The sequence below is a fragment of the Streptomyces racemochromogenes genome, assembly GCF_044129415.1.
Taxonomy (GTDB): Bacteria; Actinomycetota; Actinomycetes; order Streptomycetales; family Streptomycetaceae; genus Streptomyces; species Streptomyces racemochromogenes_A.
Genome location: NZ_JBBDHD010000064.1, coordinates 1 through 40,881, shown reverse-complemented (window position 1 = coordinate 40,881; position 40,881 = coordinate 1). Strand labels below are relative to the sequence as shown.

Sequence of the window (40,881 nt, the reverse complement as noted above, 5' to 3'; positions counted from 1 at the left end):
GGGGGCGCGCGGGGGGGGGGGGGGGGGGGGGGGGGGGGGGGGGGGGGGGGGGGGGGGGGGGCGGGGGCGGGGGGGGGGGGGGCGCGCCCCCCCCCCCCCCCCCCCCCCCCCCCCCCCCCGCCTCGGCGGCGGCCGGGTGGGCCCGGTCCGCGCCCCTGCGCGCGGTGGCGATCGTCCTGGCGCTGTTGATCGGTGCGGGCACCGTCGTGCAGGTCTACCGGATCGGCGACTCCGGCGCACGTGCCGCCTGGCACGACGGCTACTCCGCCACCGCCCGCCCGGGCCCGCGCCGATAGGGGCGGGCGGCGACCGGAAGCCGGTCGCCCCGGCTCGCGTTCCCCCCTCCGGCCGGTGGCGGCGGTGAGGGGGGTACGTCCGTTGTCCACGGTGGTCCCGGCCGGGGGCGGCGGTGCTCGCGTTCAGTGCCGCGCGCTGTCGTGCAGGTGGCGGACGTGGGCGTCGGGGCCGGGGAAGAAGACGGTGGTGCGGCCGGTGTCGGACCAGCGCACGTCGTAGGGGGGCGTGCCGTCCTCGTGGTGGAGGGCGACGACTTCCCCGTCCCTTCCGGGCCTGCCGACGACGGGGCCGCCCACGAGGATCTGGTCGCCGATCTCCGCGTGCATGCCGGAGTGGTCCGCGGCGGGCTGCAGGGTCATGATCGTGCCTTTCTGTGGAACGCGCCCCGCAGGAGCCGGGCGCAGACGAACGCCGCCAGGCCGGCGGCCGAGGCGAGCCACGCGCCGGACCGGCCCACGGGCTCGGTGTCCAGCAGCGACCGCAGGGCGGGGGCGTACAGGGCGGCGGCGCCGAGGAGCGCGGATCCGGCCACGGAGGCGGGCAGGAAGAGGTTCGCCCTCGTCAGCAGGCGGTCCCGCAGGCCGAGGGCCACCCCCAGCTGGGCTGCGAGCAGGGCGAGGAAGAGCACGCTCTGCCAGGGCAGGCCGACGGCGCGCGCCGCGGTGCCGGCGAGGAAGGACACGGCCGTGACGGCCGCGGCCAGGGCCAGGAGGCGCTGCCAGACACCGGCGGCCAGGATGTGCTGGTCAGGGGGGCGGGGCGGACGGCGCATGGCGGCGGGGGCGGCCGGTTCGGCGCCCATGGCCACGCCCGTCAGCCCGTGCGTGAGGAGGTTGATCCACAGGATCTGGCCTGCGCGCAGCGGCAGGGGCAGGGCGAGCAGGGGGCCGGTCAGCATCACCAGGATCTCGGCGGTGCCTCCGGCCAGGGCGTAGACGAGGAAGCGGCGGATGTTGCCGTAGACGCGCCGGCCTTCCTCGACCGCTGTGACGACGGTCGAGAGTTCGTCGTCGGTGAGGACGAGGTCGGCCGCCTGCCGGGCCACTTCGGTGCCGCGGGCACCCATGGCGACGCCGATGTCCGCCTGCCGCAGGGCGGGGCCGTCGTTGACCCCGTCGCCGGTCATGGCGGTGACGGCGCCGCGGGCCCGCCAGGCGCGGACGATGTCCAGCTTCTGCTGCGGGTCCGTGCGGGCGAAGACGCGGGCGGCGGTCAGGCCGACGGCCGGGGTCGTGGCCAGGTCGGGGCCGGTGAGGACCTTGCCGTCGGGGCCGTCGTCGATGACTCCGGTGCGTACGGCGATGGCGCGGGCGGTCGCCGGGTGGTCGCCGGTGATCATCACCGGGGTGATCCCCGCCGCGCGGCAGGCCGCGAGGGTGGCGGTGGCCGAAGGCTTCGGGGGGTCGCTGATCGCGACCAGGCCGAGCAGGCGCAGGCCCCGTTCCGCCTCGGTGGCGGGCAGGGGCTGCCACAGCCTCTCGGCGCCGGCCACGGCCAGGACGCGGAAGCCCTGGAGTGCCAGGGTCCGCGCGCGGGAGCGGGCGTGGTCCAGCAGGTCGGGTCCGGCGTCGAGGACCAGGGGGTCCAGCACGGTCTCCGGGGCCCCTTTGAGGCAGACCAGCACGTTGCCGTCGGGGAGGTGGTGCAGGGTGGTCATCCTCTTGCGCAGGGGGTCGAAGGGAGCCTCGGCGAACCGCGGGCAGAGCCGGTCCAGCTCGGGCCGGGAAGGGCACCGGGCCTTGGCCGCGGCCGCCAGCAGGGCCGCTTCCATGGGGTCGCCGACGGGCGTCCAGTCACCGGTCCGGTCCGCGGGGGGTCGCAGGCTCGCGTCGTTGCACAGGGCGGCGGCCATGAGCAGTTCGCGTACCGGGCGGGCTTCCTGGGGGGTCGGCTGCCGTCCGTCGCGGAGCAGGCGGCCGTGGGGCTCGTACCCGGTGCCGGAGAGGTCGGCGCCGCCCTCGGGCGTCCACACGTGCTGGACGACCATGCGGCCCTCGGTGAGGGTGCCGGTCTTGTCGGTGGCCAGGACACCGACCGAGCCGAGCGTCTCGACGGCGGGCAGGCGGCGGACGAGGGCGCCCCGGGCCGCCATCCGGCGGGCCCCCAGGGCCAGGGCCAGGGTGACCACGGCGGGCAGGGACTCGGGGACGGCGGCGACGGCGAGGCTGATGGCGGTGACGGCCAACGTCCCCGCGGCCAGGCCGCGCAGCAGGCCCAGGGCGAAGAAGAGGACGCACAGGGCGAGCGTGGCGGCGGCCAGGACGCGGCCGAGGGCGGCGAGCCTGCGCTGGAGCGGTGTCGGTTCGCGGTCGCCGTCGAGCAGCGCGGCGATCCGGCCGAAGCTGCTGTCCGGGCCGGTGGCCGTGGCCGTGGCCACCCCCCGGCCGCGTACGACGACGGTGCCGGCGCGCACCGGCTCCCCCACCGCCCTGGCGACGGGTTCGGACTCGCCGGTGAGCATCGCTTCGTCGACGAGCAGGGCCGACGCCTCGGAGAGTGCGGCGTCCGCGGCGACGATGTCCCCCTCGCCCAGCAGCAGGGTGTCGCCGGGCACCACGAGGGCCGTGGGGACTTCGCGGGGGGCGCCGTCGCGCAGGACCCGGGCGTGCGGGGCCGACAGGGCGGAGAGTGCGGCGACGGCGCGGTCGGCCCGTACCTCCTGGGCGACGCCGACGGTGGTGTTGACGACGACCACCAGGGCGATGACCACGGCGTCGGGGTGGTCCCCGATGGCGATGGTCAGCAGGGCGGCGCCGAGCAGCACCAGGATGAGCGGGTCGCGCAGCTGTGCCAGGATCCGGCGGTGGAGGGGTGTGGGCGGGGGCGGGGGCACCTCGTTGCGCCCGTACCGGGCGAGCCGGCGCTCGGCATCGGCCTGTGTCAGCCCGGCCGCTCGCCCGGCGGGAGGGGCCGGTGCGTCGGTCGCCCGGCTGCTCATCGCCGGCTCAGCCGGTGGGGACGGTCAGCACCGGGCAGTGGGCGCGGTGCAGCAGGCCGTGGGTGACGGAGCCCAGCCGCATGCCGGTGTAGCCGCCCCGGCCGCGGCGTCCGACGACCAGGGCGAGGGCGTGTTCGGCGACCCGGGCGAGTTCCTCGACGGGGTGGCCGGTGAGGACCTCGTGGGTGACGTGGACGTCCGGGTACTTGTCCGCCAGGCCGGCCGTGGCTTCGCTGAGCAGGAACCGCTGGGCCTTCAGCGCGACCTCCTCGTCGTTGAGCAGGAACAGCGGCGGCTGCCACACGCACACGACCCGCAGGGCGGCACCGCGCCGGTCGGCCTCGTCGAAGGCGAAGGCCAGGGCGTCGGTGGTGGCCGCGCTGCCGTCGATGCCGACGACGAGGTAGGCCGGCTGCTGGGTGACGTGCTCGGCGTCGCCCACCACGGCGACCGGGCAGGCGGCCTGCGCGGTCACGGGGATGACGGTCGAGCCCGCGCTGAGGAACTCCGCCGCTCGGCCCAGGTGCCGGGAGCCCAGGACCAGGAGACGGGCGTGCCGTGCCTGTGCCACCAGGACGTGGGCGGGGACGCCGCCGAGGAGGTCGGTGTGGACGGTGACCTCCGGGTGGCGTTCGCCGACCCAGGCGGCGGCCTGGTCCAGCCGGTCGGCGCCGCTGCGGCGCTGGGCGGACTCCTGCGGCGTGCCGTCGACGCGCCGGGTGTCGTGCTCCGCGGGGACGGCCAGCACCAGGCGGAGCGGCAGGCGGCGCCGGTGGGCCTCGTCGGCCGCCCAGGCGGTGGCGAGGTGCCAGTCCCGGACCGGGTCGACGCCGAGGACGATGTCGTGGGACTGCTCCCATGAGGCGGTCATGACGTGCTCCCGAAGTGGCTGCCGAGCCGGGGGACGAGCAGGACCGGGCAGTGGGCGTGGTGCACCAGGCTGTGCGCGGCGCGCCCGAGGCTGCGCCGGAGCCCGAGGGGGGTGGGGGCGCGGCGGCCGCCCATGACGAGCAGGTCGGCGTGGCGGGAGGCCTCGACGAGGACGCCGGCCACGGAGACGCTCTTCTCCGCCTCGCTCTCGACGGCCAGGTCGGGGAACTCTTCGCGGATGACGTCCGTGACGGCGAGCAGGGTCTCCTCGTGCCGGCCGGCGATCTCGTCCATGCCGTCGGACATGGGGACCACGATCCCGACGGACTGGAAGACGTTCCACACGTGCAGCAGCCTGAGCGACGCCTTGCGCAGCTCGGCCTCCCGGGCGGCGTACTGCGCGCACATCAGGTCGTGTTCGTCGCGGACGGCGACCACGACGCTGCCGCGTTCCTCCGCCCTCTCGACGCCGCGGACCACGATGACCGGGGTCCGGGCCGTCGCCGCCGTGTCCAGGCCGACGGAGCCGAGCAGGAGGGAGTCGAAGCCGCCCAGGCCGCGGTTGCCCACGACGACCGTGCCGTGCAGGCCGCCGGCCCGGTGCAGGCTGGTGACGGCGTCGCTGCGGCTGAACTCGGTGGTCACGGTCAGCCCGGGATACTCGGCGGCCACGGCCTTGGCCGTGTCGTCCAGGAGGGCCCGTCCGGCGGCACGGACCTTCTCGATGGTCTCCCCCGACACGTAGAGGGCCCGGCCGTCGGTGTCGCCGCCGTGGACGATGTGCAGGGGGCGGCCGCGGCGCACGGCCTCGCCGGCGGCCCACAGGGCGGCGTCGCGCGCCTGCGCCGAGCCGTCCACGCCGACGACGACGGAGCTGGTGTCCGGCGTGCGGATGGTCCTTTCCACGGTTCCTCCCTACCGAGAAGGCGACGGGTGTCACCCCTCACGCTGGCACCGGCACCCGGTGAGGAAGAGGGCCGCCCGGGACCCTTCCGGGACCAAAGGTCCCCATCGGCCGGACCCGGCCCGGCGCCGCCTTCCGAACGGGGCCCTTCCGGTCCCCGGACGGGGCCGTTCGGCCCTCGATCCCCCGGCCGCTCCGGCGGATGGTGAGTGGCACGCACACCACATCGGCCACCCGCACGGCGCTGCGGACCAGGAGGGCCCCATGAAAAGCCTCAAGGTGGCGGACCTGATGACCGACGAGGTCGTCTCAGCGGCCCCCGGAACCGCTTTCAAGGACGTCGCGAAGCTGCTCGCCCAGTACGACATCAGCGGTGTCCCCGTCCTGGACGACGAGGACCGCGTGGCGGGTGTCGTCTCGCAGACCGACGTCCTGGCCCATGCCGGGCCCGGTTCCGATGCGCCGCCGGGTGACGGCACACCGGCCCGGCCGACCACCGCGGGGGAGGTCATGTCCGCTCCGGCGGTCACCGTCTCCGCCGACACGACGGCCGCGGACGCGGCCCGGCTGATGACCCGCCGCGGCGTCGAACGGCTGCCCGTGGTGGACGAGGAGGACCGGCTCGTCGGCATCATCACCCGCCGGGACCTGCTCCGCATGTTCCTGCGTCCGGACTCCGAGATCCGCCGGCGCGTCCAGGAGGTCCTCCGGGACGTGGCGGGCGTGCCGGCCGGCGACGTCGAGGTCCACGTGGTCGACGGAATCGTCACCCTGGAGGGCCTCGTGCCGCGCCGGAGCCAGTTGCCCGCGCTCCTCGGCCTGGTCGAACGGCTCGACGGGGTCGTGGCGGTGGCCTCACGCGTCACGGCGCGCACCGAGGACGCGGCTTCCGACCCCGCCGGGCACGTCCGCGACGCGATGCCGTGGTGACGGCCGGCCCCACCTCTGCTCCCCCGCACGGACAGGACAACTCCCATGACCTCGACCCAGGTCGTCGCCGACACCGTCGCCCGGCTCGTCGGCGACGCCGTCACGGCCCCCTCCATGCACAACGCCCAGCCCTGGCGTTTCGTCTTCCGTCCGGACAGCGGCGTCCTCGAACTGCGCGGCGACCCGGAACGGGCCATGGAGCGCACCGACCCCGATCACCGGGCCCTCCATCTCGGCTGCGCCGCGGCCCTGTTCAACCTGCGGGTGTCCGCGGCGTGGCACGGGCTCGGCGCCCGGGTGGGCCTGTTGCCCGACGGCTCCGACCCGTGGCTGCTGGCCGGCGTGGTCTTCGGCACGCCCGCGGGTGAGGACCGTGAACTCGCCGCGCTGCACGGCGCGCTCCGACGCCGGCACACCAGCCGCCACCCCTTCACGGACGAGCCCGTACCGGCCCCCCTGCTGGACGGCCTGTGTGCCGCCGCCCGTCTGGAAGGCTGCCGCCTGACCCTGCCCGACCGCTGGCACACCGAGGCCGTGCTCTCCCTCGTACGGGACGCGGAGCACCACGAGGAGATGGATCCTTCGGCCCGGGCGGAGACGGCGGCCTGGACCACCGGGGGCCGGGGTGCGGCGCCCGCGCCGCGGGACGACGGCATTCCCGCCGCGGCGTTCGGCCCGAGGAGCGCCGGACCGGCATCCGTACGCGACTTCGGCCGGGCCCACCCGGACCCGGACCGCGGATGGGCCGTGTTCGAGGAGCACCCGCAGCTCGCCCTCCTGGGCACCGCGGACGACACCGCGGCCGACTGGCTGCGCGCGGGCCAGGCACTTGAGCGCGTGCTCCTCCAGGCCACCGCCGACGGCCTCGCGACCTCGATGACCTCCCAGCCCCTGGAGTGGCCGGAGCTGCGCTGGGCGGTCCGCGACCCGCTGGTCTCCCTCGGCCACGTCCAGATGGTCCTGCGCCTCGGATACGGGCCGGCCGGGGCCGCCACCCCTCGCCGGCCCGTGACGGAGGTCCTGGAGCTCGGGTGAGAGCCCGGCACCGCACGGCGACCGGGTCAGAAGGGCCAGGACCAGTCGGCGACCTCCGGCAGGTCGGTGCCGTGTGCGCGGATCCAGTCGTGGTGGCGGACGCGCCGGCCGGCCATGTTCCGGCGCAGGTCCCCGGCACGGTCCGCCAGACCGGGAACGCGGTCGATGACGTCCATCACCAGCCGGTAGCGGTCCATGTCGTTGCGGACCACCATGTCGAACGGGGTGGTGGTCGTGCCCGACTCCTTGTATCCGCGTACGTGCAGCTGGGAGTGGCCGCCGCGGCGGTAGGCGAGGCGGTGCACCAGCCACGGATAGCCGTGGTAGGCGAAGATCACCGGCCTGTCGGGGGTGAAGAGGCCGTCGTACTCGGCGTCCGTCATGCCGTGCGGGTGTTCCTCGTGGGGCATGAGGCGGGCGATGTCGACGACGTTGACGACGCGGACCGCCAGCGAGGGGAGGTGTTCGCGGAGCAGGGCGGCGGCGGCCAGCACCTCCATGGTGGGCACGTCGCCGGCGCAGGCGAGGACGACGTCCGGGGCGCGGGAGCCGTCGTCGGTGCCGGCCCATTCCCAGACGCCGGCTCCGCGCGCCACGTGCGCGCGGGCCTCGTCGATCGCCAGCCAGTCGAAGCAGGGCTGCTTGCCCGCGACGATCACGTTGACCCGGTCGCGGCTGCGCAGGGCGTGGTCGGCCACGGCGAGGAGCGTGTTGGCGTCCGGCGGCAGGTAGGCGCGTACGACCTGGGGGCTCTTGTTGAGGACGTGGTCGACGAAACCCGGGTCCTGGTGTGAGAAGCCGTTGTTGTCCTGGCGCCAGACGTGCGAGGTGAGGAGGTAGTTGAGCGAGGCGATCGGTGCCCGCCAGGGCAGTTCGCGCGCGGTCTTCAGCCATTTGACGTGCTGGCCGACCATGGAGTCGACGATGTGCGCGAAGGCCTCGTAGGTGGAGAACAGGCCGTGGCGGCCGGTGAGGAGGTAGCCCTCCAGCCAGCCCTGGCAGACGTGTTCGGAGAGGATCTCCATCACCCTGCCGTCCCGGGACAGGTTACGGTCCGTCGCCTCCGTCAGGCCCTGCCAGGCCTTTCCGGTGGCTCCGTACAGGTCGTCGAGGCGGTTCGAGGCGGTCTCGTCCGGCCCGACGACCCGGAAGTCCCGGCGTCCGGCCGTGTCCCGCATGACCTGGGTGAGGAAGTGTCCGAGGATGCGGGTCGGTTCGTGCAGGGTGCGTCCCGGCTTGTCCACCGGGACGGCGTGCGCGTCGAGCGCGGGCAGCGGCAGCGGCCGCAGCAGCAGCCCGCCGTTCGCGCAGGGCACGGCGCCCAGGCGGCGTGCGCCCTCCGGGACGCAGGCCAGGACCCGCGCCGTCGGACGGCCGTCGGCGTCGAAGAGCTCCTGGGGCCGGTACGAGCGCAGCCACTCCTCCAGCTGCCTCAGGTGGGCGGGGTTCTCGCGCACCCCCGCGAGCGGAACCTGGTGGGAGCGCCACGTACCCTCGACCGGGTCCCCGTCGACGCTCGCGGGTCCCGTCCAGCCCTTCGGCGTGCGCAGCACGATCATCGGCCAGCGCGGGTACTCCCGGCCGGGGTCGCCGCCCGCCGCGCGCGCCTCGGCCTGGATGGCGGCGATGCGCTCCAGGGCCCGGTCCATCGCGCGGGCCAGGGACCGGTGGACGAGGGCCGGGTCGCTTCCGGTCACGTACAGCGGCTCGTGGCCGTAACCGCGCAGCAGGGCGTCGAGCTCGGCCTCGGGGATCCGGGACAGCACCGTCGGGTTGGCGATCTTGTACCCGTTGAGGTGCAGGACGGGCAGGACGGCGCCGTCGTGGACCGGGTCGAGGAACTTGTTCGCGTGCCAGGAGGCCGCCAGTGGGCCGGTCTCGGCCTCTCCGTCTCCGATGACGCAGGCCACCAGCAGGCCGGGGTGGTCGAAGGCGGCGCCGTAGGCGTGGGCGAGGGAGTATCCGAGCTCGCCGCCCTCGTGGATGGAGCCGGGCGTCTCCGGCGCGACGTGGCTGGGCACGCCGCCGGGGAAGGAGAACTGCCGGAACAGCCTGGCCATGCCGTGCGCGTCGCGCGTCACGTCCGGGTAGGTCTCGCTGTACGTCCCCTCCAGCCAGGAGTTGGCCAGGACGGCGGGGCCGCCGTGCCCGGGGCCCCAGACGCACAGGGCCTCCAGCGACCGCTCCCTGATCACCCGGTTGAGGTGGGTGTGGACCAGGTTCAGGCCGGGGGAGGTGCCCCAGTGGCCGAGCAGCCGGGGTTTGATGTGCTCGGGCCGGAGCGGTTCGGTCAGCAGGGGGTTGTCCATGAGGTAGATCTGGCCGACGGCCAGGTAGTTGGCGGCGCGCCAGTGGGCGTCCAGCTCCGAGATCGAATGCGCGGTCAACGCGGTCATGTCCGCTCCTGCGGGTGGGGGTCGGGACGTTCGTCGACTGGGCCGATGCCGACACCCTGGCGCCACCGGCCCGCGGCCGACAGGGGAGGACCGGCCCTCGGGGAGGGACCGTCGGCCCTTACGCGCCCCTGCCCGGCACGGGGAAGGTGAATCCCGGTGGCGCCCGGTCCTCCCCCGGCCGGCGCCACCCGTCCCGTCATCGACCCGGTGCTCGCGCACCAGTACGGAGGACAGACCTGTGGAGCGCACCCTCGTCGTCGGCGTGGACGGTTCCCCCGAGAGCCGGGCGGCGGCCGACTGGGCGGCTCGGGAGGCCGTACGCCGGGACCTGCACGTGCGCGTGGTCCACGCCTGGTCGTGGCAGCCGCTCGCCCTCCCCGTCGACCACGACCGCGAGGCCTGGGCCCGCCGGGCCCGGGAGGTGCTGGACGGGACGCAGGCCGAGCTCGGGCGCCGCCACCCCCGGCTCTCCCTCACCGTGGAGGCGGTGGCGGACGTCCCCGTGCCCGCCCTGCTGCGCGCCGCCAAGGAGGCGGAGATGCTGGTGATCGGAAGCCGCGGACACGGCGTTCTGGCCGGCTTCCTGCTCGGCTCGTACGGGCAACAGCTGATCGCCGCCGCCGAATGCCCCGTCGTCTCCGTCCGCGCCCGGCACGGCACGGCGGTGCCGGGGTCCGACGACGGCGAGGTGGTCGTCGGCCAGCAGGGCGGCGTGGCGGACTCCGCCGGCGTGCTGGGCTTCGCCTTCGAGGCGGCCGCGTCGCGCAGGGCCCCCCTGCGCGCGGTCCGGGCCTGGAGCCCGCCCCCGGTCTACGGCTACAGCCCCGGCTCGATGTGGATCGCGGACCGGTTCGCCGGGCTGGAGCCGTTCGAGAAGGCCGCGCTGGAGCAGGCGCTGGAGCCGTGGCGCACGCGGTACCCCGAGGTGGACGTGGTCGCGCACGTGGAGCTGGGCGGCGCGGGCCACGTGCTGCTCTCCGCCGCGTCGGACGCCGGGCTGCTCGTCGTCGGCCGGCAGATCCGGGAGTCGGCCCCGGGCGCACGTATCGGATCGACGGCCCATGCCGTCCTGCACCACTCGGCCTGCCCCGTCGCGGTCGTGCCGCACCGCTAGGGCCTATTCCGCGGAGGGGACCGGGTGCCGGCCGGGCGGGGTCAGGGCGTGGCTGGCGATCACGGCGGCCTGGACGCGCCCCTCCACCCCGAGCTTGACGAACAGCCGCGAGACGGTGTTCTTGACGGTCTTCTCCGCGAGGTGGAGCCGCTTGCCGATCTCCCTGTTGGTCAGCCCCTCGCTGACCATGAGGAGGATCTCCTTCTCCCGGTCCGTGAAGCCGGGGAGCCCCGGGACCCGCTCCTCCGGCGGCACGTCCCCGCGTACGCGTGCCATGAGCCGGGTGGTGGCCCCGGGGTCGAGCATCGACTGGCCGGAGGCCACCGTCCGGACGGCGGTCACCAGGTCGGTTCCGGTGATCTGCTTCAGGACGTAGCCGGAGGCCCCCGCCATCACGGCGTCCAGGAGAGCGTCCTCGTCATCGAACGACGTGAGCATCAGGCAGGCCAGGCCGGGCATCCGCGAGCGCAGCTCACGGCACACGCTCACCCCGTCGCCGTCCGGGAGCCGCACGTCCAGGATCGCGACCTGCGGGCGCAGCGCCGGAACGCGGGCCAGCGCCTGTGCGGCCGTGCCCGCTTCACCGACCACGGTCAGGCCCGGTTCGGCGTCCAGCAGGTCGTGGACCCCCCTGCGCACGACCTCGTGGTCGTCGAGCAGGAAGACGCGGATCGGCCCCGTCGCCGGGGAGGTGGCACCGCTGCCTGTCATGACGCGACTCCTTCGCCTGGGCTCGTCCCTGGACGCGCGGACACCGGCATCCTGCCCGCCGAACGGGCCGGTCGACAGGGCCGATCGGCCCTCATCCGACGGCGGCTTCCCGCCGGGTGCCGCCGGCCGGCCCTCCCGAGGAGGGACCTTCGGCCCTGTCCGAGGGCCTGACGGACCCTCCCGGGTACGCGCGCCACCGGATGGACTGGTGCCGCACGGGAAGGGCGCGGCTCCACGGAGCCGCACGCAGCGCGGAGGACGCCATGACGACCGCTTTGATCGACCTGAGGACCGTCGCCCGGAACGACTGGGGTCTGCGGCTCGCCCTGGCCGGGGAACTCGACTTCTACACGGCCGGACAGCTGGGGCCGAGGCTGCGCGAACTCGCCTCCTGCGGCTACCGGAACATCGTCCTGGACCTGCGCGGACTCACCTTCTGCGACAGCGCCGGCATAGACCTCCTGACCCGTTTCGACCGCCACTGCCGTACGGCGGGCACCCGGCTCCTCCTGTGCGACGTGCCGCCCCTGGTGGTCAAGTCCCTCCAGGTGCTCTCCGCCGACCGCGACCTGACGTTCACCGCCTCGTGAGCACGGAGCCGTCCCCGTGAGCCGGGATCGCGTGCCGTGCGCCCCGGGGCGGACCGGCCGGACGCCGCCCGCCCGGCACATGCGTGAGCTCGACAGGGCCGAGGCGCTGCGGCTCCTCGCCACCGTGTCGCTGGGGCGCATCGTCTTCACGCAGCACGCCCTGCCCGCCGTCCGGCCGGTCAACCACCTCGTCGACGGCGAGGACGTCGTCATCCGGATCCACGAAGGCGGGGCGCTCGCCTCCCTGGCGGCGCCGGCCGACGGCCCGGGCGTGGTGGTGGCCTACGAGGCCGATGCGATGGACCCCGACACCCACCTCGGATGGAGCGTCGTCGTCACCGGCTACGCCCGGCCGGTGGCCGACGCCGAGGACGTCGACCGGTACGCGGACCTGCTGCGGCCCTGGGTGGAACGGGCGACGACCCGGACCCTGCGCATCCGCCCCGATCTCGTCACGGGATTCCGGCTGGAGGCGGCGGCGCCCCCGCCCGCCCCGGTGATCCGCGGCTGACCCCCTGCCCCCCCGTCCTGTTTCCCTCAGCCGCCGGGGGTGAGCGGCGCCCGCCACACCAGCCGGCTGCCGCCCTCGTCGGGAGTCCCGACGGTGAAGGTCCCGCCCACGGCCCGCGCCCGCTCGTCGAGGTTGCGCAGACCGCTCCGGCGCCCCTGGGCGGGGATGCCCACGCCGTTGTCCGAGACGGTCAGCACGATCTCGCCCTGCCCGGCCTTGAGGGCCACCGCGACGCGGGTGGCCCGCGCGTGGCGGGCCGCGTTGCTGAGGAGCTCGCCCAGGACCGCCACCACGTGGTCGGCGATCTGCGGGGGTACGTCGGTGTCGAGGAGTCCCTCCATGCTCAGGATCGGCGGGTGGCCGAGGGAGGGGGCCGCGTCACCCACGGCACGGGCGGCACGGGCCCGCAGCCCGGGTTCGCCCTCGCGGTCCCGGGTGCGCAGTCCGAAGATCGTCGACCGGATGATCTTGATGGTCTCGTCCAGGTCGTCGACCGCCCGGCCGACGCGCTCGGCAGCCCCCTCGTGCTCCACGAGCCGGGCCGCGCTCTGCAGGGTCATGCCGGTCGCGAAGAGCCGCTGGATGGCCAGATCGTGCAGGTCGCGGGCGATCCGGTCGCGCTCCTCCAGCAGGGCGATCTGCTCGGCGTCCCGACGCCGTTCCGCGAGCTCCAGGGCGATCGCCGCCTGACCCGCGAAGGCGACGAGCGGCTCCAGCTCGCCCTCGCCGAACGCCGGGTCCCCCGCCGCGCGCGCGAGCAGCAGAACCCCCCGGCCCTCCCTCCCCGCGGTGCCGAGCGGGACCGCGACGGCCGGTCCCGCGCCGTCCTCGCGTCCCCGCGTCCCGGGTTCGTCCGCGCAGCGCCCGTCGCCCGAGGCCCGCAACGCGGTCACCGGCTTCCCCGCCCGGTGCGCGGCTCCGGAGAGCGTGCCGTCGAACGCGACCACGAGGCCCTGTTGCGCGTCCGCGCCCTCGCCGACGGCGAACTCCACGAGCAGGCCGTCGACCCCGTCCACCGGCACGGCGATGTGCGCGAGTCGCGCCCCGGTGATCTCCCGGGCACGGCGGGCGATGAGCTCCAGCACCGCCGGGCGCGAACTCCCGGACAGCAGGCTCTCGGTGATCTCCGCGTTGGCCCTGAGCCATCGCTGCTGGCGCTGCGCCCCCTCGTAGAGGCGTGCGTTGTCGATCGCCACGCCGGCCGCCACCGACAGGGTGGAGATCACCGTCTCGTCCTCGGTGTCGAAGTCGACCCCGCCCCGCTTGTCGGTCAGATAGAGGTTCCCGAACACCTCGTCGCGCACCCGGATCGGCACGCCGAGGAACGTACGCATGGGCGGATGGTCGGCGGGGAACCCGTGGGAGCAGGGGTGCGCTCCGAGGTCGGTCAGGCGCAGGGGCTCCGGGTGGTGGATGACCTCGCCGAGCAGTCCGTGACCGGCGGGCAGCGGACCGATCGCGGCGATCTGCGCGTCGGTGAGGCCCACGGTCAGGAACTGTGCGAGCGTGCGCCCGTCGGGGCCGATCACCCCCAGGGCCCCGTACTCGGCGTCCACGAGCAGCGCGGCCGCCTCCACGATCCGGCGGAGCACCTGGGCGAGGTCGAGTTCCCGCCCGACCGACACGACGGCCTCCAGCAGGCTGTGCACCCGGTCGCGGGTACCGCGCACCTCGTCGATGCGCACCTGGAGCTCGTCCAGCAGTTCGTCGAGCCTCATCCTCGGTACCCGGGTCAACGGATCCCCCACACCCACGCGCCACTCCTCCGCCTGCCACCCACTGGCACCACTGGGGCCAGCGTATCGACACGCGGGGGTGTGGATGACCTCCTTGCGATACTGCCGGCGCCCGGGTACGAGTCGCGGCGGGCGGCACTGCCGCGGTCGCCCGGACGGGCGCCGGTCTCAGTCGTCGCCGGCCCCGTGGCCGGGGCGCGGACGCCCGGACCACACGGGTTCGATGGCCGCCCACTCCGTCTCCCACGCCCGTGCGCTGCGTGCGTCGACGATCCGCAGGCGTACGGCGACCAGGGCGCCGGCCGCGAGGACGATCCCGCTCAGCACGCCCGTGCCGTAGCCGATGGCCCGCACGGCGACGTCACCGGTGGCGGGAGGGGCGGGTGCCGCGTCGCCCCGGTCGTCGACCCACACCTGGACGGCGTCGCCCGTGCGCGTGCCGGCCGGGACGGACACGGTCTGCGCGTGGGCCCGGTTCCCGGGGTAGTGCCAGGTGGCGGGCGCCACGGGCAGCGGCGGGCCGGCCGACCGGGGAGCGGCCACGTACGCGGTGCCGGCGGTCGTGGTGGCGGTCACGGTGTGCCGGTGGCCGGCGGTCGCCCCGACGGCCCTGCTGCCGTCGTCCCATACCGACCGGCCCACCAGGACTCCGCAGACCGCGGCCAGCAGGCAGGCCGACGCGAAGGCGGCGTGCAGGCGGGTGCGGGTGCGGTCGGCGTCCCGTCGGACCGGGTTGTCGGCCGCGTGTCTCGTCCAGTGGTACATGGGGTGCCTCCGCCGGTCCGGGGCGCGCGGGCCGCCCGGTCAGGCGGCGGCGAGCTCGGCGCTGATGTGGTGCGCCCAGGTCCGGATCCGTTCGGGGTTGCGGTGGTCGCCGCCCTTGCCCTGGCGGAGGAGGGCCTTGGCGAGGAATCCGGGGGTGCGGGCGGTGACGCTGCCGCCGAAGGTCATGTGCTCGCGGGCTCCCACGAGCTGCATCTGCCGGGCGACGGCGGCCACGGGCGGGATGTCCTTCTCCTCGGCGGAGCGGTCCAGGGGGCCGCTGCTGAACATCCACACGGGGCGGTGCCGCAGCAGGTCGGCGTTGCGTTCGGCGCAGCGCTCGGCCTTGCCGCTCCAGCGGCCCGCGTACAGGGCGCCGCCGATGACGACCGCGTCGTAGCCGCGGACGTCGTCGACGTCGTCGGCGGGCAGCACGACGGCGTCGAGACCGTCCTCGCGGAGGGTCGTGCCGATCTGCTCGGCGATGCCGGCCGTGGCTCCGTGCCGGCTGCCGTAGGCGACCAGGACTCGTTTGGTGGTCATGGCGGTTGTTCCTCGCTCTCCGCTCCGAGGGATGTCGGGGCTGGTGCCACTGTCGCGCGGTGGGCCGCTCGTCCGCTTGGGCCGGGCGGGTGCCGGGCCGGGGCCGAACGGCCCTCGCCGGGGCGACGTCCGGCAGGGTCCGGGAGGAGTCACGAAGCGTGCACCACACGGCGGCCGGTGAGCCTGAGGGGAGCCAGTTTCATCCAGTGGGTACGGGGGCCGCCCGCCCACGGGTGGGAGCGGGCCGTCGTGGTCAGGTGCCGGATCTCCTGGGGATCGGTGACGGCCTGGAGTTCGCCCACCGCCAGGACGCTCCAGCCGCCGGCGGTGACGTCGTCGATGTTGTCGATCTCGAAGGCGATCTCCGTGCCCGCCGCCCTGGCCGCGAGGGTCTCCGCGGCGGTGCGGAACGCGATGGCGGTACCCGCCACCACCATGTAGTTGACCGGGAGGACGGCCGGGCCCTCGGGGGTGAAGACCGCGATGCGACCCACGCCGTGCGTGCCCAGCAGCATGCGGCACTCCTCCTCGTCCAGTGCCGCCAGCGCGGTGTCGTGGCGGGCCGGCGCACGGCCCTGCACCCGGCCGGCGCTCGCGCCGGTGAGGTCGTCGACGGTGACGCCGAGGACGTCGGCGACCCGCACGAGGGTGCCGGCGGCGGGGCTGGCGGCGTGCTCCTCCAGGTAGGCGATGTAGTTGCCGTCGGCGCCGCACCTGCGGCCCAGCTCCTCACGGCTCAGGCCGAGGGCCTCACGGCGGCTGGCCAGGCGGCGGCCGAGGTCCGTGCGTCCGGGCGTGCCGCCGGCCGGCGGGTAGGGGGCACTGGGGCTTCTCTTCATGGTGATCACTGCTCCTGTGGTGGTACGGCGACCGCGTCGTGCGGCGGCGGGCCTGCGAGGACGACCTTGAGCGCGCCGGTCTCGCCCGCCCGCGAGAAGACGTGGTACGCCTCTTCCATCGCGTCCAGCGCGAAGCGGTGGGTGACCATCGCGGCGCCGGGCAGCCGGCCTGCGGCCATCATGCGCAGCAGCATGGGGGTGGACCGGGTGTCGACGAGGCCGGTGGTGAGGGTGACGTCCTTGATCCACAGGTCTTCGAGGTGCAGGGTCGCGGGCTTGCCGTGGACGCCGATGTTGGCGACCCGGCCGCCGGGACGCACCATGCGGGTGCACATCTCGAACGCCTCGGGAACCCCGACCGCCTCGATGACGACATCGGCGCCGAGCCCGTCGGTCAGGTCCTCGACCAGCTTCTCGGGCTCCTCCCGCGCGCCGGCCGTGGCGTCCGCGCCGAGGTCGCGGGCGGCGGCGAGCCGGGAAGCCGCCAGGTCGACGGCGATCGTCCGGTACGGGCTGTAGAGCGAGGCGGTGGCGATGGCCGCCAGCCCGATGGGACCGGCGCCGACCACGACGACGGTGTCACCGGGACGGACCCGGCCGTTGAGGACGCCGACCTCGTAGGAGGTCGGGAAGATGTCCGCGAGCAGGACCGCTTCGTGGCTCGGCAGGGCGCTGGGCAGCGGGTGCACGGAGAGGTCCGCGAAGGGCACGCGGACGTACTCGGCCTGGGTGCCGTCGATGGTGTGGCCCAGCACCCAGCCGCCGCCCCCGCGGCACTGCCCGTAGCGGGCTTCGCGGCAGAAGCGGCAGCGGCCGCAGGCCGAGATGCAGGAGATCAGGACCCGGTCGCCGGGGCGGACGGTGCGGACGTCGCCGCCGGTCTCGACGACGGTGCCGACGGCCTCGTGCCCCAGGACGCGGCCCGGGGTGACCTCGGGGACGTCGCCCTTGACGATGTGCAGGTCGGTGCCGCAGATGGTGACGGCGTCGACCCGGACGATCGCGTCGGCGGCGTCCTTGATCGCCGGGTCGGGGACGTCCTGCCAGGAGGTCCGTCCGGGCCCGTGGAAGACGAGTGCCCTCATCGCGCGGCCCTCTCTGTGTGCGGTGCGGACGTGCGGTCACCGCCAGACTGTGCCCGGGTCCTGCCGCCACGCTTGGGCCGGTCGGGCCCCACCGGGGACCGGAAGGACCCCTCCCGTCCGGGGGCCGTCCTGTTCCGCTGAGGCGGCCCCCGCCCGGATCCGGGGTCAGCCGGCGTGGACGTGGGGGCGGCGGGCCCGGTCGGGTTCGGCCTCGCGGATGACCTCGCGGGTGACGGGTGCGACCTCGCCCTGGCCGAAGAGGAAGAACCGGAAGAAGTTGGCCATCGGGTTGCCCTCGGTCCACTCGAAGTAGATGTGGGGCCGCTGGCCGGTCTCGTCGCGGACGTGGAGCAGGAGGGCGGCCAGCGCGTTGGGGATGCTGGAGCTCTCCAGGGTCAGGACGCGGTAGCGGCCGTGCAGCACCTCGCCGCGTACCCGCATGCCGGACTCGAATTCGGAGGCGTCCAGGACCGTGACCTCGACGAACATGACGTCGTCCTCGGCCGGGATGTCGTTGTCCGCGCGGATCTGCGCCTTCTTCTGCCGGTACTCCTCGACGTCGCGGTTGCCGGGCTCGTTGGCGATGAACCGGATCGTGCGGTTCGCGGTGTCGCGGATGAACCGCTCGGCCATGTCGTCGAACTCGATGTGCGTCACGCGCAGCTCGAAGACGCGGGCCAGGCGCGAGAGGAGGGAGAGCGCCATGATGCCGCCGATGAAGCAGGCGCCGATCTTCACGCCGTCCGGCCGCTCCACCACGTTGACGGCCGTGGTGTAGATGAAGACGGCCGAGATGACGCCGAAGCCGATGGTCCAGCCGCGCTCCCCGGCCCGGCGGGCGGCGATGGTCACCGCGACGGCGGCCGAGGTGATCAGGACGAGGACGCCGGTGGCGTAGGCGCCGCCCTGCGCGTCGACGTCCGCGTTGAAGAGCCAGGTCACCAGGAAGGCGATCAGCGTGAAGACGATGACCATCGGGCGCAGGGCGCGGGCCCAGTGCGGGGCCATGCCGTAGCGGGGCAGGTAGCGCGGCATGAGGTTGAGCAGGCCGGCCATCGCGGAGGCGCCCGCGAACCACAGGATCAGGATGGTGGAGGTGTCGTAGACGGTGCCGAAGGCGGAGCCCAGGTATTCGTGGGCCAGGTAGGCGAGGGCACGGCCGTTGGCTTCGCCGCCGGGCTCGAACTGGGCGGCCGGGATCAGCAGCGTCGTGATGAGGCTGGAGCAGATCAGGAAGACGCTCATGATCACGGCGGCCGTGGTGAGCAGCTTCTTGGCGCCGCGGATCCGTCCGGCGGGCTTCTCCTCGGTGTCGGCGTGGTCGCCCTCGACGTGGGGCATGACCGCCACGCCGGTCTCGAAGCCGGACAGGCCGAGCGCGAGTTTGGGGAACACGACGAGGGCGATGGCGACCATCATGAGGGGGTTGCCGTGCTCGGCGACCAGCGCGCTGGTCCAGTCGGTGATGACCTGCGGCTCCGTGAACACCTTCCACAGCCCGACCGCCACGACGATGACGTTCAGGGCGAGGTAGGTGGCCACCAGGACCACCGCGACGCCGATGGCCTCGCTGAACCCCTTGAGGAAGACGCCCCCGAGCAGCGCGATCAGGATCAGGGTGATCAGGACCTCGTGGCCGTGCAGCGTGCTGTTGAGGTGCGGGTTCTCCACCATGTGCGCGGTCGCGTCGGCGGCCGACAGGGTGATGGTGATCAGGAAGTCCGTCGCCGCGAACCCCAGAAGGGTCAGGACGAACAGCTTCCCCTTCCAGAAGGAGAGCAGCTTCTCCAGCATGGCGATGGAACCCTCGCCGTGCGGGCTCTCCTCGGCCACCCGCCGGTAGACGGGCAGCGCGCCGAACAGGGTCAGCAGCACCAGCACGATGGTCGCCAGCGGCGAGAGCAGGCCGGCCGCGAGGAAGGCGATGCCGGGCTGGTAGCCGAGGGTGGAGAAGTAGTCCAGACCCGTCAGGCACATGACCCGCCACCACGGCCGGCCGTGCGGCTGCGCTGCGGCTTCCTTGACGGCGGGCGAACCGCTCTGGGCGGTCAGGCCTTCCAGCATCCACGCACGCAGTCGCGTGGAGCGGGCAGGGATGGCCATCGTGGGGGGCTCCTGTCATACGGTGAGATTCAGCCATCGGAGTCGACGGCTGGGCCAGCGTACGCAGCGAGAACGCAGCCAATACGTCTATAGCCTTGTCTGACGGAATCCTGACGCGCTCTTAACGCCCGTCCTTCCGGTGGCCTAGGCAACGTCCTCCCGCCGGGTGCCCGGCGAGGAGGTCCCGTGACCGCCCTCAAGGATGCGCAGGCATCGCGTCAGAGGTGCGTCAGGGTCCGACCACAACGCCGCCACCAGGCCTAACGTCGTTCTCATGGGACGAGGTTTCACTCATGCCGGGCCCGGTTCCCGGGACGCCGACGCGGCGTCGTCCGGCCCTCGCGCACACGACCTCCTCTGGGCCGCGGAGATGCGCTCGGCCGTCGGTGTCGCGTCCCTCCTGTGCACGGCCCTGTTCTGCGTGGACGCCGCTTCCGGGAGGCTCGACGTGACGCGCGGCGCCCTGTGGACCGGCCTGGCCTTCCTCGTCTTCGCCATCATGCTGCCGCACCGGGTCTCCGTCCGCCCGGGGCTGCTGAGCGCGCGACGGATGCTGGGGACGGACACGGTCCGTACCGATTCGCTCGTCTCGGTCCGCTGGTCCGACGGGGTGTCCCAGCGGCTGATCCTCCGGGACGCGCAGGGGGGCCGGGTCGAGATCGACCCGGCGGTCCTGGTCCGCAATCCGGCGGTGTGGCACCTTCTGGACACGGACAGCCGTACGTCGATCCGGCGCGGCACCCTGCGGGAGGGCGCGGCCGCCCTGCGGGAGCTGGCGCGGCGCATCGACCGCGAGACGGCCCGGACGGTGTTCAAGGTGTCCGGTATGCGGTGACCCGCTCCCGGTGGCGCGACCGTGTCGGCCCGGTCAGCGGGCGTCGGTGCCGGACGCCCTGGGGGCACGGGCCCTGATCAGCGATCCGGCGGCCAGGGCCGCCAGCAGCAGGGCGCCTCCCGCCCACCAGAGTGTGTCGCTGTACCCGTGCAGCAGCTGCTCGGACTGGGTCTCCTCCGACGAATCGGCCAGACGGGCCCCGATGAGGGTCACGAGCAGGGCCGCACCGATCGACTCGCCCACCGTCTGGGCCATCACCACGGCCGCCGAGACCGCGCCGGAGCGCCGCTCGGCGACGCCTGCGGTGGCGGTGGCGAAGAGCGGCCCGTAGGCCAGACCGCCGCCGAACCCGGCGAGGAGCATGCCGGGCAGGATACGGGGCCCGTACGCGCTGCCGGAGTCGACACCGGCGAGGAGCAGCGTCCCGGCGGCGGCGGTGACCAGCCCCGACGCGATCAGTACGCCGGGCGCGAGGCGGTCCTGGAGACGCGCCGAGACCTGCGTGGCGGCGATGGCGGCCGCGACGGCCAGCGGGAGGATCATCACGCCGGTCATCCCCGGCGTGGAGCCGGAGACGTACTGCATGTGCACGCTCAGCGTCGGCAGCAGCGCCAGGAACCCGGCGCCGGTGAGGACCACCACCAGGGCGCAGCCGACGCGGTCGCGGCGCCCGCCGGGGTACCCGGCCGACGGGGCGCCGGCCGTCGCGGCCAGCCGCCACAGGAAGGCCGCGAGCAGGAGGACGCCCGCCGCGACGAGGCCCAGGGCCAGGGGGGTGGTCCAGCCGAGCCGCCCGCCCTCGTCCATGCCGTAGGCCAGGGCGGCGGCTCCGGCGGAACCGGCCGGCACGCCGAGGGGGTCGAAGCGGGCCCCGGCGCCGCGCGGGAGGCCCGGCAGCAGGGTGGCCGCGCCGGTCACCGCGAGCGCCGCGAGCGGGACGGTGGCGAACTGCGACATGCGCCAGGACACCAGCTCCGCGAGCCAGCCGCCGGCGAGCAGACCGAGCGCGCCGCCGCCGGCCGCGACCGCGCCGTAGACCCCGAAGGCCCGTGCGCGTTCCTTCGGGTCGCTGAAACCGGTGGACACCGAGGACAGCGCGGCCGGTGTCAGCATGGCGGCGAACCCGCCCTGCAGGGCCCGCGCCGCGATCAGCAGGCCGGGGTCGCCGGCCGCGCCGCAGAGCGCGGAGGCCAGCGCGAAGCCGGCCAGGCCGGTGATCAGGGCCCGCTTGGCGCCCACGCGGTCGCAGACGTAGCCGCCGGGCAGCAGCAGCGCGGCGAAGGCGACCGCGTAGGCGGTGACCGCGTCGAACCCGTCGTCGGCGAAGCCGAGATCGGCCTGGATGGTCGGCAGGGCGGTGCTGAAGCCCATCACGTCGAGCAGTACCAGCAGCTGCGTCAGGGCGATCACGCCCAGGCCCCACCAACGCCTGGGGTGCGGCGCCGCCGGGTCGGGAAGGGCGGCAGGGGGCGGCCCGAAGCCCTGCGCGGTGGACCGCTCCGCGGCCCGGGGCGTGGCCGGGGGTGGGGGCGTGGGTGCGTACGGGGGCGGGGGCGCGGCCACCGGCTGGTACTGGCGCGGCACGGAGGGGACACGGGGGTCCGGCTGCGCGGAGGGGGTGGTCTCGGGGGCCCAGTCCAGCAACCGGGCTGCGCGGCGGCCGAGTTGGGCCAGTACCGCGCCCGGCAGCCACTCCCCCGCCGGTTCGACCGCCGTCCGTTCGGCGATCTCGCGCGGGGTCGGCCGGGCGGCGGGGTCCTTCTCCAGGCAGGCCCGCACGAGGCCGGTCAGCGGCTGCGGCACGCCGGTGAGGTCAGGTTCCTCCTCGGCGACCCGGAAGAGGTGGGCGTTCAGCCCGGAGTCGGCGGCGCCGAACAGAAGCCGGCCGGTGGAGGCGTACACGAGGACGGCACCGAGACAGAAGACGTCGCTGGCGGGGGTGAGTTCACGGCCGCGGACCTGCTCCGGGGACATGAAGCCGGGGGAACCGATGAGCATGCCGGTACGGGTGTGCAGGCTGTCCCCGGTGAGGCTGTCCATCGCCCGCGCGATGCCGAAGTCGATGACGCGGGGGCCGTCGACGGTGACGAGCACGTTGGACGGCTTGAGGTCGCGGTGGATCAGGCCCGCCTCGTGCACGGCCCGCAGGGCGACGGCGAGCCGGTTGGCGAGGGTGTGCACCGAGTACTCGGGCAGCGGCCCGAAGTCCTCGGCGACCACGGTGCGCAGGTCGGGCCCCGGGATGTACTGCGTCGCCACCCACGGCACGGCGGCGTCCGGGTCGGCGTCGAGCACCGCTGCAGTCCAGTCCCCGCCCACCCGCCGGGCGGCGGCCACCTCGCGGGCGAAGCGCCTGCGGAACTCGGGGTGTCCGGCGTGCTCGGCCTGCACGACCTTCACCGCGACGGTCCGGCCGCCCTCGGAACGGCCCAGATAGACCAGGCCCATGCCGCCCTCGCCCAGCCGGGCGATCAGACGGTACGGGCCGATGCGGGTCGGGTCTGCTGCGATCAACTGGTCCACGGGGCGAAGTATGCCAACTGTCCGGCGGGAACGGACCCCGGCTCCGGACACCGGAAGCCGCCGCCCCCTCCGGACGGCGGGCCGAGGCCGCTTCCGCCCGGAAGGGGGACCCGCGGCCCCGGCCGTGCGCCGTCAGCTCAAGGGCTGTTGGACCAGCCAGCTGGTGTCGGCGGCCCAACTGGCGGCGCTGTCCCAGCTGTTGCTGCCGCCGTCGCTCGCTGTGTAGGCGGTGTACGCGTAGTGGCGCAGGTACTTCGCCGGATAGTTGACCGACCGGAAGGAGGATCCCTGGCCGCTGTTGCCCGGGGTGGGGCAGAAGGTGGCGTCCTGGGCGAAGGTGCCTCCGCCGTCGTCGTCGTTCAGGTAGAGCTGGAAGTTGCGGTGGCGCAGGAACCGGCCGGGTGCGTCGGCGGACTCGAAGGAGAGGCAGGAGGTGTCGGCCAGGCCGGCGCGTACGGTCCAGGTGGCCGCGGCCTTGGCAGCGGCGGGGCCGGAGGGGTCGACGGTGGAGAGGACGACCTTGGCGTCGGTGTCGTCGTGGCGGAGGTAGCCGGTCGTGCAGCAGGCGGTGGTGGCCCGCAGGGAGATCCGCGAGCCCGGTGTGAGGGCACCGGGTGTGCCGGTCGGGGCGCTGCTGTAGCCGGCTGCGGCGATGTTGGCCTGGACGGCGCTCTCGGTGGCGTCGGAGGGGTAGCCCGAGGTCATCACGCCCTCGTAGAAGGTGCCGGCGCCCGTGGTGCTGTTGTCGCCGCCGATGCCGAGGATGATCGCGCCCTGCTTCTTCATCGGGTTGTAGCCGGGTGCGTTGGGGCGCACACCGCTGTAGTAGGTCGACAGGCCGCCCGCCTGGGCGTTGCCGCCGCGGATGGCCCACTGGTTGGGGCCGCCCTTGACGATGGCCGTCTGGAACCGGTTGGCGACGCTCGGATCGTTGGCGTTGTAGCCGCGGTTGACGCCCGAGAACAGCCCGTTCTCCAGGTCGGCCATGACCCAGGGGCCGGTGCCGCTGCCGTAGCCCCAGCCCTTGTTGTCGCCGAAGTAGATGGCTTCCATGGTGCCGTTGCCGTCGTCGTTGCCGGTGGTCTCGGCGTTGCCGTAGTCGAAGCAGCAGCCGCCGTTGAAGTGCGTGCCGTCCAGCACCGCGTACATGCCCTCCGGCTGGTCGCCGGTCGCGATGCCCGAGGTGTGGTTGTTCCGGTAGCCGGTACCGGGGGCGACGTAGACGCCGTACGCCTTGTGCCCGGCGACCGTGACCGGCGCCTCGACGGCGTTGGCCAGGTTGTCGCTGCCGCCCGCGGCGGGGCCGGGGAAGTGGCCCCGGGGGGCCTGGGTGAGGTGGTTGCCCTTGCCGGTCTGGTCGTACAGGGCGGTGATGACGCAGCTGGTGCCGGCGCAGAACGCGTCCTGCGCCGCCGCGTCGGCGTACCCGCCGGCCCCCAGCGGGCCGATGTCCTTGAGCCCGTTGTCCGAGGCACGCCTCACCTGGTAGAGCGGGCCGCCGTACGTCGCGTACAGGGCCCTGGTGGTGCTGTGGGCGGCCACGCAGGGGGTGGAACCCGCGGCGTAGATGTCGCAGGGGCCCTGGGCGACGGCCTGGGAGGGGCTGGTCGCGGCCATGAGCAGCCCGGCGGCGAGGACTGCGGCGGAACAGGCCGCGCGCACCGTGCGCCAGCCCTTTCGGATCCGTGGTCCGGTCATGGGGTTCTCCTTCACGGGGGGGGGTGGGCGGGGGCGGCACGTCCCCGGCGCGCGGCCGTGCCGGCTGCTCGGCTGCTCTTCCTGCACCGAACGGAAAGAGGCGTGGCTGCTCCTGCCTGATTTGTTAGCGCTAACAATGGGCGCCGACGGCATGCGCAGAGAAGGACGACCCGGGGTGGGCCCACTATGGCCAGCGGCCCGATGCACCGTCAAGGCTCATGCAACAGATCCTCGTTGCGCACCGCTTCTTGCCGGTCGGCCCTCTGCTGTGAGCGCTCACACCACCTCGCGACCTCGTCGGCCCACCCGCGGCCCGCGGCGAGCCGGCGCTTTCGCTCCGCAGCTTCCTCCGGCCGGTCACGGGCGTGGACGGGGTGGCGGTGCTGTGCAAGCCTGGGCCCATGTCGATCACCGCCACCGTCGCGGTCCTGCTCATCGCAGCCGTGCACGTCTACATCCTGGTCCTGGAGATGTTCCTGTGGACGGGCCCCAAGGCCCGGGCCGCCTTCGGGACCACCCCCGCGTTCGCCGCCGAGACGAAGACGCTCGCGGCCAATCAGGGGCTGTACAACGGCTTCCTCGCCGCGGGCCTGGTGTGGGGCGCCGTCGCGTCCGATCCGGTGGGTTTCCAGGCGAAGGTGTTCTTCCTGGCGTGCGTGGCCGTGGCCGGCGCCTACGGTGCCGCGACGGCCAGCCGGAAGATCCTCCTCGTCCAGACCGTGCCGGCCCTGATCGCGCTGGCCCTGGTGCTGGCGGCCCACTGACGACGACCGGCACCCGGGCACCCAGGCCCCCGACCGGGCGGGTTCATGCGCCCGGGCCGGGGCCCCCGGCCCGGGCGTCGTCGTCAGTGCTGGAGGGTCAGCAGGCCCGGACGGTAGGGCCACAGGCCGTAGTCGCCGCCCACCTTGGGGTCGCGGCCCTGGTAGAGGAACCGCAGGTTGCAGGGATCGACGGTGAACGTCTGGTCCGCGCCGGTGCGGATCAGTTCGCCGTGACTGATGTCGTTCGTCCAGCCGGCGCCGCTGTTGGCCCTGCCTGCGAAGGGGTTGCCCTCGGTGGCGGCCTGCGGGGTCCACGAGCCGTTCAGCGCGGTGGCCGTGAAAGAGCGGAAGTAGCGCCCCTGCGCGCCCCTCGCCTCGACGATCATGAGGTAGCGGTCCTGGCCCTGGAGCTTGTAGACCTGCGGGGCTTCGAACAGGTTGTCCGCCGTGTCGCTCATGACCACGGTCGAGGCCGTGCCGAAACTGCCCGGGAAGTTCCCGATCGGCATACCGGCCCGGTAGATCTTGCCGTTGTCACCGGCGAAGAACAGGTACATGTTCGTCCCGTCGCCGATGAGCGTCTGGTCGATGGGTCCCGTTCCGGTGCCGGCGATGCTCCCGGAGAAGAGCTCCTGCTCCGCCGACCAGCCGTTCGGGTTGGAGGGGTCGGTCGACGTCCGGTAGGAGAAGGCGGTCCTGCCCCACTGGTAGGCGAGCACCCAGATGTTCTTCGGCGCGAAGTGGAAGAGCGTGGGCGCGACGGTGGAGGAGGACATCCCGTTCTGGGCGGCCGAGGCCATCTGCGGCCAGTCGGTGAACAGGCCGAAGTTCATCGAGCCCCACTTCGACCCCGTGTCGTGCGTGGTCGCGTAGACGAGCTGCCGGCCGTTGTAGGGGGCGACGGTGAAGTCCTTGAGCGAGGCCCACCCCGGCTTGGGCTGCGCCAGGGGGCCGGTTGACGTCCAGCGGTACGTCGACGGGAGGGCGCACGTGCCGGGGGCGCCGCCGCCGACCCGGACGAGCTGCCACTGCTGGTTGGTGCCGCCCCAGTCGTCGTACTGGACGACGTTCGCGTTGTCGGCGGTGGATCCGCCCTGCACTTCGAGGACCTTGCCGCTGTGGCGCGCGATGAGCCGCACGTAGCCGTCGGGACTGTCGGCGAGCCGCCACTGCTGGTTGGTCCCGTTCACGTCGGTCCACTGGACGACCGGGGCGCCGTTCGCGGTGGACCCGTTCTGGACGTCCAGCACCTTGCCGGAGTGGCGGGAGGTGATGCGGTAGTAGCCGCCACCGGCGTCGACGAACCGCCACAGCTGCTGGCTCTGGTCGTTCCTGGTCCACTGGGTGATGCGGGCCCCGTCGCCCGTCGCCAGGTTGTGGACGTCCAGGGCCTTGCCGCTGTTGCGGTTGACCAGCGCGTACGAGGCGTCGGGGTCGACGGCCGTCGCCGCGCCGGCGGGCTGCGCGCCGAGGACCGCGGCCAGGAGCAGCAGGGGCCCCAGGAGGGCGAGCAGGCGTCGTACCGGGCGGGCCGGGGACGGAGGGGAGGGACGGCGCAACCGCATGGGTGAGCTCCTTCGGGGTGGAAGGTGAGAGGGGATGAGGGGGACAAGAAGGGACGAGGGGTCTGCGGCCTTCGGGCTACCGGCGAGGCCAGGCATGTTAGCGCTAACAATTTTGCGCGGCCGGCACGCGCCTACACGTCACCGCGGCGCCTCGGGAGCGGTCACGTGCGAGGGGTCAGCCCTTGGTGGCGCCCGCGGTGAGACCGCCGATCAACTGCCGCTCGGCGACGGCGTAGAAGGCGAGGGCGGGGACCATCGCGAGCACGATGTAGGCGAGGACGAGCGCGTAGTCGGTCGAGTACTGGCCCTGGAACTGCTGGACCCCGACCGGGACCGTCTGCCAGGTCGGTCCGTCGAGCACGAGCAGCGGCAGGAAGAAGTTGTTCCAGCTCGCGACGACCGCCAGCACGGACACCGTGCCGAGCGCCGGGCGCGCCATCGGCAGCAGGATCCGCCAGAAGAAGCGGAACTTGCCGCAGCCGTCCATGACGGCCGCTTCCTCGACCTCCGCCGGGATGGTCCGGAAGAAGCCCCGCAGGATGACGATCGTCGTGGGGAGCCCGAAGGCCGCCTGGGGAAGGACCACGCCGAGCGGGTTGTCGAGCAGGCCGAAGGTGCGCAGGAGCAGGAACAGCGGCAGGACGGCCACCGCGAACGGGAACATCAGCCCGATCGTGAACAGCGTGTAGAACAGTTCCCTGCCCCGGAAGGCGTAGCGGGCCAGCACGAACGCCGCCATCGCGGACGCCGCCACCGTGCAGCACGTCGTGGCGACCGCGATGCCCGCGCTGTTGGCGATCTGCCGCCAGAACATGCCGTCGCCGAGGATCCCGGTGTAGTTGCCGGCCTTCCACCGCTCGGGCGGCCCGAACGGGTTGGTCGTCAGCTCGCCGGTGCTCTTGAACCCGGAGATCACCGCGTAGACGAGCGGCACGGCGACGAACGCCCCGATCAGCCAGACCACGGCGTGCAGGGACAGGCCACGCGCCGCCCTTCGGACCTTCATCGGCCGCCTCCCGGGGTGACGGCCCCGCTCAGGTCCCGGCGGAGCACGTAACGCTGGTAGAAGAGGGAGAAGACCAGGCTGATCACGAACAGCACCACGCTGATCGCACTGGCATAGCCGACCTGGTAGCGCTTGAACCCGAACTGGAACATCGAGATCGCCATCGTCTCGGAGGAGTGGTTGGGTCCGCCCGCGGTCATGACCCACACGAGGTCGAAGAGCTGGATGGCTCCTATGATCGAAAGGAAGGTGCTGATCCGGATCGTCGGTCCGAGCAGCGGCAGCGTCACGTGCCGGAAGCGCTGCCAGGGGCCGGCGCCGTCGATGGCGGCGGCCTCCAGGACCTCGCCCGGGATGCTCTGCAGTCCGGCGAGGAAGAGCATCATGTGGAACCCGAAGTACTTCCAGGTCATGACCGTGAACAGGGTCGGTACGACCGTCGAGGGGTCGGCGAGCCACTTCCCCCTCAGCCCCTCCAGGCCGAAGGCGCCGGCGAGGTGGTCGGCCATGCCGGCACCGGGGAGGAAGACCATCGTGAACAGGACCGCGGTGACCACCTCGGACAGGACGTACGGGGCGAAGAACAGCATCCGGTAGACGGCCCGTCCCCGCAGCCTCTGGTTGAGGAGGACGGCGGTGAACAGGGCGAAGGGCAGCTGGAGGGTGACCGACAGGGCGATCAGGTACAGCCCGCGCTCCAGGTCTCCGAGGAAGACCCGGTCGTGCAGCAGCCTGGCGTAGTTCTCCAGGCCGGCGAAGTCGTCCATGGGCCCGGTGCCGTTCCACCGGAAGAGACCCGTGTAGACGGCGACGACGATCGGGGCGAGGACGAAGACGAGGAAGAGGACCAGGGCCGGGACCAGGAACCAGGCGGTGGACGCCCAGGTTCCCCACCCGCCCGGGCCCGGGCGGCGTCCCGGGGCGGGCGCTCCCACCGGTAAGGCCGTGCGCGGCCGTTCCCCGGCGAGGGCGGACAGGGAGTCAGACACCCTTCGCCGCCTCGGTGATCGACGTGGTGACCTGCTGGGGCGTCTTCTTGCCCGCGATGAGGTCGGCGACGCTGTCGTTGACCTCCTGGCCGACCGCCGGCGGGTAGGCCTGGTCGAGGAAGAGCTGGAAGCCCGTCGCCCCGACGAGGCTGTCGGCCACCGCCCTGCGGTTGGTGTCGGCGAGCCCGCTCTCCGCGCCTTTGACCACCGGCAGGTAGCCGTTCGAGGCCACCAGTCTGGTCTGGTTCTCCAGGACGAAGAACCTCAGGAAGTCCAATGCCTCCTTCGGGGCTCCTTTGCGCAGCGCGAAACCGCCGCCACCGCCGAGCACCTCGGTGACCCGGCCGGCGCCGCCGTCGACCGTCGGAAAGGGAAAGAAGCCCAGGTCCGCTCCGAGGTCCGTGCCCGCGTCCTTCTGGACCGACGGCGCCCACTGGCCCATCAGCTCCATGGCGGCCTTGCCGTTGCCCATGGTCGCGGCCTGGCCGCCGGGAGCGGCGTAGCCGGCGCCGAGGAAGCCCGGCTGGAACGGCTGGAGGTCGACGAGCTCCTTGAGGTGGCTGCCCGCCCGGACGAAGCCTTCGCCGGTGAAGTCCTTGGCGGCGGCGGCCTGCCCCAGGGCGGGGAGCCCGGCGACCCGCATCGCGAGGTAGGCCCAGTAGAAGTGGCCCGGCCATTTCTCCTTGCCCGCGAGGGCGATCGGAGTGACGCCGGCCGCCTTGAGCTTCCCGACGTCTTCGAGCAGCTCGGCCCAGGTGGCCGGGGGAGCGGTGATGCCGGCCCGGGCGAAGAGCTTCTTGTTGTACCAGAAGCCGACCATGCCGATGTCGTAGGGCACCGCGTAGGTCCGCCCCTCGAACCGGTAGGGCTGGAGCGAGACCGGGGTGAGGTCGGACGACCAGCCGAACGCGTCGGTGAGGTCCTCGACCAGCCCCGCGTCGACCTGCTGCCGCAGCACGCCGCCGCCCCAGGTCTGGAAGACGTCGGGGAGCCTGCCCGACGAAGTGACCGCCGTCATCTTGGACTTGAACGCCTCGTTCTCCAACGAGGTCGTCTTGATAGCGATGTTCGGGTGGGCGGCCGTGAACGCCGAGGACAGCTGCGGGAACAGGGACCTGCCCGGTTCCGTGGTGGCGATGTTCCACCACGTGAGGGCCACCTTCCCGTCGGCCGCCGGCGCCGAGCCGGAGGCGCCGCCGCCGCAGGCCGCGGTCAGGGAGACGGACAGGGCGGTCAGGCCCGAGAGCGCGAGGAAACTCCGTCGACTCGGGGGTGAGCTGGCCATGGGACCTCCGGGGTGAGGAAAGCCGGTTCGAGTTCGAAATGTTTCGTAACATTCTTGAATTCGCGCTGCCACAAACTAGGAACGCAAGGTCCTCCGGTCAAGCCTTCTTGCCGAATTACCGTTCACACAAGCCTTCTTACTGCTTGACAATCGGGTCGCACCCGCCGGAAACTCCTCGAAAGTTTGCGATATCTGTCGCCAGCCCGAGACGGTCGGGCGGAGGAGAGAAGTTGAGCGAGCAGCGTCCGACCCTGGCCGTCATCGCCGCTGAGGCGGGGGTCTCCCAGGCCACCGTGTCCAAGGTGCTCAACGGCCGCGCCGATGTCGCGGCTTCGACCCGCGAACGGATCGAGAGCCTGCTGCGGTCCCACCGCTACCTCCACCCCGGCCGGCAGGGCAGGGCCCGCAGATCGGGCCTGGTCGACCTGATCATCGGCGGTCTGGACAGCGCGTGGGCGGTGGAGATCCTGCGGGGCGTCGAGGCGGAGTGCGCCCGGCGGAGCGTCGGCACCGTCGTGTCGCTCGTCCCGCCGGGCGAGGCCACGCCGTCGAGCTGGGCCGCGCTGCCGGTCCTGCACCACAGCGACGGCGTCATCCTGGTCACCGCCTCGGTCACCCGTGCCCAGCGCGCCCAGATCGAACAGGCCGGGGTGGCGCTGGTCGTCATCGACCCGATCGACCTGCCGGGCAACGGGGTGCCGAGCATCGGCGCCACCAACTGGGCGGGCGGCCTGGCCGCCACAGAGCACCTGCTGGAGCTGGGCCACCGCCGGATCGCCGCGATCGGCGGGCGCAGGGAGATGCTCTGCAGCCAGGCCCGCATCGACGGGTACCGCGCCGCGCTGGAGCGGGCCGGCGTCGAGGTCCGCCGCGACCTGATCCGGTTCGGCGACTTCCAGCACGAGGGCGGGTTCCGGTGCGCCCGCGAACTGCTCGCGCTCCCCGAGCCGCCGACCGCCGTCTTCGCCGGCAGCGACCAGCAGGCGATGGGCGTCTACGAGGCGGCCCGCCAAGGCGGGCTGCGCGTCCCCCAGTACCTCAGCGTGGTCGGCTTCGACGACCTGCCGATGTGCGAGTGGCTGTCCCCGCCGCTGACGACGGTGCGCCAGCCGCTGGAGGAGATGGGCCGGCTCGCCGCTCGCACACTGTTCCAGCTGCTGGACGGCCAGCCCCTGGTCAGCCCCAGGATGGAGCTCTCGACCGAGCTCAAGGTCCGCCTCTCCACCGCCCCGCCCCGTCTCTAGGAGAACTCCTTGACCGAGCCCTGGCGCGACCCCCTCCTGCCCGTGTCCGTGCGCGTCGCCGATCTGCTGGAACGGATGACCCTGGAAGAGAAGGCCGGGCAGCTCACCGCCTTCTGGGCGCAGCCCTCGGCTCCGGGGGCGCCGGTCGCGCCCATGGAGGACGATTCCGGCGAGTCCGCACCGGACCTCGACCACCTCGCCGCCCACGGGCTCGGCCACCTCACCCGGGTGTACGGCACCGCGCCGGTCACCGCGAAAGCCGGAATGGAGCGGCTCGCCTCGCTCCAGCGGCAGGTGGCCGCGTCCGGCCGGTTCGGGATCCCGGCCCTCGCCCACGAGGAGTGCCTGACCGGGTTCATGACGTGGGGGGCGACGGTCTTTCCCGCACCGCCCGCCTGGGGCGCCTCGTTCGACCCCGGGCTCGTGCGCCGGATGGCCGCCGCGATCGGCGCGGGGATGCGGCGGACCGGTGTCCACCAGGGGCTGGCTCCGGTCCTCGACGTGGTCCGCGACTACCGGTGGGGCAGGACGGAGGAGTGCATCGGTGAGGACCCCTGCCTCGTCGGAGCGATCGGCACCGCCTACGTGCAGGGTCTGGAAGGCGCGGGGATCGTGGCGACGCTCAAGCACTTCGCCGGTTACTCGGCCTCCCGGGCCGGCCGGAACATGGCCCCCGTCGCCGTGGGACCGCGCGAGTTCACCGACGTGCTGGTCGAGCCTTTCGTACGGGCGCTGCGCGAGGGGGGCGCCCGGTCGGTGATGAACAGCTACACGGACGTGGACGGCGTCCCGGTGGCCGCCGACGAACGACTGCTGACCGGGCTGCTCAGGGGTGAACTCGGCTTCGGCGGTGTGGTGGTCGCCGACTACTACGCCGTCTCCTTCCTGGAGACCCGGCACGGCGTCGCCGGATCGCGCGGAGCCGCCGGCGCGCTGGCGCTGACCGCCGGAATCGACGTCGAACTGCCCACGGCCCGCTGCTACGGCGGGCCGCTGACGGAACTCGTGCGGTCCGGAGGCTTACCGGAGGAGCTCGTCGACCGGGCCGCGGAACGGGTTCTGCTGCAGAAGGCCGAACTCGGCCTGCTCGACCCCGGCTGGGAACCCGCCGCGCCCGAGGCGGTCGACCTCGACCCGCCGGAGAACCGGGCCCTGGCCAGGCTCCTGGCCGAACGGTCCACCGTGCTGCTCACCAACGACGGCACCCTGCCGCTGCGGCCCTGCCGGGTGGCGGTCCACGGACCGCACGCCGACGACCCGCGGGCCTTCCTCGGCTGCTACTCCTTCCCCAACCACGTCGCGCCGCCCGGCGAGCCCGGGCTGGAGATCCCCACGCTCGGCGGGGCGCTCGGCGCCGCCGGGTTCACGGTCACCGCCGACGACCCGGACGTGAACGTCCTGCTGCTCGGGGACCGGGCCGGGCTGTTCGGCCGGGGCACCTCCGGGGAGGGCTGCGACGCCGAGACCCTCGACCTGCCCGGCGGCCAGGCCGCGCTGGCCTCCGCCGTCCTGGACTCCGGGGTGCCGACCGTCCTGGTCGTCGTCTCCGGTCGGCCCTACGCGCTGGGCGCCCTGGCCGAGCGCGCGTCGGCCGTCATCCAGGCCTTCTTCCCCGGGGAGGAGGGGGCGACGGCCCTGGCCCGGGTCATCAGCGGGGCGGCGGAACCGTCCGGGCGGCTGCCCGTGTCCCTGCCGCGCCGGTCCGGCGGCCAGCCCGGTACCTATCTGCACGCCGGGCTCGGCGGGCGCACCGACTGGAGTTCGGTGGACCCGACCCCGCAGTTCCCCTTCGGACACGGGCTGAGCTGGACCCGCTTCGCCTTCTCGGAGCTCGCGGTGGATCCCGTCGCCGCGACGGACGGGGCCGTCACCGTTTCGGCCACCGTGCGCAACGTCGGCGAGGTGGCCGGGACGGAGGTGGTCCAGCTGTACCTCTCCGACCCCGTGGCGTCCGTCGTCCGGCCGCAGAGGTGGCTCGCCGGATTCGCCAGGGTCGAGCTGCCTCCGGGCGCGGCCGCCCGGGTCGCCTTCCGCGTCCATGCCGACCGGACCTGCTTCACCGGGCTCGACCTGCGCAGGAGAGTGGAGCCCGGGGAGATCGGCGTGGCCGTGGGGCGGTCCAGCGGCGACCTCCCGCTCCGGGGCTCCTTCACCCTGCGCGGCCCGGTACGCCATCCGGGGGCCGACCGGGTGCTGTCCGTGCCGGTCGAGACCGTCCCGGTTCCATGACCGGGTTCTCCGGTGACCCCGTACTGCCCGGCTTCCGGCCCGACCCGTCCGTCTGCCGGGTGGGAGCGGACTACTACCTGGTGACGTCCAGCTTCGAATGGTTCCCGGGCCTCCCCGTCTTCCACAGCCGCGATCTCGTGCACTGGCGGCGCATCGGATCCGCGCTCGACCGGGCCTCGCAGCTCGACCTCGCCGGATGCGCTCCCTCCCGGGGGCTGTTCGCGCCGACGATCCGCCACCACGACGGGGTCTTCCATCTCGTCTGCACGCTGATGGACGGCCCCGGGCACTTCGTCGTCACGGCCACCGATCCGGGGGGGGCCGTGGTCGCGGCCGCAGTGGCTGGAGGGTGAGGGCTTCGACCCGTCGCTGTTCTTCGACGACGGAGCGGACGGGGGCACCGGCCGGGCCTGGTTCACCGCGGCCCGGGTGGTGGACGAGGCCGCGGGCCGTACCGAGATCTGGATGCGCGCCTACCTTCCCCGCGAACGACGGCTCACGGGACCCGAGTACGTCCTGTGGTCGGGGAGCCGCCCGGGGGCCCGCTGGTCGGAAGCCCCGCACCTCTACCGGGTCGACGGCACCTACCTCCTGCTCACGGCCGAGGGCGGCACCGATGTGGACCACAGCGTGGTGGCCGCCCGAGCCGACCGGGTGACCGGCCCCTACGAGGGCGCCCCCGGCAACCCGGTGCTGCCGGCCGCCGAGGGTCCCGTCACCTGCACCGGGCACGCCGACCTCGTCCGCACCCCGGACGGCGACTGGCGGGCCGTCCTGCTGGGCGTCCGCCCGGGCTCCGCGCTCGGACGCGAGACCTTCCTCAGCCGGATCACCTGGGACGACGGCTGGCCGGTCTTCTCCCCCGTCCACCACACGGACCCGCGCCGCCCCCTCCACGACGGTTTCACCACCCTCTCCCCCGGCTGGAACACCCTGCGCACCCCACGGGCACGGTTCTGGACCACCGGCGACGGGCTCCGCCTCCGGCTCCGGCCCGAGCGGCTCGGCGAGCGCACCACCCCGTCCCTCCTGGCCCGCCCCCAGGAACAGCCCGACTGCGACGTCTCCACCGAACTGCGCTCCACCCCCGCCGCGCCGGGCGAAGAGGCGGGCCTCGCCGTGGTCCTCGACGACGACACCCATCTCCTCCTCCTGCGCACCGCGGAAGGACTCGGCCTCCGCCGCGGGCACGAGGTCCTGGCCCGGGTGGCCGTCCCCCGGGGCCCCGTCCTCCTGGGGGTCCGCATCCGCGGCTTCCACCACACCTTCGCCCACGCGGTACCCGGCGGCGCCTGGCAGGACCTGCCCGCCGTCGAAGCCACCTTCCTCACCCCGCTGTTCACCGGCGTCCAGCTCGGCCTCTACGCCACCTCCAACGGCCGCGCCTCCACCCACCACGCGCACTTCACGTCGTTCGACATCACGTACCCGAGCCGCGAGGAACCGTCCGGGCAACCGCGTCCGTGACGCCCCCGGCCCCTCACGGTTCCGCTCGACGGCCCACTCCCCGGGGGAGGGCGCCTCCCGCAACCGCGGGCGCCTCCCCCGCCCTTCTCACCCACCGGAGGACCACCCATGCGCAAGCCCGTCCGAGCCGCGTCCGCACTGCTGGCCGGCCTCCTCGCCGGCGGTCTCGCCCTGCTGCCCGCCGGACCGGCGTACGCCGCCGACCCGACCACCATGACCAGCGGCTTCTACACCGACCCCGACAACTCCGCCCTGCGGTGGGCCGCCGCGAACCCAGGCGACGGCCGGGCCGCGGCGATCCGGACTTCCCTCGCCCACACCCCCGCCGCCCGCTGGTTCGGGAACTGGAGCGGCGACATCGGCACGGCCACCGGCGCGTACACCGGCCGCGCGGATTCCCAGGACAAGCTGCCGGTCCTGGTCGCCTACAACATCCCCGACCGGGACATCTGCGCCGGTCAATCCGGCGGCGGCGCCGGAAGCCGGGCCGCCTACGAAAGCTGGATCGCCGCCTTCGCCGGCGGCATCGGCAGCCGCCCGGCCGTCGTCGTCCTCGAACCCGACGCCCTGGGGCACGAGAGCTGTATGACGGCCGGCCAGATCGCCGAGCGCAACGCCATGCTGAAGTACGCGATCGCCCAGTTCAACGCCAAGGCGCCGCACACCTGGGTCTACCTCGACGCCGGGAACGCCGGCTGGGTCGGCGCCTCGGCCATGGCGCAGCAGCTGGCCGCCGCCGGGATCAGCGGGGCGCACGGCTTCGCGCTGAACGTCTCCAACTACTTCACCACCGACCAGAACAGCTCCTACGGCAACGCCGTCAACTCGGCCCTGCGTTCCTACGGCTACACCAAGCCGTTCGTCATCGACACCAGCCGCAACGGCAACGGCTCCAACGGCCAGTGGTGCAATCCCGCCGGCCGCCGGACCGGTACGCCCAGCCGGCTGGGCGGCGGTGCCGAGATGCTGCTGTGGATCAAGATGCCCGGAGAGTCCGACGGCAACTGCGGCGTCGGGACGGGCTCCTCGGCAGGGCAGTTCCTGCCGGAGGCCGCCTACAAGATGATCTACGGCTACTGAGCCCGCACGCGGCAGCTCCGCGGCGCTCCGCTCCTTCCGCGCTCTTTCCGTGCTCTTCCTTCCGCTCTCTTCCTTCCGTGCTCTTCCTTCCGTGCTCTTCCTTCCGTGCTCTCTGCCCTGGAGGTTCTTTCATGGGATCGAACGCCGTTCCCCCGCCCCCCGTCCGCCGCAAGAGGCGGGGCCTGCGCGCGGCCCTTGCCGTCGCCGTCCTCGGTTCGGCCGCCGTGCTGGTGGCTCCGCCGGCCTCACGGGCCGCCGAGGGCACCCTCGGCGGCGGGGGGGGGGCGGGCGGGGGGGGGCCGGGGGGGGGGGCCCCGGGCCACCCTTGTGCCGTTCCCCTCCTGCGTACAGCGCGCCCGCTGTACCGTGATGGACATGTCGAGACACGTCACCATCCGCCTGGACGAAGAGTTCCACGACCGCCTCAAGGCGCGCGCGGCGGCGTTGGGGACGACGGTCACCGCGCTGATCACCGAGGTCACGGAACGCGAACTCGACGAGGACCGGAAGAACTTCCTGTCCGGGATAGAGGAGTTCGCGGATCACTGGGGCTATTTCCAGGAGCGGTTCGGCCATTGAAGATCACCATGGAGTGGGCCTGGACCGCGCTGGCCCACCATCTGCCGTCGGACCCCGCCGTGTGGGACCCCTCCGGGGTGGCCGCCGCCGTCGCCCGGCACCAGAACGACCTGGTGCTGGTCCCCGAGCAGCCCGCCCCCGACACGGCCTGGCGGGCCGCCGCGTTCCTGCACACCCTCGCCGTCTGCCCGGCGCTGGAGTCCCCGATGAACGAGTTCTACGCGGCCGCGGCCACCCGCTCGTACCTGCGGGTGGCCGGGGCGAAGCAGCTGCCGTCGCCCGAGGAGCTCGGGGACCTGGTCGAGGACGCGAAGCTGGGCCGGGCGGACGTCTCCGCGGTCGCGCACCAGCTCCGCGTCCTCATCCAGGAACCGGTCAGAAGGTGATCTTCCAGCTGTTGATGTAGCCGGTGTCCTGCGCCGCCACGTCCTTGACCTGCAGCTTCCAGACCCCGTTGGCCACCTCGCTGGACGCGTTCACCGTGTAGCTCGCGACCACGTTGGCGGCGGAGTCCGAGCTGGAGGAGTTCTTCAGCCGGTACGCCGTGCCGTCCGGGGCGATCAGGTCGATCACCAGGTCACCGCGGTAGGTGTGGACGATGTTCACGTCGACCTTGGTGGTGGCCGGGGCGTTGCCGCTCACACCGGAGACCGTGATCGGCGAGACCACCGCGGCGCCGGGGGAGTCGGGGACGTTCACGTCCGCGGTGTTCTCGAAGGACGGCCCGGGCGGGACCGGGGTGCCGGCCCCGAGGTTCCAGATCGCGTAGGCGATGGCGTCGGAATTGCGGTCCAGGGCGGTGTCGTTGATGTTCGCCGTGGTGTCGCAGGAGGAGTGGTAGCAGGCGTCGAAGGGCTGGCCGACCGTGCCGCCCCACTTCTGGGCCTGCGCCGAGGTCTTGGTGTAGTCGGCGCCGGAGAAGAGGCCGCCGACCGGTATGCCCGCGTTCTTGAAGGGCGCGTGGTCGGAACGGCCGTCGCCCTCGGTCTCGATCTCCGTGGGTATGTTCAGGCCCGCGAAGTAGGTCTTGAAGGTCTGCTCGATGGTCGGGTCGTCGTCGTAGACGAAGTAGCCCGGGTTCGGCGAGCCGATCATGTCGAAGTTCAGGTAGCCGGAGATCTTCGACTTCTCCGTCGCCGGCAGGCTGTTGACGTAGTACTTCGAGCCGACCATGCCCAGTTCCTCGGCACCCCACCAGCCGAAGCGAAGGTGCTTGGTGGGCTGGAGCTGCGCGCGCGAAACGGCCAGCGCCGTCTCCAGTACGGCCGCCGAGCCGGAGCCGTTGTCGTTGATGCCGGGGCCCGCGGTCACCGAGTCCAGGTGGGAGCCGGCCATCAGGACCGAGCCGGGGTCTCCGCCCGGCCAGTCGGCGATCAGGTTGTAGCCGGTGGCGCCGCTGGAGGTGAAGGTCTGGAGGGTGGTGGTGAAGCCGGCCGCGTCCAGCTTGCCCTTCACGTAGTCGATCGAGGCCTTGTAGCCGGCCCTGCCGTGGGCGCGGTTGCCGCCGTTGGCGGTGGCGATCGACTGGAACTGGGACAGGTGGGCCTTGACGTTGGCCAGCGGGATGTCGGGCGGCGTCGGCGCGGCGGTGACGGCGGCGGGGGCGGCGGCCGCGTGCGCCCCGGAAGGCGCGGCGAGCGCGGCGGGGGCGGTGGCCGCGAACAGCCCGGCGACCGCGAGCGCGGTCACGGCGGTCACGTGCCGGGAGACGGACAGGCTCATGTGGGGGCTCCGGGATTCCGTGGGGGATGATCCGTCGGGGATGGGACGGAACGTGCGGGAATCGTGCAGGTGAGCGTTGGTGCGTCAGTGCGAGCCTGATGTTCAGCGAGAGTATGACTGACCGTCAAGAGCGCAATCCGGTCAGAGTCGTTCGGAATGCGGACGATCCCCGGCACGGGGGTCCGTACCGGGGATCGCGGGGCGTAAAGGGGGGGCAGGGCCGCCCTGGGGAGCCGGAGGCGCGGCTACGCGGGCTCGCGGCTCGGCGCCGGCGCGGAAGCGGGACCCGGGGCGGCGGACGCGCCCTGCGCTCCGGTCGCCGCCCCGGCCAGCCGGGCCCGGGCGCGGCGGGAGGTCCGCAGGGCGTCCCAGGTCAGTACGACCAGGGCGACCCAGACCAGCCCGAAGCCGGCCCAGCGCGCGGGCGGCATCGCCTCGTGGAAGTAGAGGACGCCGAGCGCGAACTGGAACACCGGTGCCAGGTACTGGAGCAGCCCCAGCGTGGACAGCGGCACCCGGATGGCCGCGGCCCCGAAGCAGATCAGCGGGATCGCGGTCACCAGCCCCGTCGAGGCCAGCAGTGCGGAGTGCCCGAGCCCCTGTGAGGTGAAGGTGGAGCGTCCCTCCACCCCCAGCCACACCAGGTAGCCGAGAGCGGGCAGGAACAGCAGGGCCGTCTCGGCGGTCAGCGACTCCAGACCGCCCATGTCCAGCTTCTTCTTGATCAGCCCGTAGGTGGCGAAGGAGCAGGCCAGCGCCAGCGAGATCCACGGCGGCCGCCCGTAGCCGACGGCCAGCACGACGACCGCGGCGAAGCCCACCCCGACGGCCGCCCACTGGGCCCGGCGCAGCCGTTCGCCGAGGACCAGCACGCCGAGCGCGATGGTGACCAGCGGGTTGATGAAGTAGCCGAGACTGGCCTCGACGACGTGCCCGTTGTTGACCGACCAGATGTACAGGCCCCAGTTCACGCTGATCACGGACGCGGCCAGCGCGGTCAGCCCGAGCTTGCGGGGCTGGCGGACCAGCTCGGCGATCCAGCGCCAGCGGCGCAGCGCGAGGAGTGCGACCGCGACCACCGCCAAGGACCAGACCATGCGGTGGGCCAGGATCTCGATCGCCCCGGACGGCATGAGCAGGGGCCAGAACAGGGGGACCAGCCCCCACATCCCGTACGCGCCGAATCCATAGAGCAAACCCGTGCGCTGCTCGTTCTCCGCCTTCACGGGACCTCCAGTACGACTTCCGGCCAATCTCACAACTTCACGACGGTATCGCCGGACGAGGCTGCTGTCATGCCCGTTCGATGGAGATACTCATGACACTGTGGAGTCGCGCCGTGGGCTCGCGCCGGGTGTGCCGGGTGCGCCGGGCCTCAGGCGAGGGCAGCGGTGATCGCTTCGGCCACCGGGGTCGTCGGCCGCCCGATCAGCCGCGCCAGGTCGCCGCTGGTCCCCGCCAGCCGGCCGCGCGAGATCGCCGCGTCCACGTCGACGAGGATCGCCGCGAACCCCTCGGGCACCCCGGCGCCGGTGAGTACGGCCAGGTGGGCGTCGCCGGCCACCGCCGCGTACGCCACCTCGCGCCCGGACTGCCGCGCCACCTCGGCGGCGTACTCGGCCAGGCTCCAGGCGGTGTCCCCGGACAGCTCGTAGACCCGGTTCAGGTGGCCCTCGCCGGTCAGCACCGCCGCGGCGGCCGCCGCGTAGTCGGCCCGTGCGGCCGAGGCGATCCGGCCCTCGCCCGCGCTGCCGACGACCGCGCCGTGCTCCAGGACGACGGGAAGCTGGGCGGTGTAGTTCTCGTGGTACCAGCCGTTGCGCAGGAAGGTGTACGGGAGGCCGGAGTCGAGGATGGCCTGCTCCGTGGCCTTGTGCTCGGCGGCCAGCTCGAAGTCCGCCTCGGGGCCGCCGAGGATCCCGGTGTAGGCGAGCTGGGCCACCCCGGCCGCTTCCGCGGCCTTGATCACGGCGATGTGCTGCGGGACGCGGCGCCCGACCTCGCTGCCGGAGATCAGCAGGACCCGGTCGCCGGCCCGGAAGGCGCCGGCCAGGCTCGCGGGGTCGTCGTAGTCGGCGATCCGCACCTCGATGCCGCGGGCGGCCAGGTCGGCGGCCTTCTCCTCGCTGCGGACGGCGACGGCCAGCTCGGCGGCGGGAACCCGGGCCAGCAGCTCCTCGACGACGAGACGGCCGAGGGATCCGGTGGCTCCGGTGACGACGATGCTCATGATGCGCTCCTGTGGTGGGTGCGGGTGCTCCACTATCGTACAGAAAGCGCTAACTTTTAGAAAGTGCTCCGCGTGGTGGGGTCGGATACGACGGAGCCCGGGTCCCGTGGGACGGGATCCGGGCTCATGTGCCGCGTGGGGCCGCGTCGGCTCAGCCGACCACGGTCCAGGTGTCGCTGCCGGTCAGCAGCGTCGCCAGGTCCCCCTTGCCGCGCTGGTCGACCGCGGTGTCCAGCTGGTCGGCCATGAGGGTGTCGTAGACGGGGCGCCGGATGTCGCGGAAGACGCCGATGGGGGTGTG

Annotated in this window: 35 protein-coding genes and 2 pseudogenes; 15 read left to right on the top strand and 22 right to left on the bottom strand. The window is 73.4% G+C overall.

Features of this window, described 5'->3' with window-relative positions; all coding sequences use genetic code 11:
• Positions 1–164 precede the first annotated feature (164 nt).
• Complete coding sequence (locus WDV06_RS22775) at positions 165–296, top strand: hypothetical protein (RefSeq protein ID WP_395511622.1); 132 nt, start codon at positions 165–167, stop codon at positions 294–296.
• 144 nt (positions 297–440) lie between these two features.
• Here the strand turns inward: WDV06_RS22775 and WDV06_RS22770 are convergent.
• The 4 genes and pseudogenes from WDV06_RS22770 to WDV06_RS22755 all read right to left on the bottom strand — a co-directional run.
• A pseudogene (locus WDV06_RS22770) lies at positions 441–623 on the bottom strand (DUF1918 domain-containing protein); the annotation flags it as partial.
• A gap of 29 nt (positions 624–652) precedes the next feature.
• On the bottom strand, positions 653–3,235 hold the full coding sequence (locus WDV06_RS22765) for a cation-translocating P-type ATPase (RefSeq protein ID WP_395511620.1): 2,583 nt from the start codon (positions 3,233–3,235) through the stop codon (positions 653–655).
• Between the two features lie 7 nt (positions 3,236–3,242).
• Positions 3,243–4,106 carry a universal stress protein gene (locus WDV06_RS22760; RefSeq protein WP_395511619.1) on the bottom strand — a complete coding sequence of 288 codons (864 nt, stop codon included), beginning with the start codon at positions 4,104–4,106 and terminating at the stop codon, positions 3,243–3,245.
• Positions 4,103–5,011, bottom strand: coding sequence for a universal stress protein (locus tag WDV06_RS22755; protein WP_395511618.1), 909 nt, complete (start codon positions 5,009–5,011; stop codon positions 4,103–4,105). The genes WDV06_RS22760 and WDV06_RS22755 overlap by 4 nt, the downstream gene beginning before the upstream one ends.
• 262 nt (positions 5,012–5,273) lie before the next feature.
• On the opposite strand from WDV06_RS22755, the gene WDV06_RS22750 reads away from it, so the two are divergent.
• Together WDV06_RS22750 and WDV06_RS22745 are read left to right on the top strand one after the other, a co-directional pair.
• Positions 5,274–5,939 (top strand): CBS domain-containing protein, encoded by a 666-nt coding sequence (locus tag WDV06_RS22750; RefSeq protein WP_395511617.1) that lies wholly within the window; start codon positions 5,274–5,276, stop codon positions 5,937–5,939.
• A 45-nt stretch (positions 5,940–5,984) separates the two neighbouring features.
• Complete coding sequence (locus WDV06_RS22745) at positions 5,985–6,974, top strand: Acg family FMN-binding oxidoreductase (RefSeq protein WP_395511616.1); 990 nt, start codon at positions 5,985–5,987, stop codon at positions 6,972–6,974.
• Positions 6,975–7,000: 26 nt separating this feature from the next.
• Here the strand turns inward: WDV06_RS22745 and WDV06_RS22740 are convergent, their stop codons facing one another.
• A complete protein-coding gene (locus tag WDV06_RS22740) occupies positions 7,001–9,370 on the bottom strand; it encodes a phosphoketolase family protein (RefSeq protein ID WP_395511615.1) in 2,370 nt (789 codons plus the stop codon).
• Positions 9,371–9,608: 238 nt separating this feature from the next.
• On the opposite strand from WDV06_RS22740, the gene WDV06_RS22735 reads away from it, so the two are divergent.
• A complete protein-coding gene (locus tag WDV06_RS22735) occupies positions 9,609–10,484 on the top strand; it encodes a universal stress protein (RefSeq protein WP_395511614.1) in 876 nt (291 codons plus the stop codon).
• Positions 10,485–10,487: 3 nt separating this feature from the next.
• Here WDV06_RS22735 and WDV06_RS22730 read toward each other — a convergent pair whose 3' ends face one another.
• Positions 10,488–11,195, bottom strand: a complete 708-nt coding sequence (locus tag WDV06_RS22730; protein WP_395511613.1) for a response regulator — start codon at positions 11,193–11,195, stop codon at positions 10,488–10,490.
• 263 nt (positions 11,196–11,458) lie between these two features.
• Here WDV06_RS22730 and WDV06_RS22725 point away from each other — a divergent pair, with 263 nt between their 5' ends.
• Both WDV06_RS22725 and WDV06_RS22720 read left to right on the top strand, forming a co-directional pair.
• Positions 11,459–11,785: an STAS domain-containing protein gene (locus WDV06_RS22725; RefSeq protein WP_395511612.1), complete on the top strand. Its 327-nt coding sequence runs from the start codon at positions 11,459–11,461 to the stop codon at positions 11,783–11,785.
• 79 nt (positions 11,786–11,864) lie between these two features.
• Positions 11,865–12,296, top strand: a complete 432-nt coding sequence (locus WDV06_RS22720; RefSeq protein ID WP_395511624.1) for a pyridoxamine 5'-phosphate oxidase family protein — start codon at positions 11,865–11,867, stop codon at positions 12,294–12,296.
• A 26-nt stretch (positions 12,297–12,322) separates the two neighbouring features.
• On the opposite strand, the gene WDV06_RS22715 is transcribed toward WDV06_RS22720, so the two are convergent.
• The 6 genes from WDV06_RS22715 to WDV06_RS22690 form a co-directional block, all read right to left on the bottom strand.
• On the bottom strand, positions 12,323–14,014 hold the full coding sequence (locus WDV06_RS22715; protein ID WP_395511611.1) for a sensor histidine kinase: 1,692 nt from the start codon (positions 14,012–14,014) through the stop codon (positions 12,323–12,325).
• Between the two features lie 186 nt (positions 14,015–14,200).
• Positions 14,201–14,797 (bottom strand): Rv1733c family protein, encoded by a 597-nt coding sequence (locus WDV06_RS22710; protein WP_395511610.1) that lies wholly within the window; start codon positions 14,795–14,797, stop codon positions 14,201–14,203.
• A 39-nt stretch (positions 14,798–14,836) separates the two neighbouring features.
• Positions 14,837–15,337, bottom strand: a complete 501-nt coding sequence (locus tag WDV06_RS22705) for a flavodoxin domain-containing protein (protein WP_395511609.1) — start codon at positions 15,335–15,337, stop codon at positions 14,837–14,839.
• A 149-nt stretch (positions 15,338–15,486) separates the two neighbouring features.
• Complete coding sequence (locus tag WDV06_RS22700) at positions 15,487–16,176, bottom strand: helix-turn-helix domain-containing protein (RefSeq protein ID WP_395511608.1); 690 nt, start codon at positions 16,174–16,176, stop codon at positions 15,487–15,489.
• Positions 16,177–16,181: 5 nt separating this feature from the next.
• Positions 16,182–17,261 (bottom strand): alcohol dehydrogenase catalytic domain-containing protein, encoded by a 1,080-nt coding sequence (locus WDV06_RS22695; RefSeq protein WP_395511607.1) that lies wholly within the window; start codon positions 17,259–17,261, stop codon positions 16,182–16,184.
• A gap of 165 nt (positions 17,262–17,426) precedes the next feature.
• Positions 17,427–19,364 carry an APC family permease gene (locus tag WDV06_RS22690; protein ID WP_395511606.1) on the bottom strand — a complete coding sequence of 646 codons (1,938 nt, stop codon included), beginning with the start codon at positions 19,362–19,364 and terminating at the stop codon, positions 17,427–17,429.
• Positions 19,365–19,638: 274 nt separating this feature from the next.
• Here WDV06_RS22690 and WDV06_RS22685 point away from each other — a divergent pair, with 274 nt between their 5' ends.
• Positions 19,639–20,199, top strand: coding sequence for a hypothetical protein (locus WDV06_RS22685; protein ID WP_395511605.1), 561 nt, complete (start codon positions 19,639–19,641; stop codon positions 20,197–20,199).
• 33 nt (positions 20,200–20,232) lie between these two features.
• Here WDV06_RS22685 and WDV06_RS22680 read toward each other — a convergent pair whose 3' ends face one another.
• A complete protein-coding gene (locus WDV06_RS22680) occupies positions 20,233–22,722 on the bottom strand; it encodes an MDR family MFS transporter (RefSeq protein ID WP_395511604.1) in 2,490 nt (829 codons plus the stop codon).
• Positions 22,723–22,854: 132 nt separating this feature from the next.
• On the bottom strand, positions 22,855–24,420 hold the full coding sequence (locus tag WDV06_RS22675) for an alpha-L-arabinofuranosidase B (RefSeq protein ID WP_395511603.1): 1,566 nt from the start codon (positions 24,418–24,420) through the stop codon (positions 22,855–22,857).
• 401 nt (positions 24,421–24,821) lie between these two features.
• On the opposite strand from WDV06_RS22675, the gene WDV06_RS22670 reads away from it, so the two are divergent.
• Complete coding sequence (locus WDV06_RS22670) at positions 24,822–25,184, top strand: DUF1304 domain-containing protein (protein WP_395511602.1); 363 nt, start codon at positions 24,822–24,824, stop codon at positions 25,182–25,184.
• An 83-nt stretch (positions 25,185–25,267) separates the two neighbouring features.
• Here the strand turns inward: WDV06_RS22670 and WDV06_RS22665 are convergent, their stop codons facing one another.
• From WDV06_RS22665 to WDV06_RS22650, 4 genes are all read right to left on the bottom strand, one after another.
• A complete protein-coding gene (locus tag WDV06_RS22665) occupies positions 25,268–26,749 on the bottom strand; it encodes a non-reducing end alpha-L-arabinofuranosidase family hydrolase (RefSeq protein ID WP_395511601.1) in 1,482 nt (493 codons plus the stop codon).
• Between the two features lie 175 nt (positions 26,750–26,924).
• Positions 26,925–27,755 (bottom strand): carbohydrate ABC transporter permease, encoded by an 831-nt coding sequence (locus WDV06_RS22660; RefSeq protein ID WP_395511600.1) that lies wholly within the window; start codon positions 27,753–27,755, stop codon positions 26,925–26,927.
• On the bottom strand, positions 27,752–28,744 hold the full coding sequence (locus WDV06_RS22655) for a carbohydrate ABC transporter permease (protein WP_395511599.1): 993 nt from the start codon (positions 28,742–28,744) through the stop codon (positions 27,752–27,754). Before WDV06_RS22655 ends, WDV06_RS22660 begins: the two co-directional genes overlap by 4 nt.
• On the bottom strand, positions 28,737–30,029 hold the full coding sequence (locus WDV06_RS22650) for an extracellular solute-binding protein (RefSeq protein ID WP_395511598.1): 1,293 nt from the start codon (positions 30,027–30,029) through the stop codon (positions 28,737–28,739). The genes WDV06_RS22655 and WDV06_RS22650 overlap by 8 nt, the downstream gene beginning before the upstream one ends.
• A 230-nt stretch (positions 30,030–30,259) precedes the next feature.
• Here WDV06_RS22650 and WDV06_RS22645 point away from each other — a divergent pair, with 230 nt between their 5' ends.
• From WDV06_RS22645 to WDV06_RS22615, 7 genes are all read left to right on the top strand, one after another.
• Positions 30,260–31,273 (top strand): LacI family DNA-binding transcriptional regulator, encoded by a 1,014-nt coding sequence (locus tag WDV06_RS22645; RefSeq protein ID WP_395511597.1) that lies wholly within the window; start codon positions 30,260–30,262, stop codon positions 31,271–31,273.
• Between the two features lie 9 nt (positions 31,274–31,282).
• Positions 31,283–33,502 carry a beta-glucosidase gene (locus WDV06_RS22640; protein WP_395511596.1) on the top strand — a complete coding sequence of 740 codons (2,220 nt, stop codon included), beginning with the start codon at positions 31,283–31,285 and terminating at the stop codon, positions 33,500–33,502.
• A complete protein-coding gene (locus tag WDV06_RS22635; protein ID WP_395511595.1) occupies positions 33,499–33,855 on the top strand; it encodes a family 43 glycosylhydrolase in 357 nt (118 codons plus the stop codon). Before WDV06_RS22640 ends, WDV06_RS22635 begins: the two co-directional genes overlap by 4 nt.
• Positions 33,812–34,969 (top strand): family 43 glycosylhydrolase, encoded by a 1,158-nt coding sequence (locus tag WDV06_RS22630; RefSeq protein WP_395511623.1) that lies wholly within the window; start codon positions 33,812–33,814, stop codon positions 34,967–34,969. The genes WDV06_RS22635 and WDV06_RS22630 overlap by 44 nt, the downstream gene beginning before the upstream one ends.
• 108 nt (positions 34,970–35,077) lie before the next feature.
• The gene (locus tag WDV06_RS22625) at positions 35,078–36,049 is read left to right on the top strand and encodes a glycoside hydrolase family 6 protein (RefSeq protein ID WP_395511594.1); all 972 of its coding nucleotides are present in this window, start codon (positions 35,078–35,080) and stop codon (positions 36,047–36,049) included.
• Between the two features lie 375 nt (positions 36,050–36,424).
• Entirely contained in the window at positions 36,425–36,628 is a 204-nt protein-coding gene (locus tag WDV06_RS22620) for a ribbon-helix-helix domain-containing protein (protein WP_237293031.1), read from the top strand.
• Positions 36,625–37,014: a hypothetical protein gene (locus WDV06_RS22615; RefSeq protein ID WP_395511593.1), complete on the top strand. Its 390-nt coding sequence runs from the start codon at positions 36,625–36,627 to the stop codon at positions 37,012–37,014. The genes WDV06_RS22620 and WDV06_RS22615 overlap by 4 nt, the downstream gene beginning before the upstream one ends.
• On the opposite strand, the gene WDV06_RS22610 is transcribed toward WDV06_RS22615, so the two are convergent.
• From WDV06_RS22610 to WDV06_RS22595, 4 genes and pseudogenes are all read right to left on the bottom strand, one after another.
• Positions 37,004–38,350, bottom strand: a complete 1,347-nt coding sequence (locus WDV06_RS22610; RefSeq protein WP_395511592.1) for a M28 family metallopeptidase — start codon at positions 38,348–38,350, stop codon at positions 37,004–37,006. The two genes, WDV06_RS22615 and WDV06_RS22610, sit on opposite strands and share 11 nt — an antisense overlap.
• A gap of 245 nt (positions 38,351–38,595) precedes the next feature.
• Positions 38,596–39,576 carry an EamA family transporter RarD gene (gene rarD / locus WDV06_RS22605; protein WP_395511591.1) on the bottom strand — a complete coding sequence of 327 codons (981 nt, stop codon included), beginning with the start codon at positions 39,574–39,576 and terminating at the stop codon, positions 38,596–38,598.
• Between the two features lie 149 nt (positions 39,577–39,725).
• Positions 39,726–40,580 (bottom strand): SDR family oxidoreductase, encoded by an 855-nt coding sequence (locus WDV06_RS22600; RefSeq protein ID WP_395511590.1) that lies wholly within the window; start codon positions 40,578–40,580, stop codon positions 39,726–39,728.
• Between the two features lie 151 nt (positions 40,581–40,731).
• Positions 40,732–40,881: pseudogene (locus WDV06_RS22595) on the bottom strand (2-oxoacid:ferredoxin oxidoreductase subunit beta); the annotation flags it as partial.

Bases quoted from the DNA above. Each gene is read 5' to 3' on its own strand.
- WDV06_RS22745 (WP_395511616.1), top strand. From the start codon at position 5,985: ATGACCTCGACCCAGGTCGTCGCCGACACCGTCGCCCGGCTCGTCGGC.
- WDV06_RS22625 (WP_395511594.1), top strand. From the start codon at position 35,078: ATGCGCAAGCCCGTCCGAGCCGCGTCCGCACTGCTGGCCGGCCTCCTC.
- WDV06_RS22670 (WP_395511602.1), top strand. From the start codon at position 24,822: ATGTCGATCACCGCCACCGTCGCGGTCCTGCTCATCGCAGCCGTGCAC.
- WDV06_RS22685 (WP_395511605.1), top strand. From the start codon at position 19,639: ATGGGACGAGGTTTCACTCATGCCGGGCCCGGTTCCCGGGACGCCGAC.
- WDV06_RS22730 (WP_395511613.1), bottom strand. From the start codon at position 11,195: ATGACAGGCAGCGGTGCCACCTCCCCGGCGACGGGGCCGATCCGCGTC.
- WDV06_RS22660 (WP_395511600.1), bottom strand. From the start codon at position 27,755: ATGAAGGTCCGAAGGGCGGCGCGTGGCCTGTCCCTGCACGCCGTGGTC.
- WDV06_RS22710 (WP_395511610.1), bottom strand. From the start codon at position 14,797: ATGTACCACTGGACGAGACACGCGGCCGACAACCCGGTCCGACGGGAC.
- WDV06_RS22725 (WP_395511612.1), top strand. From the start codon at position 11,459: ATGACGACCGCTTTGATCGACCTGAGGACCGTCGCCCGGAACGACTGG.
- WDV06_RS22760 (WP_395511619.1), bottom strand. From the start codon at position 4,106: ATGACCGCCTCATGGGAGCAGTCCCACGACATCGTCCTCGGCGTCGAC.
- WDV06_RS22705 (WP_395511609.1), bottom strand. From the start codon at position 15,337: ATGACCACCAAACGAGTCCTGGTCGCCTACGGCAGCCGGCACGGAGCC.
- WDV06_RS22635 (WP_395511595.1), top strand. From the start codon at position 33,499: ATGACCGGGTTCTCCGGTGACCCCGTACTGCCCGGCTTCCGGCCCGAC.
- WDV06_RS22715 (WP_395511611.1), bottom strand. From the start codon at position 14,014: ATGAGGCTCGACGAACTGCTGGACGAGCTCCAGGTGCGCATCGACGAG.
- WDV06_RS22665 (WP_395511601.1), bottom strand. From the start codon at position 26,749: ATGCGGTTGCGCCGTCCCTCCCCTCCGTCCCCGGCCCGCCCGGTACGA.
- WDV06_RS22695 (WP_395511607.1), bottom strand. From the start codon at position 17,261: ATGAGGGCACTCGTCTTCCACGGGCCCGGACGGACCTCCTGGCAGGAC.
- WDV06_RS22690 (WP_395511606.1), bottom strand. From the start codon at position 19,364: ATGGCCATCCCTGCCCGCTCCACGCGACTGCGTGCGTGGATGCTGGAA.
- WDV06_RS22765 (WP_395511620.1), bottom strand. From the start codon at position 3,235: ATGAGCAGCCGGGCGACCGACGCACCGGCCCCTCCCGCCGGGCGAGCG.
- WDV06_RS22720 (WP_395511624.1), top strand. From the start codon at position 11,865: ATGCGTGAGCTCGACAGGGCCGAGGCGCTGCGGCTCCTCGCCACCGTG.
- WDV06_RS22700 (WP_395511608.1), bottom strand. From the start codon at position 16,176: ATGAAGAGAAGCCCCAGTGCCCCCTACCCGCCGGCCGGCGGCACGCCC.
- WDV06_RS22620 (WP_237293031.1), top strand. From the start codon at position 36,425: ATGTCGAGACACGTCACCATCCGCCTGGACGAAGAGTTCCACGACCGC.
- WDV06_RS22610 (WP_395511592.1), bottom strand. From the start codon at position 38,350: ATGAGCCTGTCCGTCTCCCGGCACGTGACCGCCGTGACCGCGCTCGCG.
- WDV06_RS22650 (WP_395511598.1), bottom strand. From the start codon at position 30,029: ATGGCCAGCTCACCCCCGAGTCGACGGAGTTTCCTCGCGCTCTCGGGC.
- WDV06_RS22750 (WP_395511617.1), top strand. From the start codon at position 5,274: ATGAAAAGCCTCAAGGTGGCGGACCTGATGACCGACGAGGTCGTCTCA.
- WDV06_RS22675 (WP_395511603.1), bottom strand. From the start codon at position 24,420: ATGACCGGACCACGGATCCGAAAGGGCTGGCGCACGGTGCGCGCGGCC.
- WDV06_RS22600 (WP_395511590.1), bottom strand. From the start codon at position 40,580: ATGAGCATCGTCGTCACCGGAGCCACCGGATCCCTCGGCCGTCTCGTC.
- WDV06_RS22740 (WP_395511615.1), bottom strand. From the start codon at position 9,370: ATGACCGCGTTGACCGCGCATTCGATCTCGGAGCTGGACGCCCACTGG.